This is a genomic window from Mycobacterium sp. PDNC021, from assembly GCF_048282635.1.
Classification (GTDB): Bacteria; Actinomycetota; Actinomycetes; order Mycobacteriales; family Mycobacteriaceae; genus Mycobacterium; species Mycobacterium llatzerense.
The window spans coordinates 2,169,859-2,227,529 of the sequence record NZ_CP182502.1 but is presented as its reverse complement, the minus strand read 5'-3'; the positions used below and the strand labels follow the sequence as shown (position 1 = coordinate 2,227,529).

54 protein-coding genes and 1 pseudogene (1 of these 55 running past the window's edge) are annotated in these 57,671 nt (G+C 62.7%); 26 read left to right on the top strand and 29 right to left on the bottom strand.

From position 1 onward, the window contains the following. The 6 genes from ACNO8X_RS10430 to ACNO8X_RS10405 form a co-directional block, all read left to right on the top strand. Positions 1-177: the 3' portion of a helix-turn-helix domain-containing protein gene (locus tag ACNO8X_RS10430; RefSeq protein WP_418005215.1), read on the top strand. 657 nt of this gene lie to the left of the window's left edge; the window shows 177 of its 834 coding nt (coding positions 658-834); its start codon lies off the left edge, out of view; its stop codon occupies positions 175-177. A 72-nt stretch (positions 178-249) separates the two neighbouring features. After that, positions 250-594 (top strand): VOC family protein, encoded by a 345-nt coding sequence (locus ACNO8X_RS10425; RefSeq protein WP_418005214.1) that lies wholly within the window; start codon positions 250-252, stop codon positions 592-594. A 272-nt stretch (positions 595-866) separates the two neighbouring features. Continuing rightward, complete coding sequence (locus ACNO8X_RS10420) at positions 867-2,234, top strand: TIGR00366 family protein (RefSeq protein WP_418005850.1); 1,368 nt, start codon at positions 867-869, stop codon at positions 2,232-2,234. Positions 2,235-2,398: 164 nt separating this feature from the next. Then, complete coding sequence (locus ACNO8X_RS10415; RefSeq protein WP_418005849.1) at positions 2,399-3,595, top strand: iron-containing alcohol dehydrogenase; 1,197 nt, start codon at positions 2,399-2,401, stop codon at positions 3,593-3,595. Beyond that, positions 3,592-4,989 carry a MadS family sensor histidine kinase gene (locus ACNO8X_RS10410; RefSeq protein WP_418005213.1) on the top strand — a complete coding sequence of 466 codons (1,398 nt, stop codon included), beginning with the start codon at positions 3,592-3,594 and terminating at the stop codon, positions 4,987-4,989. The genes ACNO8X_RS10415 and ACNO8X_RS10410 overlap by 4 nt, the downstream gene beginning before the upstream one ends. Then, entirely contained in the window at positions 4,979-5,635 is a 657-nt protein-coding gene (locus ACNO8X_RS10405) for a MadR family response regulator transcription factor (protein ID WP_418005212.1), read from the top strand. Before ACNO8X_RS10410 ends, ACNO8X_RS10405 begins: the two co-directional genes overlap by 11 nt. Positions 5,636-5,714: 79 nt before the next feature. On the opposite strand, the gene adhP is transcribed toward ACNO8X_RS10405, so the two are convergent. Beyond that, a complete protein-coding gene (adhP, locus tag ACNO8X_RS10400) occupies positions 5,715-6,782 on the bottom strand; it encodes an alcohol dehydrogenase AdhP (RefSeq protein ID WP_418005211.1) in 1,068 nt (355 codons plus the stop codon). A 425-nt stretch (positions 6,783-7,207) separates the two neighbouring features. Here adhP and ACNO8X_RS10395 point away from each other — a divergent pair, with 425 nt between their 5' ends. Both ACNO8X_RS10395 and ACNO8X_RS10390 read left to right on the top strand, forming a co-directional pair. Next, positions 7,208-8,491, top strand: a complete 1,284-nt coding sequence (locus tag ACNO8X_RS10395; RefSeq protein ID WP_418005210.1) for a PucR family transcriptional regulator — start codon at positions 7,208-7,210, stop codon at positions 8,489-8,491. A 201-nt stretch (positions 8,492-8,692) separates the two neighbouring features. Then, positions 8,693-9,019 (top strand): hypothetical protein, encoded by a 327-nt coding sequence (locus ACNO8X_RS10390; protein ID WP_418005209.1) that lies wholly within the window; start codon positions 8,693-8,695, stop codon positions 9,017-9,019. 188 nt (positions 9,020-9,207) lie between these two features. Here the strand turns inward: ACNO8X_RS10390 and ACNO8X_RS10385 are convergent, their stop codons facing one another. From ACNO8X_RS10385 to ACNO8X_RS10330, 12 genes are all read right to left on the bottom strand, one after another. Continuing rightward, the gene (locus ACNO8X_RS10385; protein WP_418005208.1) at positions 9,208-10,206 is read right to left on the bottom strand and encodes an alpha/beta hydrolase; all 999 of its coding nucleotides are present in this window, start codon (positions 10,204-10,206) and stop codon (positions 9,208-9,210) included. Between the two features lie 214 nt (positions 10,207-10,420). Next, positions 10,421-10,936, bottom strand: a complete 516-nt coding sequence (locus ACNO8X_RS10380) for a DUF1707 domain-containing protein (protein ID WP_418005207.1) — start codon at positions 10,934-10,936, stop codon at positions 10,421-10,423. A 75-nt stretch (positions 10,937-11,011) separates the two neighbouring features. Continuing rightward, positions 11,012-12,928: a hypothetical protein gene (locus tag ACNO8X_RS10375; protein ID WP_418005206.1), complete on the bottom strand. Its 1,917-nt coding sequence runs from the start codon at positions 12,926-12,928 to the stop codon at positions 11,012-11,014. 12 nt (positions 12,929-12,940) lie between these two features. Then, positions 12,941-14,068, bottom strand: a complete 1,128-nt coding sequence (locus ACNO8X_RS10370; RefSeq protein WP_418005205.1) for a hypothetical protein — start codon at positions 14,066-14,068, stop codon at positions 12,941-12,943. Positions 14,069-14,181: 113 nt separating this feature from the next. Further along, positions 14,182-14,661 carry a hypothetical protein gene (locus ACNO8X_RS10365; protein ID WP_418005204.1) on the bottom strand — a complete coding sequence of 160 codons (480 nt, stop codon included), beginning with the start codon at positions 14,659-14,661 and terminating at the stop codon, positions 14,182-14,184. 279 nt (positions 14,662-14,940) lie between these two features. After that, entirely contained in the window at positions 14,941-15,693 is a 753-nt protein-coding gene (locus tag ACNO8X_RS10360) for a hypothetical protein (protein ID WP_418005203.1), read from the bottom strand. A 12-nt stretch (positions 15,694-15,705) separates the two neighbouring features. Further along, positions 15,706-16,275, bottom strand: coding sequence for a hypothetical protein (locus ACNO8X_RS10355; protein WP_418005202.1), 570 nt, complete (start codon positions 16,273-16,275; stop codon positions 15,706-15,708). Continuing rightward, the gene (locus tag ACNO8X_RS10350; RefSeq protein WP_418005201.1) at positions 16,272-16,832 is read right to left on the bottom strand and encodes a DUF6286 domain-containing protein; all 561 of its coding nucleotides are present in this window, start codon (positions 16,830-16,832) and stop codon (positions 16,272-16,274) included. The genes ACNO8X_RS10355 and ACNO8X_RS10350 overlap by 4 nt, the downstream gene beginning before the upstream one ends. After that, positions 16,832-17,236, bottom strand: a complete 405-nt coding sequence (locus ACNO8X_RS10345; RefSeq protein WP_418005200.1) for an Asp23/Gls24 family envelope stress response protein — start codon at positions 17,234-17,236, stop codon at positions 16,832-16,834. The genes ACNO8X_RS10350 and ACNO8X_RS10345 overlap by 1 nt, the downstream gene beginning before the upstream one ends. Continuing rightward, positions 17,229-17,417: a hypothetical protein gene (locus tag ACNO8X_RS10340; protein WP_043986084.1), complete on the bottom strand. Its 189-nt coding sequence runs from the start codon at positions 17,415-17,417 to the stop codon at positions 17,229-17,231. The genes ACNO8X_RS10345 and ACNO8X_RS10340 overlap by 8 nt, the downstream gene beginning before the upstream one ends. Positions 17,418-17,529: 112 nt before the next feature. Continuing rightward, positions 17,530-17,847, bottom strand: coding sequence for an Asp23/Gls24 family envelope stress response protein (locus tag ACNO8X_RS10335; protein ID WP_418005199.1), 318 nt, complete (start codon positions 17,845-17,847; stop codon positions 17,530-17,532). Next, a complete protein-coding gene (locus ACNO8X_RS10330; protein WP_418005198.1) occupies positions 17,837-18,304 on the bottom strand; it encodes an Asp23/Gls24 family envelope stress response protein in 468 nt (155 codons plus the stop codon). Before ACNO8X_RS10330 ends, ACNO8X_RS10335 begins: the two co-directional genes overlap by 11 nt. A 196-nt stretch (positions 18,305-18,500) precedes the next feature. Here ACNO8X_RS10330 and ACNO8X_RS10325 point away from each other — a divergent pair, with 196 nt between their 5' ends. Together ACNO8X_RS10325 and ACNO8X_RS10320 are read left to right on the top strand one after the other, a co-directional pair. Continuing rightward, positions 18,501-19,073 (top strand): RNA polymerase sigma factor, encoded by a 573-nt coding sequence (locus ACNO8X_RS10325; RefSeq protein WP_418005848.1) that lies wholly within the window; start codon positions 18,501-18,503, stop codon positions 19,071-19,073. Further along, positions 19,070-19,528 (top strand): hypothetical protein, encoded by a 459-nt coding sequence (locus tag ACNO8X_RS10320; protein WP_083420380.1) that lies wholly within the window; start codon positions 19,070-19,072, stop codon positions 19,526-19,528. Before ACNO8X_RS10325 ends, ACNO8X_RS10320 begins: the two co-directional genes overlap by 4 nt. An 86-nt stretch (positions 19,529-19,614) precedes the next feature. Here ACNO8X_RS10320 and whiA read toward each other — a convergent pair whose 3' ends face one another. The 6 genes from whiA to ACNO8X_RS10290 all read right to left on the bottom strand — a co-directional run bounded on the left by whiA (position 19,615) and on the right by ACNO8X_RS10290 (position 25,554). Next, on the bottom strand, positions 19,615-20,577 hold the full coding sequence (whiA, locus tag ACNO8X_RS10315) for a DNA-binding protein WhiA (protein ID WP_418005847.1): 963 nt from the start codon (positions 20,575-20,577) through the stop codon (positions 19,615-19,617). A 53-nt stretch (positions 20,578-20,630) separates the two neighbouring features. After that, positions 20,631-20,957 (bottom strand): hypothetical protein, encoded by a 327-nt coding sequence (locus ACNO8X_RS10310; RefSeq protein ID WP_418005197.1) that lies wholly within the window; start codon positions 20,955-20,957, stop codon positions 20,631-20,633. Positions 20,958-21,152: 195 nt separating this feature from the next. Beyond that, complete coding sequence (locus ACNO8X_RS10305) at positions 21,153-24,050, bottom strand: RND family transporter (protein ID WP_418005196.1); 2,898 nt, start codon at positions 24,048-24,050, stop codon at positions 21,153-21,155. Continuing rightward, complete coding sequence (locus ACNO8X_RS10300) at positions 24,047-24,472, bottom strand: MmpS family transport accessory protein (protein ID WP_418005195.1); 426 nt, start codon at positions 24,470-24,472, stop codon at positions 24,047-24,049. Before ACNO8X_RS10300 ends, ACNO8X_RS10305 begins: the two co-directional genes overlap by 4 nt. 243 nt (positions 24,473-24,715) lie before the next feature. Then, entirely contained in the window at positions 24,716-25,150 is a 435-nt protein-coding gene (locus ACNO8X_RS10295) for a DUF5078 domain-containing protein (protein WP_390892694.1), read from the bottom strand. Positions 25,151-25,182: 32 nt separating this feature from the next. After that, on the bottom strand, positions 25,183-25,554 hold the full coding sequence (locus ACNO8X_RS10290) for a DUF732 domain-containing protein (RefSeq protein ID WP_418005194.1): 372 nt from the start codon (positions 25,552-25,554) through the stop codon (positions 25,183-25,185). A 132-nt stretch (positions 25,555-25,686) separates the two neighbouring features. Between ACNO8X_RS10290 and ACNO8X_RS10285 the strand changes: the two genes are divergently transcribed. Both ACNO8X_RS10285 and ACNO8X_RS10280 read left to right on the top strand, forming a co-directional pair. Continuing rightward, the gene (locus ACNO8X_RS10285; protein ID WP_418005193.1) at positions 25,687-26,343 is read left to right on the top strand and encodes a TetR/AcrR family transcriptional regulator; all 657 of its coding nucleotides are present in this window, start codon (positions 25,687-25,689) and stop codon (positions 26,341-26,343) included. Positions 26,344-26,409: 66 nt separating this feature from the next. Further along, positions 26,410-26,643 (top strand): hypothetical protein, encoded by a 234-nt coding sequence (locus ACNO8X_RS10280; RefSeq protein WP_418005192.1) that lies wholly within the window; start codon positions 26,410-26,412, stop codon positions 26,641-26,643. Between the two features lie 27 nt (positions 26,644-26,670). Here ACNO8X_RS10280 and ACNO8X_RS10275 read toward each other — a convergent pair whose 3' ends face one another. Continuing rightward, positions 26,671-27,057 (bottom strand): hemophore-related protein, encoded by a 387-nt coding sequence (locus tag ACNO8X_RS10275; protein WP_418005191.1) that lies wholly within the window; start codon positions 27,055-27,057, stop codon positions 26,671-26,673. A 388-nt stretch (positions 27,058-27,445) separates the two neighbouring features. On the opposite strand from ACNO8X_RS10275, the gene ACNO8X_RS10270 reads away from it, so the two are divergent. Continuing rightward, positions 27,446-27,601 carry a hypothetical protein gene (locus tag ACNO8X_RS10270; RefSeq protein WP_133759768.1) on the top strand — a complete coding sequence of 52 codons (156 nt, stop codon included), beginning with the start codon at positions 27,446-27,448 and terminating at the stop codon, positions 27,599-27,601. A gap of 206 nt (positions 27,602-27,807) precedes the next feature. On the opposite strand, the gene ACNO8X_RS10265 is transcribed toward ACNO8X_RS10270, so the two are convergent. Next, positions 27,808-28,044, bottom strand: coding sequence for a CsbD family protein (locus ACNO8X_RS10265; protein WP_418005190.1), 237 nt, complete (start codon positions 28,042-28,044; stop codon positions 27,808-27,810). Positions 28,045-28,533: 489 nt separating this feature from the next. Here ACNO8X_RS10265 and ACNO8X_RS10260 point away from each other — a divergent pair, with 489 nt between their 5' ends. The 7 genes from ACNO8X_RS10260 to ACNO8X_RS10230 all read left to right on the top strand — a co-directional run bounded on the left by ACNO8X_RS10260 (position 28,534) and on the right by ACNO8X_RS10230 (position 37,814). After that, positions 28,534-29,493 (top strand): GlxA family transcriptional regulator, encoded by a 960-nt coding sequence (locus tag ACNO8X_RS10260; RefSeq protein ID WP_418005189.1) that lies wholly within the window; start codon positions 28,534-28,536, stop codon positions 29,491-29,493. A 672-nt stretch (positions 29,494-30,165) separates the two neighbouring features. Beyond that, positions 30,166-31,212 carry a polysaccharide deacetylase family protein gene (locus tag ACNO8X_RS10255; protein WP_418005188.1) on the top strand — a complete coding sequence of 349 codons (1,047 nt, stop codon included), beginning with the start codon at positions 30,166-30,168 and terminating at the stop codon, positions 31,210-31,212. Positions 31,213-31,267: 55 nt separating this feature from the next. Continuing rightward, the gene (locus tag ACNO8X_RS10250) at positions 31,268-32,782 is read left to right on the top strand and encodes a long-chain-fatty-acid--CoA ligase (RefSeq protein WP_418005187.1); all 1,515 of its coding nucleotides are present in this window, start codon (positions 31,268-31,270) and stop codon (positions 32,780-32,782) included. Between the two features lie 386 nt (positions 32,783-33,168). Continuing rightward, entirely contained in the window at positions 33,169-34,482 is a 1,314-nt protein-coding gene (locus ACNO8X_RS10245; protein ID WP_418005186.1) for a lipase family protein, read from the top strand. A gap of 187 nt (positions 34,483-34,669) precedes the next feature. Further along, positions 34,670-35,611: an AraC family transcriptional regulator gene (locus ACNO8X_RS10240; protein WP_418005185.1), complete on the top strand. Its 942-nt coding sequence runs from the start codon at positions 34,670-34,672 to the stop codon at positions 35,609-35,611. 96 nt (positions 35,612-35,707) lie between these two features. Beyond that, complete coding sequence (locus ACNO8X_RS10235; RefSeq protein WP_418005184.1) at positions 35,708-36,538, top strand: SDR family oxidoreductase; 831 nt, start codon at positions 35,708-35,710, stop codon at positions 36,536-36,538. A gap of 61 nt (positions 36,539-36,599) precedes the next feature. After that, positions 36,600-37,814 (top strand): acetyl-CoA C-acetyltransferase, encoded by a 1,215-nt coding sequence (locus ACNO8X_RS10230; protein ID WP_418005183.1) that lies wholly within the window; start codon positions 36,600-36,602, stop codon positions 37,812-37,814. Between the two features lie 113 nt (positions 37,815-37,927). On the opposite strand, the gene ACNO8X_RS10225 is transcribed toward ACNO8X_RS10230, so the two are convergent. The 5 genes and pseudogenes from ACNO8X_RS10225 to ACNO8X_RS10205 all read right to left on the bottom strand — a co-directional run bounded on the left by ACNO8X_RS10225 (position 37,928) and on the right by ACNO8X_RS10205 (position 41,316). Continuing rightward, positions 37,928-38,356: a Rid family hydrolase gene (locus tag ACNO8X_RS10225; protein ID WP_418005182.1), complete on the bottom strand. Its 429-nt coding sequence runs from the start codon at positions 38,354-38,356 to the stop codon at positions 37,928-37,930. 111 nt (positions 38,357-38,467) lie between these two features. Continuing rightward, the gene (locus ACNO8X_RS10220; protein WP_418005181.1) at positions 38,468-39,175 is read right to left on the bottom strand and encodes an HD domain-containing protein; all 708 of its coding nucleotides are present in this window, start codon (positions 39,173-39,175) and stop codon (positions 38,468-38,470) included. Between the two features lie 64 nt (positions 39,176-39,239). After that, positions 39,240-39,527, bottom strand: a complete 288-nt coding sequence (locus tag ACNO8X_RS10215; protein WP_418005180.1) for an SDR family NAD(P)-dependent oxidoreductase — start codon at positions 39,525-39,527, stop codon at positions 39,240-39,242. A 30-nt stretch (positions 39,528-39,557) separates the two neighbouring features. Then, a pseudogene (locus tag ACNO8X_RS10210) lies at positions 39,558-40,421 on the bottom strand (alpha/beta fold hydrolase). 61 nt (positions 40,422-40,482) lie between these two features. Then, entirely contained in the window at positions 40,483-41,316 is an 834-nt protein-coding gene (locus ACNO8X_RS10205) for an alpha/beta fold hydrolase (protein ID WP_418005179.1), read from the bottom strand. A gap of 246 nt (positions 41,317-41,562) precedes the next feature. On the opposite strand from ACNO8X_RS10205, the gene ACNO8X_RS10200 reads away from it, so the two are divergent. From ACNO8X_RS10200 to ACNO8X_RS10190, 3 genes are all read left to right on the top strand, one after another. After that, a complete protein-coding gene (locus ACNO8X_RS10200) occupies positions 41,563-42,147 on the top strand; it encodes a TetR/AcrR family transcriptional regulator (RefSeq protein WP_418005178.1) in 585 nt (194 codons plus the stop codon). 886 nt (positions 42,148-43,033) lie between these two features. Continuing rightward, positions 43,034-44,350 carry a lipase family protein gene (locus ACNO8X_RS10195; RefSeq protein WP_418005177.1) on the top strand — a complete coding sequence of 439 codons (1,317 nt, stop codon included), beginning with the start codon at positions 43,034-43,036 and terminating at the stop codon, positions 44,348-44,350. A 47-nt stretch (positions 44,351-44,397) separates the two neighbouring features. Then, the gene (locus ACNO8X_RS10190; RefSeq protein ID WP_418005176.1) at positions 44,398-45,225 is read left to right on the top strand and encodes a dienelactone hydrolase family protein; all 828 of its coding nucleotides are present in this window, start codon (positions 44,398-44,400) and stop codon (positions 45,223-45,225) included. A gap of 12 nt (positions 45,226-45,237) precedes the next feature. Here the strand turns inward: ACNO8X_RS10190 and ACNO8X_RS10185 are convergent, their stop codons facing one another. Together ACNO8X_RS10185 and ACNO8X_RS10180 are read right to left on the bottom strand one after the other, a co-directional pair. Beyond that, on the bottom strand, positions 45,238-46,581 hold the full coding sequence (locus ACNO8X_RS10185) for a DUF1254 domain-containing protein (protein WP_418005175.1): 1,344 nt from the start codon (positions 46,579-46,581) through the stop codon (positions 45,238-45,240). 36 nt (positions 46,582-46,617) lie between these two features. Beyond that, the gene (locus ACNO8X_RS10180; RefSeq protein ID WP_418005174.1) at positions 46,618-48,975 is read right to left on the bottom strand and encodes an arylsulfatase; all 2,358 of its coding nucleotides are present in this window, start codon (positions 48,973-48,975) and stop codon (positions 46,618-46,620) included. A gap of 1,072 nt (positions 48,976-50,047) precedes the next feature. Here ACNO8X_RS10180 and ACNO8X_RS10175 point away from each other — a divergent pair. The 3 genes from ACNO8X_RS10175 to ACNO8X_RS10165 all read left to right on the top strand — a co-directional run bounded on the left by ACNO8X_RS10175 (position 50,048) and on the right by ACNO8X_RS10165 (position 55,254). Next, the gene (locus ACNO8X_RS10175; protein ID WP_418005846.1) at positions 50,048-51,187 is read left to right on the top strand and encodes an RES domain-containing protein; all 1,140 of its coding nucleotides are present in this window, start codon (positions 50,048-50,050) and stop codon (positions 51,185-51,187) included. 417 nt (positions 51,188-51,604) lie between these two features. Beyond that, on the top strand, positions 51,605-52,969 hold the full coding sequence (locus ACNO8X_RS10170) for an esterase/lipase family protein (RefSeq protein ID WP_418005173.1): 1,365 nt from the start codon (positions 51,605-51,607) through the stop codon (positions 52,967-52,969). Beyond that, positions 52,942-55,254: a hypothetical protein gene (locus tag ACNO8X_RS10165; RefSeq protein ID WP_418005172.1), complete on the top strand. Its 2,313-nt coding sequence runs from the start codon at positions 52,942-52,944 to the stop codon at positions 55,252-55,254. The genes ACNO8X_RS10170 and ACNO8X_RS10165 overlap by 28 nt, the downstream gene beginning before the upstream one ends. Positions 55,255-55,547: 293 nt before the next feature. On the opposite strand, the gene ACNO8X_RS10160 is transcribed toward ACNO8X_RS10165, so the two are convergent. Beyond that, a complete protein-coding gene (locus tag ACNO8X_RS10160; protein ID WP_418005171.1) occupies positions 55,548-57,557 on the bottom strand; it encodes a hypothetical protein in 2,010 nt (669 codons plus the stop codon). Between the last annotated feature and the right edge of the window lie 114 nt (positions 57,558-57,671).

The window sequence follows — 57,671 nt, the reverse complement described above, 5'->3', positions numbered from 1 at the left end:
AGGCTTCTCCGCAACGGTCTGGCGCCGGCACGGGTCGCTGTTGACTGCGGCTACTTCGATCAGGCGCACATGCATCGCGACTTCGCCGACTTCGCCGAGTGCACGCCGGGCGCGGTGTCAGCCGCCAACGGAACCGGCGGCGGGCTCGGGTCCGCGTGGCCGCCGGAGGGCATGTAGGTCACATTTCTCCAATGCGGCGGTGCGTCAGATTCGTAGCCTCGGACGCAACGACGAAGAGAGGCAACCTGAATGACCGGCGAAGTAACCCATATCGAGATTGGCGCACCGGACGCGATGAAAGCTCAAGTGTTCTTCGGGACGCTTTTGGGCTGGACCTTCGAGAGCTTCGGCAATGGCAATCAAGCCGTCATCCAGACTCCTACCGTCCGTGGCGGTCTCCACGACGGTGTACCGACGAGCACTCTTACCACGTACTTCGCGGTCGACGACATCGACCAAGCGGTCGCGAAGGTGCGTGAACTCGGCGGCAGCGCCGCCGATCCGTCACCGGAAGAACCCGGCTTCGGACGGTTCGCCAACTGCGTCGACGATCAGGGGTTGGCATTCGGTTTACATCAGCCTCCGGCCGCGTGACCGCGTACTTGGCCACGACAACACATCAAGGTTTCGAAACATACTGGAAAACAGTGGATTCCGCTGTGACAGCCTGACCACGTCATGACATCGGCATCGTTGATGATTCACATTTTGGCAGCCGTATCCACGCCAGAATCCGTGCCGACCCGCCATGATGGCTGTGGCACAGGCAGGAATCAGGGACCTCGAAGGTGGACGACGTGGCAGGCAGCGAACATCCGAAGGACGCGCGTACGGCGCCGGACACCAAGCCCGAACGCCGCGGCATCATGCAGTCTTTCACCGCACTGTGTGTCCGCTACGTCGAACGCCTGATGCCCGACCCGTACCTGTTCGCGGTCATCCTGACGCTGATCGTCGCCGGCCTGGTTGCGTTCCTGGTGAAGGGCGCCACGCCCAGTGGGATGCTCAAGGCCTGGTACGGCGGGGTGTGGGGATCGCAGAACATCTTCACGTTCGCGTTCCAGATGGTCCTGATCCTCGTGACGGGCTACACGCTGGCCGAAGCGCCGGTCCTCAAGCGAGCCATCGTCCGCATCGCGAGCAAGCCGAACAACCAGGTCCAGGGCGCCCTCCTCTGTTTCGGCGTGAGCGCCGTTCTGTCCCTGCTGAACTGGGGCCTCGGACTGGTGGCCGGGGCATTGGTCGCCCGTCAGGTCGCCAAGCGCCTGACCGATGCGCATTTTGGCTACCTGATCGCGGCGGCGTTCATGGGCTTCATCGTTTGGACACAGGGGCTTTCGTCGTCGATCGCGCTCGCGAACACCGACAGCGGCAGCCCGATCAACGTGATCCACAAACTGACCGGCATCACTGTTCCGTTGAGCCAGACCATCTTCCAGCCCTACAGCTGGTTGTCGGCGATCGTCGTGCTGGCGTTGCTGGCGCTCGCCGTCTGGCGCATGGCACCGACGCAGAGCCTCGCACCCGACCCCGCGGTCTTCGAAGACGAGGACCAGTCGGAGGTCACGGTAAAGGGCAACAAGACCTTCGCCGAATGGCTGGAGAACCTCTGGATTCTCAATGTCCTCGTGTTCGCCGCGGGCATGGCCTATTTCGTGCTCAGCGGTTTCGCTCTGAACATCTCCTCGATGATCATGTTGTTCACGATCACCAGCGCGCTGCTGCACCGCACGCCGATCCGTTTCATCCGGGCATTCACCGGCGCCGCCAAGGTGTCCGGCCCGCTGCTCCTGCAGTACCCGCTGTACGGCGGTCTGGTCGGCCTACTCGGTTACCAAGCGACGAAGGGCGACAAACCGCTGCAGACACTGCTGGCCGAAGCCGTCGTCAGCGGCGCGACCGAGCACACGCTGCCGTTCCTGACCTTCGTCGGCTCGTTGATCATCAGCCTGTTCGTCCCGTCCGGCGGCGGGCACTGGGCGGTGCAGGGTCCCATCGCGGTCGACTCGGCGCTGGCGATCGGGCAGCATTCACCGGCATATCTGGGGTTGATCTCGATGGCGGTCGCTGTGGGTGAGGGCGTCGCGAACATGATCCAGCCGTTCTGGCTACTACCGCTGCTGGCGATCGCGAAACTGAATGTCCGTCAAGTGATGGGTTTTACGGTCGTCGCATTCTTGATCGGGGTCATCGTGTTAGGTGCCACCACTCTCATCGCACCGCATGTGCTCTGACACCACCTCAACGCAGCACCACGGCCACAGCACGGCGACTACCTGCCCGATCGGGTAGGTGCCGGGCTATCCACTTGACCGTTGGTCCAGACGGCGGCGCGCCGTAGGCTGGGCGTATTACCTGCATCACAGGATGAGGGATCGGTCTGGTGAGACTCGATGTGGTGTCGCCCGCGCAGATCGCGGCGACGACGGTGGCGACGGCCCCGCCGAGTCGGCTGCTGAAATTCCACGCCCCTGAGATCGTGTTCGGCATCGACTCGATGGCCGAGGCGGCGCACGCCGCCGTCCGACTAGGTGGCCTGCGGCCGCTGGTGGTCACCGACTCCGGCCTGATCGAGGCGGGGTGGGTGGCCGAGCTGATCGGGCATCTACGCAGCCAGTGCGTCGAAGCGCAAGTATGGAGCGGCCTGACCCCGAACCCGAAAGACCACGAAATCACCGCGGGCCACGAGTTCTACCGCTCGCACGGCTGCGACGTGCTCATCGCGTTGGGCGGCGGGTCGGTGATCGACGCCGCCAAGGGCATCGCGATCCTGGCAGCCAACGGCGGCAACATCCTCGATTACGCGGGCGTGGACAAGGCCACCGCACCGATTCCGCCGCTGGTGGTGCTGCCGTCCACGTCAGGCACCGGCGCCGACGTCTCCCAGTTCTGCATCGTCACCGACACCACCCGCAATACCAAGATCACCATCCTGGGTCGTGCCCTGGTGCCCGACATCACCGTCATCGACCCGCGCCTACTGACTACCATGCCTGAATGGCTCAACGCGGCAACGGGATTGGATGCCCTGACACACGGCATTGAGGCGTTCGTGTCGCTGGGACACAATCCGCTGACCGACCACCACGCTCTGCGGTCCGTCGTGATGGTCACCGAAAACTTGGTCACCACCATCGAGCGGCCGCACGACATGCCCGCCCGGGTACTGATGGCGCAAGCCGCGTTGGAAGCCGGCCTCGCATTCACCAATGCCATCCTGGGTGCCGCGCACGCCATGAGCCACCAAGTCGGCGGACTGCTCGACCTGCCGCATGGTGTCATCAACGGTGTCCTGCTACCCCACGTGGTGCGGTTCAACGCCGAGGCCGACCCGGCGCCGTTCGCCACCATCGCCGCCTGCCTCGGGCTCGCCGACAAGCGGGCTCCGGAATTGGAATCCGCACTGGCCCTTGCAGATTGCCTCGAACAGCTGGCCAGGCAGGTGGGAGTACCGCGCGGGCTCGCCGAGCTGGGCGTGCGCGACGCTGACGTGCCGGTGCTGGCCCGCAACGCACTGCAGGACGCGTGCCTGACCACCAACCCGCGCCCCATCGACGATGCACAGCTGCGCGCGCTGTTCCGGGCGGCGCTATGACCGCGCTGCCCGGCAACCCGGTCGTCCCGCCCAGGGCGATGATGCCGGATTTGGACCAACTGACCGGGGTTCGGTCCGGCAAGGGCACCTTCTACCCCGAGTTCCGGGTGGCCGCGCAGCGCACCGAGCGGGTGATCGCCGCGCTCGGCGCCATCTCCCGGGCCTTGGTGCAAACCGTCAATGGGCCCGAGAACTTGGTGCGGGCAGTAGCTGAGGCGGCCCGCACCCATCTCGGTGCCGAATGGGTGCTGCTGGCTCTGGCTGACGGCGCATTGCCCGAGGCAAGACCACGCCATCTCATTCTGGATGTAGACGGGCACGCTTACTCGTTCGAAGGTCTATCCGGTGCCAAGCATCCGGTGCCGCACCTGCCGGACGCTGTCCTGAACCGCCTCAACGACATCCTGCGCGGGCGGCTCGCTCAGTTCCGGCTACCGGTGATCGAAAGTCACCACTCGCACGTCCCGATAGAACTCGACGGCGGCGTGATCGGGGCATTCGCGGCCTGGACGCCGCCGCACCGGCTGCTCGACGAGGTTGACGAGACAGTGATGCGAATCCTGGCCAGCCAGACCGCGGTAGCTCTGCAGAATTGTGAACTGTTCCAGCGCTCCCAAACCTTGCTGGCCCAGTCCGAGGCCCGCAACGCACAGCTACTGGCCACCAGACGCGAACTCGGTGCGGCACAACGCCATCAGGTGTTGGACTCCGAGCGGCGCCGGATTGCGAGGGAACTGCACGACAGTGTTGCGCAAACTGTGCTGTCGGCGGGCATGCAGATCGAGGTATGCCGCAGTGAGGTTGAATCACGTTCCGGTGCAGCAGATCTGGTTGAACGACTGGACACCGCCAAAACCTTGACGCGGTCGGCGGTCGAGCAACTGCGGTCGGCCATTTACGCACTCAACCATTCCGCCGACTCCGACCGATCCAGCCTCCCTGAACTGCTCGAGCAGCTGGCCACGGTGCATATGCCCGAGGACTTGCGAGTGACGCTGCGGGTCAACGGCACTGTCGCCGAATTGCCCAGTGGTGTCGAACGCAGCCTGCTTCGAGTCGCCGGTGAGGCACTGTTCAATACCGCGATGCACGGTCGCGCCTCGCGGGCGATTGTGCGGCTGAGCTACCGCGACGCCGGGGTGAGCTTGTCGATATCTGATGACGGCATCGGTGACCCGGACAAACTTCGGTTGATGCTGCGGCTGGCCGACGTCGCCGACCTCGACGGGCATCATCGCGGGCTGGCCAACATGCTGGCGCGGTGCCGCGAATACGGCGGAACCTTCACCGTCGGCCGGTCCCGCATCGGTGGCGTGCGGGTGGTCGCGACCATTCCGCGGACCGCTGAGACCGCAGCGGAGTTCCAACCCAAGGAGTGGCCCGATGACTGTTGACACCAGGACCAAAGCGATCCGGCTCGCGCTCGTCGACGACCACGCCATCCTCCGGCAGGGCCTACGTTCACTGCTGGAACGCGAAGACGATCTCATCGTGGTCGGCGAAGCGTCCAGCGAGCCGGAGGCCGAGGCCGTCGTCGCGGCCACGCGACCTGACGTGGTGCTGCTCGATCTCAAACTCTCGGCGGGTTCGGATTTCGAAGGATTATCGTTGTGCACCAAGCTCTCTGGCACACATCCCGACATCGGATTGCTGGTGCTGACCACGTTCCTGGACGAAGACCTGGTGGTACGCGCGGTGCATGCGGGAGCGCGTGGCTACGTCGTCAAAGACGTCGACACCACCGAGCTGGTCCGGGCGATCCGCGCCATCTCCAACGGACAGAGCGCCTTCGACTCGCGCAGCGCCGCCGCCGTGGTCCGCTCCCTCAACGGAGGCAGCCAAGCGCGCGAGAGACTCACCGACCGGGAAATCGAAGTGTTGCGACTGCTCGCTGCGGGCCTGTCCAACCACAAGATCGGTGAGACCCTGTTCATTTCTGCGACCACCGCCAAGTTCCACGTCAGCAACATCATGCGCAAACTTGGGGTGGGCCGGCGCGCCGAGGCGGTGTACGCGGCCAGCAAGCGAGGCCTGATCTAGACGCTTCGAGGGGCGACGGTGTCGTCGCCCCTCGAAGTGTCTGGTTCACACCTGCGTGTGCCGATGATGTCCTGTGCTGTCAGGTGTTTCGGTAGTCGATGACGATGCGTCCGTCGATCTGTCCTCGTTCCATCTGGGTGAAGACATCGTTGATGTCATCGAGGCGGGCGCTGGTGACGGTTGGCTTGATCAGGCCTCGAGCGTAGAAATCCAGAGCCTCGGCCATGTCTTGACGGGTTCCGACGATCGACCCGCGAATGGTGAGGCCCTTGAGGACGATGTCGAAGATCGGTGCCGGGAAATCGCCCGGAGGCAGCCCATTGAACACGATTGTGCCGCCACGACGGGCCAATCCGATCGCTTGGCCGAACGCTTGCGGGTGCACGGCGGTGACCAGCACGCCATGGACTCCACCGGTGGCCTGCTGCACCGACTCCACGACGTCGGTGGTCCGTGCATTGACGACGACCTCGGCGCCCAGTCGGGTAGCAAGTGCGAGTTTGGCGTCGTCAACATCGATTGCGACAACACGTAGACCCATCGCGCGCGCGTACTGGACCGCGATATGACCGAGCCCGCCGATACCTGAGATCGCTACCCATTGGCCGGGCCGCGTGTCGGTGACCTTGAGGCCTTTGTAGACGGTGACGCCCGCGCACAGGATCGGGGCGATTTCCAGCGGATCGGCACCCTCGGGGATGCGCGCCGCGTAGTCGGCGTTGACCAGCATGTACGTGCCGAAGCTTCCGTTGACGGAGTATCCACCATTGCGCTGACTTTCGCACAGTGTCTCCCACCCGGTCCGGCAGTATTCGCAACGGCCGCACGCTGACCACAACCAGGCGTTACCGACCTTGTCTCCGATCGACAGGTCGACCACACCCTCGCCGAGGGCCACGACCGTGCCGTAACCTTCGTGGCCCGGCACAAACGGTGGCTGCGGCTTGACCGGCCAATCACCGTGCGCGGCATGCAAATCCGTGTGACAGACACCGGAGGTCTCAAGTTTGACCAGGGCTTCACCGAAGCCCGGCGTCGGCAATTGCACATCATGAACCTGCAGCGGCACACCGAAATCGGTGACGACCGCAGCCCGCATGGTGTCGGTGCGCGCGGCGACGGTGTCAGAAGCCAGCGTTTGTGTCATTGATCCATTCCATTCGTGAGAGTTGTTTCTGCGAAAGATCTTTGAGCCGGACCGCTGAGGGCCGAGGCTCGGCATATGGGGAACTGGCGGCGACGCGAACGGCCCAGTGACGCCGAGCCAATCGCGCAATACTCATACCGCACAACACTATTGATGGCGACGTGCTGGCACCCGCTCCGATTGGGCGCAATACCAGACCCGCCGGGCGGGTGAGAAACTGCCCGATTGGGCAGGTCGGCAACCACGGGGTGACGGCCGGCACCCAGTGCCGCCACGCTCATCGCGCCCTACGCGCTCCGACTCCGCCGAACGCGACTGAACACCGACGAGAAAAATCGAGCCCGCTTTTGGTGCCGGAAACAAACCTTGACCCGATTTGTCCCAGCATCTTCCATTGACCCGTTGTGATGGATCACAATCGGCACGTGCCGTCCCCTTCCCAACTGCCGCTGATCCCGGCGGATGCTCCGCTGCGGAAGGTCATCGAGGACCGGATCGACGAGATCGCCGCGGCCGTTCTCCACGAAGCCGTCCAATCCGTCGAATGGCCCACCCCCATACCGATCGAACACTTCGACGACGAGGTCATCCCGTACATCGTCGGCGGGTTTCTGTACGGGTTCGCCCTCATCACCGAAGGGCGCAGGGTGACCGCGACGGAAGCAGCCACATTCGTTCTGCCGGTGGCGGAGCGACATGCCGAGGATGGCATCCCACTGCCGTTCCTGTTCACCGCGCTGCACGCGGGCATCCGCAAGCTGTGGGAAATCGTGCTGGAGGAAGCGACCGACGGCGACGCGGAAACGATCGCCGCGTTGGGCATGTACCTCGCCGATCTCACCGGAACCATCAGCGTTCTGATGACCGAGGTCTACCAGGATTCAGATTTTGCGCTCCGTGCCAACACCCGCCATCAGTTGAGCGCGCTATGCGCCACCCTCATCGCCGGCGAACCCGACCGCGACACAGTCGCCAAGCAAATCGGCATGAAGCTGAGCGACCGCTACGACGTCTTGGTATTTCGGGTGGATGCCGACGAACCGCGCACCACCCACGAAATTCTGGCGGCCCGCAGGCGGTTACGACTGGCCAACCAGGTGTTCTATGGGCGCGGCGCCAGTGAAATCCTCAACACGTTCGACGGCCACACGGGCGTCATCTTGCTGCCCACGCCTACGGTTGAACAGAACGCCGACCCTCGCATTCCCATACACCTCCGTACTCTGGTCGACGCACTCACCGAACGTCTCGACGTCGCGTTCTACGCTGCATACCACGCCGGGGCCACACTGGATGCCATTCCCACAGCGGTCTCAGAGGCCGACGAAATCACCTCCCTGGCAAGGAAACTCGGCAGAGAACCCGGTGTCTACCAACTGAGCGACATCCTGTTCGAGTACCAGTCGACGCGCCCCGGACCGGCCCGCGACCTGCTCGCCCGTCACATCGCACCGCTCAGCGACCACCCCGGGTTACTCCAGGCGCTGCAGGCACACTTGCGGCATGGCGCCGACCGGAAGGCCGCTGCCGCAGAGCTTTTCATTCATCCCAATACGCTGACCTACCGCCTGCGCCGCATTCAGGACGTCACCGGCTACGACCCCACCGATCCCCATCAATCCCGATTGCTCGCCGCGGCGATGACCGTCTACGCCATCGACCACGCGGGCACGCCAACCGTCCCGACAAGCCTGGCCAATCCTGGCTAGCCGGATCAGGTATCGGCCACGCTTTCGCCATCAACCTCGAGTCATGCGTATCCCCAAACCTATTGACCCGATAACACGGAACGAGATGTGAATTCAGCTGTGCAGCATCACGAGTCACTCCGCAGCGCGGCAACACAGTTGCGGCACGCGGCCACCCAGTGCACGAGTCCGACCGAGCGCATTCACTCGTACATCGCGACGATGATCGACCACGTCTACCCGATGGAGCGCGGCGGCAAGGCGTCAGTGCTGACGTCAATCTGGCTCAATCGTTCGGGACAGCACGTCGACCAGATCGATGCGCTCGTGGACGAATTGATCGAGCCGCTGCGCGAGGCGATTCGCGTTGGATGCCGGACGGGCGAGATGTCGTCACCGTGTCCGGACACCGATGCCCAAGCGATCTTTCATCTGGTCACGGGCATGATCCTCACCCAGGGAGCCCCCGGCCGACGCGCCTCTGCGGAGTACATCAAAGGGGTGGTGATGAACGCTGTTGCGAGCTCCCTCAAACTCGCCCGGCCCTGAACGCGAGGCTATCCGGATTCGACGGTTCTCGGGGGCCTCGCATGGCCGACCGCGGCGTAGGCCAAACAGACTGCAAGGACGGCGAACTTGACCAACGCGGCGCGACGCGCGCGTCGTGAATACATGTCAATCTGATTTGCAGGTCGTTTCAGCCATCAGCGGTGCTCCGACGCGATCGATTGCCGCATCTACGCGGACTGCTCCTGTGCCGCGCTGCGGGCGAATGCCGACTCGACGAACTGCGTCACCTCGCGCAGCGCACGAGCCGCTTCCGGGACGATCGAGGCCGCGGCCTGGAAGACGTGGACCTGGTCCCGCCATACCTGCAGCTGATGCGGCACACCAGCCTTCGTCAGTTCAACGGCCAGCAGCTCGGCGTCAGGGCCGAGTAGCTCAGTCGAGCTCACCTGGATCAGGGACGGCGGCAGTCCACTGAGGTCCGCATCGAGCAGTCGGTGATCGTCTTCGGGCGGGCTGTGCCGCATGACGAATTGATGGAACGCGCGAGCAAAGGCCTTCGAGAACAGCACATCGGTTGCTCCCGAGGGTGCATCGATCTTGGCCTGCACGTCGAAGTCGGTCAGCGGTGCCATCGAGACGATGGCACCGGGCATCGGCAGTCCACGCCGGGCCGCGAAAACCGCAGTGATGAACACCAGGTAGGCGCCGGCCGAGTCGCCCATGAATGCGATGTTCTCCGGCGGGATACCTCGCCCAAGCGCGAATCGATAGGCGTCGATGCAGTCCTCGATACCGTCAGCGATGGTGTGCCCGGGCAGCTTGCGGTAATCCACGGCAAGGACCTCGCTCTGCAGCGACGCGGCAATCCGCGAGATCATTTGGCGGTGCAGGTGACGGCCACCGACGAGGAAAGCACCGCCGTGCATGTACACGACGTAACGGTCTGCGCGCATCGACGCCGGGCGGGTCGTCTCGGCAGAGCAGCGTGCCAGGCTGACAGGCCTTCTGGTGGTGCCCGCGACTGATCGCAGCACCCGACCGACGTGATCGACCGCCCGGTACGGCCACGGGAGGCCAGGAGCTACCGCCCAGGCCGTCAATACCGGTTTGACCGTGGCCTTCAGTGTCAACGCGAGCAGGCGCGACTGGATGCTGCCGCCTTCGAACTCGAGACGACGGGCGTTACCCAGGTTCAGCGGGATCAGATTCTCGGGTGCGGCAACCACGTTGTAGCCCTCCTGTATCGACGAGCCCCGTTTCGGTGGCTGCGACAGCGCCGATGCTGCCTCGTCGTCCGAACCAGTATCGACGTCCGCGTGACCGCCGTCTCTACACAGAGGGCAGAAGTATCAGACTCGGCTTTTGTGACGCGTCACAAAAGCCGAGCTGGGCAAGGGCCCCCGCATTCGCTATTGAGTGGTGGCGCTGCCTGCGCCACTCTCATTGCACCCCATGTGATCTGACGCGGCCACGGCAATCGACACGGACAGCTCCGCTTGCCCTGCCACGATTGGCCAGGACACCAATTGCTGTGGGAATCGACAAAGCGCACCCCCAGGGCACTGCCACCCAGAACGGCCAGAAATAGCCACCGCCGGTGGTGAGCCAAATCGCGAGGCACATGATGTTCACCGCAACCCATGGCATCCACATGATCACGACCCATCCCGGAATCGCCTGCCTCCGTTGCCGTTTCGGCTCAGTTCGTTCAATGGGCAGGTCGGACACGATCTCGGCGAGTTCGCCGCGGGTTTCCACCTGATAGAGCCGCTGCAGGCGAGTGTCGTATTCCGTCAGCGTCAGCCGTCCGTCCGCGACGGCACGGCTGAGCCTGTGAGAGATGGCGTCACGGTCGGTGTCGCCGACCCGGATGTGATCGCCGAGGGTATCGATCGCGGCACTGCCGGCCGTGTCGCGCGCCGACGCGGGGAACCGGAAGTTCTCATGGTGGTGCATGGTGCAACTCCATTCGCCATAACGGTGTTATGGATATTCATAACACCGTTATGAGGCGGAGGCAAGGGCGCAAGCTCATTTCTTCTTGCATCCATCTGGTGGCTGACCCGTCGCGCCGGTGAACCATTGCGCGACGATCGCCGCGGAACAGCGGTTGTACTTGTTGCCAAGCTGGTGACCCAGCGATTTCTTCGACCGCTCGGAGAGCGTCCAGCCGAGCGGGGCCTCAACACCCGGCTGCGCGACGGGGTAGAAATCGACGACGTCCGGCAACTCCCAGCCCGGGGGCGCGGCGCCAGCCGCAGTGTTTCCGCTGCATCGCCCCGGCGGGAAGAACTTCTCGAAGTCCAAGGCAGCAGCTTGTCTGGCAGCAGCCGACCGGGCGTTACCCACCGCGCCAAACGCCGTGAGCGGGGCGATCAACCCTGGCGGCCGATTCGGCACCTCTGATTTGGTCGATGTCACGTACCCGTTGTCGATCAGGATCAGTTTGGGAGCGAAGCACTTTCCGGCCTTCTCGGCGCGCGCCAGCCACTTCACCACCTCCGGCCATGCCAGCGCCAGCGGGGCGGCTGCAGACGCATCGATCAGTCCCCCGTCAAGGTCGAATGTGCGGAGAGCTCGGTCCTTGCACCAGTACAACGTGCCGTTCGGTGAGACGTACGGGAACCGCGCACTGAGCAACGCTGCCGTGGACAGCGACAGGTCCTTGGGTTCCCCAGGCTGCTTGACGTCCGCCGGACACGTACTGTCGAACGCGTCTTTGGTGGCAGCCAGCGTCTGCAGTTGGGCATGGACACCCTCGATCGGCGTCACCACGCGATCTATCGAGAGGCAGTTGTTCGACGACGTGTCTGTGTCGGCCAGCTTGAGCACCGACACCGTTACCCGGCAGCCGTCCGTGACCGAGGTGCCATTCAGCGCCAGGAGCGGAAAGTCGAGACGCCCGGGACTCGACCACGCTGTGGCCAAGAAACCGGACTCCAGATCGCCGTTGGCATCGCGAACCGACTTCTCCCAGGACCTTTCCAAAACGGCCGCGCTGTCCTGACCGTCGGCACGTACGCGCACAAAGGCGTTAGGCAGATCTCGAAAGGCGACGCCGGCCACCGTCGGCCCGAGAAAGTCATTGCCCAACGGCTCCGACCACGGATTGTGTGAAACCTCCTTGAAAGCCTTGGTCACCGCGAGGCCGAGGCTTCCCCCCGAAATTCCACTTGCCAGAAAGATCGAATCCATCGGCATCGGTTGGGTACACACGTTGTCCACATCCATACCGAGCGGCTTGCGTCCGGAGCTATCCTGGCCTTGGACAAGGCAATTCAGCACGATTGTCGTCCAGTAGGCAGCCCGAATCCCGCCCCCTGCGGAGGCGACGAACACCAGCGGAATTGGCTCACGCTTGGCCGGCCGGTTTGGGGTCGCCTCGGTTTGCGATCGGCTCCACTGATTGAGCGCCTCATCCATCGTCACACGACTGCCGGCGGCGGCATCCTTCAACCGGATGGAATGGTAGGTGGATTGGCCATCGATCAATGACGTTGCCACGGCACTGATCAGGATGATCGCGATCACCGGTAGGCGGCGTAATCCGCTGGCGGCCAGCACATTCCCGGGATAGAAGGCATCACTGAGCAGCACCAGCGCAGTGGCGCCGAGCCCCAGCGCGAAGACGAGGGCGAACAACACACCCCACGGCCCGAGAATGTCTCCTGTCGCCTGCGGCGAATACCCAAGGGCCGCAATAACTATCACTGCAGCGACGGCAAGTGCCAGACACCACCGCAGCGATGGCTCCTTGGTTCGTCCGGTGTTGTGGTCGCACAGGTGCGGCGACCAACGGACAACCGCCGCGACCACCACGATGCATAGCACCATGCACAACAACAGCCACCATCCGGTGACGTCGCGCACAGCGAACAACCGAACACCGTTACGCATCGACAGGGCAAACAGCACGGCGAAAGGGGCCACCGACAGCGCGCCCGCCACCCGGGCACCCCATTAGGTATTCATGCGAATCTCGGGCGGCCTGTCGTCGACGGCAGCGTCGCGCTTGAACCCGAACAGCCCGAGCAAGAGTGCGATCGCGCCGGGCACGAACGCCACTTGCCCGGCGGGCCAGTGCAGGGCGATAGCGGCGCCACCAACGACCATGGCGCCGAATCCAAGAGACAGGATGATCTTGTTGGCCTTCTTGGTCTCAGCAGGGCCCGGCACCGAAGGCTCCGACTGATAGGCATGCAGGACCATGCGGGCAGTGGCCAGGAGCGTGCCGGTGGTGACGATGGCAACGATCGCCGTGGCGATGATCAGATACGCGTGATGCGGTTCGAACAGCAGCAGAAATGCGTCATCGAGCTGCCTGCCCAAGTCAGAACCCAACGCAAGTAATGCGATCAGGATCAGCGCGAGACCCAGATGTGCGCGCAGCGCGACCACCGCACGGCGGCGACTCACTTTTTCCTTCGAGTTTTCCTTTGAGGACACCGGTGGTCCCAACGTCCCGGCCAGTCCAGCAGCACACCCGAGGGCAGCGGTGAACAGGAAGAGAAGTTTCAATGCCGACACCCCGCCGACGGCTGGGAGAGCCCAGTCGACGTGCTGAATCAATACGTGGAGCATCCCAAACCTGTTCGGCTCCTCCGTGAGAGCGGGGTTCAGGAGCGCCGTGATACCAAGCAACACAACGTCTTCGATGACGTCGAACGCCAGGTACGCGGCCGTGGCGTACGACGCGAAACGCAATGGTTGCGCCAATCCGGCCCGCCAGTCCCGAAGGGCAGGGGCAAGGTGGATCTCGGAATACCGCACTGCCCCGAGCAGCAGCAGCGTGACGGGAAATGCGATGAAGATGATGTCCACGACCAGGTACATGAACACCAGGCCGTACGGGGACACGACACGCTGACCGAAATGATCGTTGAAATACGTGTTCCAGCCCCACCATTCACTGATCGCCGCCACATTGGTGCTGGCGTTGTCGTGCCCGATCGATGAGGGCGAGAGAATGGCCGACGCCGACACCGACGCGTGGCCTGGCTTGTGCATGAGCGCCAGCGTGTCGTCGATGACCGCCAGGGCGCCAAGGCCTGCATACAGCAGGAAACACGCCATCAGGGCAGTGCGCACACCTGGTTTCGTGATTCGGGATATCAGTGTCCGATCGCCCTCGTTGCCCGAATCCGCTGTTGCATCATCAGATTGAGTATCGGACGTTGTGGTATCCATACCGCGACTCCTGATCAGAACTTGCACACGCGGGCATAGGTGGCGCCGTAATCGCGCGTCGCGGAAAGCGCTACCGCGACCCGCTCCACCACCTTGTCGACGACCGCCCGTCGTAGGTTTCCGGCGGTCAACGCTGGTGCAGCGGTGTAGATGCGGGATCGCCACTGCTGGGCCGTCGGCTTCGAATCGGTGGACTTACGCATCGCTGTACAGGCCGCGAACTTGACCATTTGCTCCTCCGGATTCCCCTTCTCGAGGCGGGTCAGGAGCTGATCGAGTGATCCCGTCGTTGGCACGACGGGCGGCACGCCGACTTTCGGCAGTTCGGACGGCGACCCGGGTCTCGGCAGTTCGGGAGGCACTTCAATCTTGGGCAACACCGGCGGCGGATGGACTCCGGCCACTTCCTTGCCGACCACGACAGCTTCCTTGCCGACCACGACAGCCGTACGGGGCTGACACCCGCTGAGCAACGCCACGGCCACCGCGACCACTACCAACAGCGTTGTACGAGAACGTATTCGGCCAGCCGAACCGGTCATGAGGCGCCTCACCCTGCTGTGGATGCCTACGGTGGGGCCACCGGCCCCCGATTCAGGACAGCGAGAAGGGTTGCCAGCACTGCACCAGTCCCCCGCCCCGTCGTCCGCCCTGTGAGAATCACTGCAAACGCATCCACCATCGTAGGACTCGCACAGCAACTCCTACGAGAACCCGCAGCAAATTTCATACGTTCGACGTACACCGTGCTGGTCGCACGCACAGCACCGACGTCAGTCGACGAGCTTGGTCAAGCAGTACACCCGCTGAGGGGACGTGAACACCATCGCCTTTGCCGCAGTGGCACAGGCCGTTTCGTCGACGCTGTCATCGATGCGCTGGGCCACCTTGAACACCCCGGTGTGAGAGTTGGCGATGGTCGGGGCCTGTGCGCAATCAATGTTCGTGACGCTCTTACCGGTGAGATCCAGCGCGTAGCAGTCCCCCTGATGCAGGTTCAGCGCAAAGCACAAGCTCGCGGCCTTGGGATCATCCTGATTGCTGGTGGCGTAGAAGTACGGACCGTCCTGTGGCAGCTTGCCATCCGGGCACAGACCCTTCGAGGTCTCTCCCGCCAATTCGTAGACAGCATCTGATGATTCACAGCTGGTCGAGGTGAAGTGAAACTTCTCGTAGTCGGCGGTCGTGACGCACTGCCCCGATTTCAGCTGGGCACCGAAGGCGGTGGTGTGCAGTCCCTTGCGGGCCACATTGGCGATACCACCGAGCACAACCAGCAATACCACCGCGCCCACGATCCACACCCACGGCTTGATCGCAGGCTTGCGCGGCGGCGGGAAGCCATACATCGGGTTCGGCGGACCGTAGTTCGTCGGCTGGCCGGCCCAGGGTTGCGGGTTCGGTGCCGGCCAACCCGGCTGCCACCCTGGCTGACCTGGCGTCGACGGGATCGGTTGGCCCGGCGGGCCTACTGGCGGCTGGTGCTGCGGGCCGCCCCACGAGCCGTCCTGCGGTGGTTGAGTCACCGATCGATCATGTCAGCCAGGGCGCTTGATCTTGGCAATCTGCACCACAGCGCGCACCGCCACCGCGTTGTCACTGGTATCCCCGATGGCTCGAGCGATGTCGGCGCAGGTGCTGTCGATCGCCGAGATGACGCGCTGCAGGCCGGCCGGATGGGCAACGGTGACAGTCAGTTCGACGGTGGATGCACGCCGATCAACGACTGTTTTCCCCTTGACGGACTGCACATTCGACTCACGCTCCAGGGCGGCCGCAGCCGCCGACGCAACGCCGTCGAGGTTCACGGTGATGAACCCCGGATCGGTGGTGCCCGGCAGACGCAGGACCGGCGCCTTGCGGATCGGCACGTGCGAGATCAGCCAAATCAGCGCGATCAGCACCAGTACTGTTCCTGCGCCGGCCAGTCCCCATGCCCACCACGTCGAGGATGTGGCGCGCACGACCGGTCCGGTGCTGATGCGTTCCGGCGCGGCGCGCACCCAGTGGGTGGGCCACAGCACCGCCGCCGCGCCGATCGTGGTCACCACGATTCCGGCGACCAAAGTCGCGGCGCGGTCCAGCAGATCGGTCGGCCTCAGGCTCATGCCGACCCGTTCGTGCCGACGCGCACGGTGATTCGCGGTGTCGGAATGAGGATTTCGGTGGCGCTACCGACCACAGCGGCGATCGCGCCCTTGGCCGCGACGTCGGACTCAACTCCGGTGAGTCCGACGTACAGCGTCACCTTTCGGCGGGTGGCCGCCGAGTTCAGCACCTCGACACCAGGCACGGAGCAGGCCGCGTACGACGCCAGTCGGGCGACATCGCGCGGGCGCATCCACACCGATCCCGCCGCGTCGACGGCAACGACCGTCTTGCGCCGCGGCAGTAACGCCATGACCATCAGCCACACTCCGATGACGAGCACGCCGGCGCCAGCGGGAACCATCCACCACTGGCTGTGCAGGCCGTTCAGGGCGGTGGCGGTAGTGCCGATCCATGGCGAGCCTGCCACGAAGCCCAGCACGACTCCGGCGTCGCGCAGAGCCACGAATCCGACGATCAGCAGGACCAGCGCCAGCACCACGGCGATGTATCGCGCGGTGGCAGCGGTGACCGGGGCACGACCAGGTATCGGCAGCGCAAATGCGTCGGCGGTCATCATTGAATCCTTTTCACATCTTTGGTGGCAGTACTGAATTGTTCGACGGTGACGTCGACGCGGTCGACCTGCAATCCAGCCATGCTCGACAACGTCTGCGCGACATTGCGTTGCACAGCGCGCGCGACGTCCACCGCCGGCGCCGGCCACGCCACTGTGACCTTGAGGTGGGCTGTGACACGGTTGCCGGTGACGGTCAGCTGCGCTTGCGGCAGCGATCGGCCGGCAATCTTCGTCAGTCCTTCCGAGAACGGCAGCACATCGGGGGTGTCCAGCGCCGCACGAACCGCGAGCCGATGCGCGACCTTCTCGCGGACGGTCAGGGTGCCGCGCGTGGCGGCACCGTCGTCGTCATCGGATTCGCGTTGCGGCAGTAGCGGTTCCGCAGCTGTTGACTCAGTCACGGCCGCGACCCCGCAGCAATGCGGCCAGATTGGCCAGATCGAGTTCGCCGTCGCGGTGGGCGCCGAGCAGGTACCCCGCCACGCCGAGCAGCAACGCGACGATGAAACCCCACAGGCCACCGGCAGCCGCGGCCACGCCGAGCAACAGACCGGCAACCAGACCCAGTGTGGATGAGGTCATGATGTGAACCTTCCTCGAATCGAAGTTGTTCGGGCGCTGAGGAGTTCGCTGACCGCGGTGTGGCGGCGCGCCCCTCGTCGCGCCGCCACACCGGGGCGCTCCAGGGCGATCCTCAACCGGAAGCTGGTGTCACCGGCAGGAGATCTTCGACGGTGACGTCGACCGGTAGGTCGGTGATCGCGGAGACGGCACGCTGGATGGCGGTAGCCGTCTGCCGCACCGGCGCGTCGAGCGCAAGACTGACGTGCACGTCGACGCGGTCGGCCCCGATCCGAATCCCGGAGACCCGCCGGCCCGGCAGGTAGGTGGCCACCTCGCCGAACATCCCGCCGTGCAACCCCGCCACACCCTTGACCGCGGTCACCGCGGCGGCGATGCGATCGGCGTCGTCCTCCGGAGCTGCTGCCCGCGTCGGGGCATCACTGGACACGAGCGGGCGCGGCGTCAGCGTCGTCGCCGCCGCCGTCACTGTCGAGGTGCACGTCGTGCACGGTGATGTTGACCTCGGTCACCTCGAGTCCGGTCATCCGTTCGATGGCGGCGATGACGTTTCGCCGGATACCTGCGGCCAGGTCGGCGATCGCCACGCCGTATTCGGCGACGATGTCGATGTCGACGGCGGCCTGCTTCTCACCGATCTCGACCGACACGCCCTGGCTCTGGTTGACGCTGGCACCCGGGATCCGCTCCCGGAGGGCGCCGACCATCCGCGACGCGCCGCCGCCCAGGTCGTACACGCCGCTCACTTCGCGGGCGGCGATCCCGGCGATCTTCGAGACCACGATGTCCGCGATCGTCGTCTTGCCCTGCGAGCTCACCAACGGCGATCCCTGGTAAGGACTCATTTCTTTACTGGACGACTCCACTTCGGCCTCCGCACTGGTCATCATCACTCCCCTTTCGACTGCCGACACATGGGTAGTCGCTACCCAGGGCCTGAACCGAACGTGCCCGTCGAGTGATTCAGGACACATTTCGCGATTCTCAGCTCAGCATGCCCTGAACGGAACCACAACTCGACTAACTCTTGCAGTGAGGGCCTATATTTCAGGAGCGGCGAAGCGCAGCTGAGAGCGGAGTGTGGTGATAGCGCCAACCGGTGGCGACCTACGCGACGCCGACGACGAGGCTTTGCGAGCCGCGGCCGTCATCGGCGATCGCGAGGCGTTTGACGTCATCGTCACCCGGTACGGGCCCGCGCTGTACCGGTATGCCCGGCGAATGCTCGCCTCCGAAGCTGACGTCCCAGATGTCGTGCAGGACACCTTCGTTGCCGCCTGGCAACAGATCGCAGGCTTCCGCGGCAGCTCGTCGCTTCGGACGTGGTTGTTCGCGATCTGCTACCGCAAGATCGCCGACACACACCGGCTCAAGCGGGCAAAACCGGTCGAAGACTGGGTGCTGGAACCGTTGGCCGGACCAGACCCGTCCGCCGACCCTTTCACCGCCGCGTCCAACGCCGCGTTTTTGGCCGCCCTCGAACAAGCGCTTGACGAACTGCCGGTACGCCAGCGCGCGGTGTGGATGATGCGGGAGATCGAGCAGATGACGTTCCCTGAGATCGGCGAAGTGCTACACCTCAGTTCCGATGCAGTGCGCGGACACCACGTTCGGGCGATCAAGACGTTGCGAGTTCTGTTGGGGAGGTGGCAGTGACAGAGCCTGATCCCATCCTGCACCGCGCAGCCTCATACCTGCGGTCGGTGCCCGAACCCGGCTGGGACGCCATCAGCGACCGGGTGCGCGCGGCGATACACAGCGCAACCCGGACCGGTTGGCCCATCCGCGCCTCTCGGGATACCGACGACGGCGTGGTGTACATCAGCGATCACGCGCTGCGCAGCCTGCTGGCCCGGGAGTTGCGGCGCCGATTCGTCTGCCAGCCGACCCGCATCGACTTCACGCTCGACGGTGCCGTGCTGCGCGCAGTCGATATCGACGTCACCGGAAGCTACGGCACGCAACTGCGCGAACTCGGCGACGACATCCGCCGCTTGGTGCTGGACACGATCCGCCCCATCCTCGACAACCTCGACGACAACGGCAGCACTCCGGCCGGGCCCATCGACGTGACCGTCACCGACGTCGTCGACGGCGACCCGCTGGGATAGCCCGGGCACCACACACTACGGCGGGTCACCGATGATTGGATGAAACATGTTGTCCCGCAATATTTTGCGGGGCACGGCGTCGGCGCCTAGCACCTGCCCCGGTCAGCCGCAGTGATGGCGACGGCGGTGCCGGCAATTCCAGCTCGTTCGGCAGCCCGGTCGGCCATCCCCATCAGGCGCCGAAGCCGGCCGGCGACGGCGTTCTTGGTCATCGGGGGCTCCGCGAGGCGGCCCAACTCGTCCAGTGACAGGTCGGGGTGCTGGATGCGCAAACGTGCGATTGCGACGAAATGAGCGGGCGCCGCGCCACCGAGGATCTCCAGGGCGCGTTGCGCCCGGATCGCGGTCACCATGGCCGACTGCTGGGCACGACGTTGGTTGGAGTCCACCAGTGCCGCGTCCACGGTCGGTGTGGTGCCGGTTCGTTGGTGTGATTGCCAGGCCGCCCGGGTCTGTTGGGCGCCGATTCGATTCAACAAGGTGTCGATCGTGTCGGCGTCGCGAACGGTGATCCGCTCGGCACCGCGCAGCTGACGCGCTCGGATGTGCACACCGAATCTGCGCGCGGCCCCGGCCAGGGCCGAGGCGGCTTCGACCCCGGGGCATTCGACCTCAAGCCCCCGCGCACGACCGGCCAGCGCCAGCGAGCCCCGGGCCAGGAAGGCGCCCCGCCACACCGCTTCGGCGTCGGCCGTACTACCCGCGACGATCTGCGGCGGCATGCCCCGGACCGGCCGACCCCGACGATCGATCAGCCCGGTCAACCGGGCCACATCTTCGGCTTCGTGGGCAACGTGCACCACGTATCGGGAGCGGGTGGCGATGCTCGGCAGCGCGCGTATTTCAGCCGTACATCCGTACAGGTCCTTGAGGTCTTTGCAGACACGTGTGGCGATCGGCTCGCGGTCGACTTCTGCGTCAATCACGGCGCGTCCCTTGACGATACGCAGCCCGCCGGCGAATTGCAGGAGCGCAGTCACTTCCGCCTTGCGCGCACTGGCCAGATGCACGACCGTACCGGCAAGCTCATCCTTGGCGCTCGGTGTCAACATCACAAGTCCCCCACTGCCTCACCTGATCGAATCCCGTTTGTTCAGCTGCCTTATGCGCCGCATCGCGAATCGCCATGTTGGCGACACTGTGCGAGTTGGTGCATGAGGCGCTCGGAGAGCGGACCGTCGGGATGGTGCAGCGCACGCCAGGTTTCCAGGGTTCCCATCAGGGCGTCTGGGACCGTAAGTTGTTCGCGGACAACGACGGTGATCAACGTTTCGATCACCGTGCCGAATTCTCCGATGCCCAGGTTCACGTAGGCGTTGTTGAGCTCGGAAACAGTCAAGCGAGAACGGATGCTCTCCACCAGTTCCCACGCCACGTCGGACTCGCTACTCAACGACATCAATCCCTTCAGCCCGCCCGCCATCACCACGCCCCCATTTCCTGCGTTATAGGGGGTAGTCGTGATCCAGCGCCCGAACCGAACGTCGCGATCGCGTGATCCGAGACACAATCGCCCCCGGCGTAGGGCAACGGATCACACGGTGAACCGACACCAACGCCGGCCGTGGCGGTAGGGCCACGGCCGGCGTTGGCGGCTGACGTCGTCAGCAGTGAAGCACTGGACTCAGACTGACGTCAGCTCGGAATCGCGTTGGATCGGCTTCGGCCAGGGCTGCGGAACCGGACGCTGACGGACGCGTTGCGGCCACCAGAACCAGCGTCCGAGCAGGCTGGCGATCGACGGCGTCATCAGCGACCGCACCACCAGGGTGTCGAACAACAGCCCCAGACCGATGGTCGTACCGACCTGGCCGATGATGATCAGCTTGCTCACCGACATCGACATCATGGTGAAGGCGAACACCAGGCCCGCCGAGGTGACGACCGAACCCGTGCCGACCATGGCGCGGATGATGCCGGTGTTGAGCCCGGCGTGGATTTCCTCCTTGATGCGGGAGACCAGCAGCAGGTTGTAGTCCGCGCCGACCGCCAGCAGCACGATGACCGACATTGGTAACACCATCCAGTGCAACGGAATACCCACGATGTGCTGCCAGAGCAATACCGAGAGACCGAACGCCGATGCCAGGCTGAGCACCACGGTGCCGACGATCACCGCCGATGCGACAACCGCACGGGTGAGGACCAACATGATGATGAAGATCAGGATCAGCGCCGCAGCCGCGACGATCATCAGGTCGTAATCGGCACCGATCTGCATGTCGTTGTACATCGCCGCACTGCCGCCGAGGTAGATCGAGGAGCCCTCGAGCGGCGTGCCCTTGATCGCGTCGGCCGCGGCGATCTTGAGCGGTTCGATACGCGAGGTGCCCTCCTGTGTCAGCGGGTTACCTTGGTGAATGATGGTGAACCGCACGGCATGTCCGTCGGGCGACATGAACAGCTTGAGACCACGCTGGAAATCTGCGGTCGTGAAGGCCTCCGGCGGCAGGTAGAACGAATCATCGTTCTTGGCCGCGTCGAACGCCTCGCTCATCGCGGTGCCGGTCTGCTGCATCGCGATGGTCTGATCCTGCTGCGCCTTCTGCATCTGGTACTGGTTCAACAGCACCTGCTTCTGATGCTTCATCGACGCGATCTGCTTGGGCATCGTCGCGACCATCTTGGGCATGAGGTCGGCCATGCGCTGCATGTCGGGAACGATGGCCTGGAAGTCATCGGACATCAAGCTGATGCCGTCGATGCTCTCGAAGACCGACCGCATCGACCAGCACACCGGGATATCGAAGCAGTGCGGCTCCCAGTAGAAGTAGTTGCGCATGGGCCGGAAGAAATCATCGAAGTCCGACAGGTGATCTCGAGTGTCACCCATGTCATCCGAGGTGGTCTTCATCTTGTCGGCCATCCGCTGCGACACCGCTGCCAGATCCTTCTGGACGCTCATCATCTCGGTCATGGCGTCGATGCTGTTCTGCAGATCGTCGGCCTGAGAGAGCAGATTGTTCAGATTGGTCTGCGTGTAGTCGTTGTTCATGAGCTGCGTGGAGCCGCTCTGTCCGACGGTGTACGGGATCGTCGAGTGCTTGATCGGGTCACCGTCAGGTCGGGTGATGGTCTGCACCTGGGCAATTCCGTGCACGTTCTTCAGCGCCTTGGCGATCTTGTCGATCACCAGGAAGTCGGCCGGGTTCCGCAGATCGTGATCGGACTCGACCATCATCAGGTCCGGGTTCATCTTGGCCTGCGAAAAGTGCCGGAACGCAGCGTCATAGCCGACGTTGGCGGGGATGTCCTTCGGCAGGTAGATCCGGTCGTCGTAGATGGTGTGATAGCCCGGTAGCGCGATCAGCCCGACCAGTGCCGCCACCACGGCTCCGACCAGGATGGCGCCGGGCCAGCGCACCGTCGCGGTACCGACCCGATGCCAGCCGGCGGTTCTCGTGTTCATCCGGGGTTCGAGGACCCGGCGGAAGCGGGTTGCGACCGCGATCACCGAGGGCCCGAGGGTCAGTGCCATCGCGACCACCATCACCATGCCGATGGCCAGCGGGAAGCCCATGGTCTGGAAGTACGGCAACCGGGTGAAGTGCAGGCACAGGGTGGCGCCGGCAATGGTCAGGCCGGAGGCCAGCACCACGTGCGCGGTGCCGTGAAACATGGTGTAGTAGGCCGATTCTCGGTCCTCTCCGGCTCGTCGCGCTTCCTGATAGCGCCCGATCAGGAAGATGACGTAATCCGTCGCCGCGGCGATCGCCAGCGTCACCAGCAGGTTGGTGGCGAAGGTGGTCAGCCCGAAAACGTTGTGGTAGCCCAGGAATGCCACCAGACCGCGCGCCCCGGAGAGTTCGAGCACCACCATCACCAATACGAGCAAGGTCGCGATGACGGATCGGTAGACCAGCAAGAGCATGACCGCGATGACGCCGAACGTGACGAGTTCGATCAGCTCCATGCTCTCGTCGCCGACGACGTTCTGGTCAGTGCTCGTTGCCGCCGGACCGGTCACATAAGCCTTTACCCCTGGCGGAGCGGGGCTTTCGGTGGCGATGTGGCGCACCGCCGCGACCGAGTCGTTGGCCAGCGTCTCCCCCTGGTCACCGGCGATGTAGACCTGAACGTAGGCCGCCTTGCCGTCGCGGCTCTGCGCACCTTTGGCGGTCAGGGTGTCACCCCAGAAGTCCTGGACATGCTGGACGTGGGTGGTGTCGGCGCGGAGGTCAGTGACCATCTTGTCGTAGAACGCGTGCGCGTCGGCTCCCAGCGGATTGTCGCCTTCGAGCACGATCATCACCGAACTGCTGGTGCTGTATTCGTCGAACACCTTGCCGACGCGTTTGGTGGCGATCATCGACGGCGCATCGTTCGGGCTCATGGACACCGCGCGCAGCTTGCCGACTTCCTCGAGCTGCGGGACGACGGTGTTCAGCGCGGCGATGACCCCGATCCAGGCCAGGATGATCAGTACCGCGAACCGGCGGAGGAACCGCGGTATCCCCTTGTGCCCCTTGTCCTCTGCCACCGGGATGGCGTCTGTCTGGGCCTCGTCGGCCGGCGCGCTCATGCGGCCTTCACAAAGCAGAAGGTCTCAGCGTTCATACCGGTGGCGGTCCTCTCTTCTTTGACCACGTCATCGACACTGACCCGGCAGCTGATGCTGTTGCCGTCGCCCTGGGCCAGAATGTTGGGCTGCACCGAGGGCAGCGTGGTCGATAGCGTCAACGTCCACGGCAACGACACTCCCGCAGCGCGCTGCGGCCTGCCTTCGAGGTCCATGTAGTTGACGACGGCCGTGCTGCCCGTGCCGTAGATCTCGTACTTGACGAATTTCGGGTTGAAGTCCTCGGCGTTGTCCGAGCTCTTCTCTGTGATCACAACGGGATTCGAGCCGAACACCTGGCGGACGTTCGACACGATCACCACGCCGGCGCCAACCGCAACGATCACCAATAGCGGTAGCCATGCCCGCCGAAACACACTCGTCATCGCTGCCTTCTGTAGAAATTGCCGACCGCGCGGTCGTCGGGCATGTGGCGGCTCACCACCATTGGTGACCCCCGGGGACATCTAGCTAGGTAACCTAACGGAAAAAGTGGATAGAGTCCATCCATTTAAATGTCGTCTTCGTTACAACCCGGCGCAGCCCCACCGCATTCCTGCGGCGTCCGCACATGCGCGATCTACCCCGGAAAATGGCTGGTCAGCGCGGGAAATTTGGACGCAAATCACTCAACTATTGGAGGCGAAGTCCCAGACCTGCATGTTGCCGGCCGGGTAGTTCACGCACACGTCGGTGGCCTTCGCGACCACACCCTTGTTGTTGAAGAACACCTTGGCCCAGTTACCCCAGTGGGTGGCCACCTGTTCGTAATAGACGTTGGTGGCGGTGTCCTCGGAGTACTGCCGGCGACCCACCGGATCGAGCGAGAAGAACCAGTGGATGCGATCCTCGGCCATCTGCTGAATGTCGGCGGGCCGGTTGTTCCGGTCGATCATGTAGCGCTGGTAGTAGACCGGACTCGTGTCACGCACCGCCTGCAGATACTGCTCGGCATCACAGGTGGTGACGATGATCCGATGCGGGATCGGGTAGTCGTCGGTGGCATCAGCCGAGGCCGGGCCGGCCAGCGACAGAGAGGAAGACGCCGCAACCCCAAACGCCATGGCAGCCAATCCCATACGGCGTGATCGAATCGTCATGCGCGGCCTCCCGATTGCGACTGACGCGCGGCGTCGTCCAACACCGAATGCTTGTCCGGGCAATAGAAATCTATTGCGGCACCGAGGAACTGCCAGTTCTGCTGCGTGACGTTCTGCCGGGACAAGTTGGTGGCGACGAACTTGGCCGACTGATAGGCGTCGTGGTCGACGTTGTTGCTCAACCGCTGGCAGGTGATCTTGCCCAACCAGGCGTTGTAGTCCTTCGGGCCATAGATCCCGTAGGTGTGCAACTGATTCGCGAAGTCCGTATCGGGATCGGCGTATGCGGTCCCCGAATTGGCCACTGCCGCAAGCAGTCCGATACCGGCCGCAGCCAAGGCGTGTCTGGCCCGGTGATGTCGCGTCATACAGCACGTCCCCCTGATCGCAGATCACCACAACCGTCAGCTGATCGCAGTGCTCAGCATGAAGTTATTCAGCTAAGTGGATGGAGTCAATCCACTTACCTGAAAAGTGTCTCGCATTACACTGCGGAGGTGATGACCCGCCAGACCACTGATCGACCGCTGCGCAAGGACGCCGTGCGCAATCGTCAGCGAGTGATCGACGCGGCCCGCGACCTGTTCGCCACACGAGGCCTGGGCGCAACGCTCAATGAAGTAGCACACCACGGCGGGATCGGCGTCGGCACGGTATATCGCAGGTTCCCCACCAAGGACGAGCTGATCGAGGCCATCTTCGAGGACGCGATCGACGAGATCGCCGCTTTCGCCGATTCGGGATTGGAATTCGACGACTCCTGGGCGGGATTCACCTGGTTCGTCGAACAGATGGGTCAGCAGACGGCCACCGATCGTGGCCTGCGAGAAATTCTGTACGGACAGAGTGGTTGCGGCAATCGGGTGGATGCGGCACGTACCCGCCTGGTTCCGAAGCTCGCGAAACTTGTTGAACGGGCCCAAAAAGACGGATATCTGCGACCGGGTATCTCCGACAGCGACATGCCGATCCTGGGTCTTCTGGCAGGCACGGTCAGCGAGTTCGCCGGGCACGTCAATGCTGACCTGTGGCGACGGTACGTGGCCATCTTCCTGGACGGGCTGCGCGCTCGCGATGGGCAGGACACCCTGCCGGTCGACGCCCTTGATGAAGACGAGGCCGCGATCGCCATGACTACCCATCGGCCGGTGACCTGAGCCGGCAAGCCGGATCCCGCTGACTGGCGGCGGTTATCCGGGCACAAAGTCGGGTATCCACCAGCTATGCGTGCAGTCTTCCTAGGTCCGGAGGACACCCCGATCTTGGACGCGGCCGAAGCCTGGTTTGTCGGGGCCGTCGTACAGCGACTCGACATGGGCGGCGACCATGTCGGTTATCTGTTGAAGCCCCTGGCCGGGCATCACTCTGAGAACCCGCGTGCCCCGGTGTCATTCAACGATGTCAAAGATGTCGAACCCGGGCATCGGCCTCAAGGACCGGAAGTCCAGAACGGATGATCTCCGCCAGCACGCCACAAGAGCCGGTCAGCCTGCCATGAACTCGTCATAGGCCGAGGCCATCTCGGGCGAGAGCACCGCGACATTGCACGCACGTTGGGTGTCACCTATCGGCGCCAGAATGCCCTTGAGTTCGAAGTACTCCTGCGGGTTGGCCGTGAAGTACGTTCTGATGTTGGCGGCCGCGGCCTCGCGCGGTTGCGTATACACCGCGGATACGGCCTGGTCTGCGCCAGGGTGCACATTCAAATAGCCGCGCGCCGCGCCAAGCACCGACTGCACCGTCGCATTGACGGACTCTCGACTGCAGTCGGTCGGAACGGCGCCGGCGCTCGGTGCCATTGCGGCCGCAATCACCGTTCCTGCGGCCAACGTAGCGAGGGCCAGTTGGGAAGTTGAGTTGAGTTTGAGCATCAGGCGAAATCCTCGAAGTAGTTCCTATTGCGATTCCCGAATTGGATAGGTACCCCGATTCGTGCAGGTACAAACATCCGAACTCATTTGGCGGACAAAGTTTTCGAGTGCATCGGGAGAATCCCGACAACAGGAGGCCAGACGGTCGGCGGTTCGGATGTTCCGCGCCGGCGACGGTTTTCGGCGTTTCGGCCGTGGCCGATGTCGGCGCCGGCCTTGATGGGCTTACGCGCATGGCTCTCGTAGGAGTCGGATACGGGTGGGTCGTTTGCGCTTCATTGCGTTCTAGTGCGTTTGAGCCGGTCCCGTGGTTTGTAGCGCCTCGGCGTGGGTATCACTGTCAGTAGTGATCGCAGTTGGAGCGGTCTACGAACATTAGGCGGTTGACGTGATCATCTTGGGAGTCATTTTGCTTGTTCTCGGGTACGCACTGGCGGTGCCCATTCTCGAGACCGTTGGCGCCATCCTGCTGGTTGTGGGTGCTGTGCTGTGGATCCTCGGCGCGGTGGGGCGCCCGGTCGGTGGACGAAAGGTCTGGTTCTAACTCGCCGATCTCACTCGCGTGTCACAATCGGACTATTCGATTGGGGCGCGCGGGCACGGCCGACCGCCGCCTTGGCCGACGGCCAAACCACTAAATGCAGTGTGCCTCAGCATGTATCGAACGTCGTTGCTTGCGCGCCACCACTGGCAAGCGATGGCCCGATCTCCTTGCCGGCCAAAGAGATCGGGCCATCGGGCTAGTTTGGCCTACTGGTTTGCTCGTTGCCTCTGCTCAGCGACGTCTGCCGCTGCGCGCGCCGATTCGGCCTGGGCTTCCTTCTTTGCGGCATCCCGCTCCGCTTCACCTTTGTCCTGCTGAGCTTGGCCCTCGCGAACAAGGTCGTCGCGACCCGTCACGGTGCCGGCGACCTCTTTGACTTTGCCCTTAACACCTTCAACTACTCCCTTGAGACCCTCTTCAGGACCACTATTGTGTTCACCCACAGCGTTTCTCCTCGGTTGGTAAGTCCCACGTGAAAGATTCGTGCGTCACATTTCATGACGGCGGGCCGGGGACGGCACCCACTACGAACTGGGTTCCCCGTCAGACCACGGCGAAACCCGTTGTGCAGAAAGGGTTGCCACGTCACACGGCTGCGGAATGAGGACTCAGTCGCTGCCCGGCGCTGCCACGACCTCGCGCGCGGACCCAATCGAGCCGGCGACGGTCCCCTAGCGATCGCCCACTGCGCGACAGCTCGCATCGGGGTATTCGACGTCCTTCCACACCGACTGCACCACGCGGAGCGCATCCGATGGGTCGCGGCCGCTGGCGCGTTGCTTTGTCCGAACTGGTCAACGGATCCGCCCCATCGAGACCGACCTCCCCATATGCGCGAGCGGATGCAGGCCCACCCGTTGGCTGGATCCTTACGGTATTGGGCAGAACAGCCACTGTTCACGCGGACACCAATAGGCCAGCGTTAGATGCCGATGGATATACACCGCATTGCAGTCATAGCCCTCGACGGCGTCAAGGCCCTTGACTTGGCGATTCCGATGGACGTCTTCACGGTTGACCCCGATGTCCCCTATGAGTTGAAAATCTGTGGGGTGTCCGATCGAGTCAGGACTGCGTCAGGCCTGACCTTGGCGGTGGACCACGGACTTGACGTAGTCCGCGACGCCAACACGGTGATCGTGCCGGGATATCAGCCGGTAGGTCAGCCTGTACCTCCTACAGTCATTGAGGCGCTCGCAACAAGTCTGGCGCGGGGCACCCGATTGGCGTCAATCTGCACGGGCGCATTTGCTTTGGCGGCTGCCGGCATTCTTGACGGCCAACGAGCCACCACCCATTGGCAGCACATCGACGAACTCGCGGCGCAGTTTCCATCAGTACAAACCGACCGAGACGTGCTTTACGTCGACAACGGGAATGTCCTTACCTCTGCCGGGATGTGCTGCGGGATAGACATGTGCCTCCACGTCGTGATGCGAGACCTTGGCGCCGCTACCGCGAATCGGGTCGCTCGCGCATTGGTCGCCCCACCTCATCGCGACGGGGGTCAAGCACAATACGTACCCGCTGCAGTAGCGGTGGCAGGTGACACCTCATTGGCGGCTACCCGGGCATGGGCTTTGGGTCATGTTGCCGACCCGATCGCTGTTTCAGAGATGGCCAAGCACGCAGGGATGTCGATGAGGAACTTCACGCGCCGCTTCACCGAAGAATCCGGAACGACTCCATTGCAGTGGCTGGTCAACGCGCGCATTACTTCTGCGCGCGAATTGCTTGAAACAACGGACTACTCGATCGATCGTGTAGCCCGGGACTCGGGGCTGGGGACGGCCGCCAACCTTCGTCTGCATTTTCGTAGAAGTCTGGCCACAACTCCGACTGCCTATCGCCAAACCTTCTCGTGTGATTGCGACACTGCGACGGCGGTCTGACCGGTCGAACAATGCGATCAGAGTCAATCCCGCTGCGATAGTGGTGCAATGACATTGGCTCCGGGCCATCAATGTGTATTCCGTGCCAGTGCACGATGATCGTCACCGGTGACCGCACCCCATCCACTTGCTCATATCTGTGCACTTGATCGACCAAACCATCCGAAACTTGCTGCTGGCCAAATCCTTTCAAAATGGGTCGAGTACGGACAAACCCCCGCGTGTCTCCCGGAGAGTGATCTGGGTGGCGCCACGCCGCGGCGCGAGCGATACCCAGCGCTCGGATGGGGCGCAGATGGCTTCGACGGCCATCGAGCCAGCCGCGGTTGGCAGTATCAATAGAAGAAAAAGGGTCTGGAATTTCTCATCGCTATCGTGGAGCCGCAGAAGCCGCGTCTCAACAAGCCGAAAATTGTCTTCGGTCACGCATCCCGGTGGGCGTCTGGCAAGTACGTGCTACAGTGTCGAGGCCATGGGCATCTTCCTCCACATGTCTGCGATATGAACGCCTTCGCCTCACGTCAAGAGCATTGGTGTCGGGGTGGCTTGGCTGCGCCGCGCACTCCATTCGATCTCGGCACCGCATAGCAGGGCGTCCTGGATATTCGATTTGAAGCGAAGGCTGCCCAGTCTTGCGCGTGGAGAAATTGCCACTGCGCCTGAGGCCAAGACGTGTTCGCCATCACATTCGTAGATTCGAACCACGCCACGCTCATCCCGAGCGCCACATTTCCAGAAAAGAACCCCGCCATGGTCGACCGCCCGTCACTCAGTACTGTCCAAGTAGCCATCACCGTCGATGATTTCGTGCTGTGGGACGGAACTCCGCTTCCCGAGGGGCACACCTCGCTGGACGTGACCCGCGCCGTCGCGCAGGCATTGACAGAGGCGGGCCAGACCGGCGTCTACGGTTTCGCCCATACCTACAGCATCGCCAAAAACCCAGCCAGCCTGGCGTGTTGGGATACCTGGCTGGAGGCCGGCCACCATCTCGGCAATCACACACACCAACACGCTCCACTGCGTTGGATGAGCGCTGACGACTTCTGCCGCGACGTCGACCACGCCGAACAGCTCATCGGTCGGTACATCGACATAGCTCCGGAACGCTACTTCCGGTACCCGATGGACATGTCATCAGGGTCCGAAGGAAAGCGGGGACAAGTCGAGGATTATTTGCGCGACAACGGATATCGCAACGCGCCCATCACATGTTGGTTCGGCGACTTCGTGTATATCGTGCCCTATCAGCGGTCCCTCATCACCGGCGACGTGCAGGCACAGATCCGCCTGGAAGACCTGCACGTCCAGGGCGCGATAGAGGGTTTGGAGAAACACGCTGCGTCTGCACGAGCCATGTTCGGCGCCGATATTCCTCACATCTGGATGGTGCATGGCACACCGTTGGCGGCGCGCACTATTGGACGCATCATCGAGGCGTACAAGGCGCGCGGGGTGGAGTTCATCAGCCTTGAAAGGGCCATGCAGCATCCGGCGAACTTCGGCATGCCACCCGTCCACGACGCCTTCAGCAACCACCTGCAGCGGTACGCCATGGCCGCCGGGATCACCAAACCCGATCTATCCGAGGATCTCTTCGGAGAAATCCTGTTCAAATGCCCGGTCAACGGCATGGACACCCTTCAGTACTACGACGAGAAAGTCCTCAAGCCCATCGCCGAACGAGTCGGTTCGCCCTACCTCTGGGACTGGACGTGAACCTGCACAACACCAGATCACTAACAACCAGAACCTAAGAAAGAGAGCCGAACTCGTGCTCAACCTGTCCGTCATGCTTGCCGACAGCGCCCGTGACCAGCCCACCACTACCGCGGTCATCGAAGGGCCACGCCAGATGACCTATCACGAGATCAACGCCGCCGCGAATCAGGTTGCAGCACTGCTGATTCAGCGGGGAATCGCCGTTGGCGACCGAGTAGCCATGAGTGTCCCCAACATCCTCGAATTCCCCATCGTCTACTACGGGATCCTCAAAGCAGGAGCGGTCGCGGTCCCGCTGAACACCATGCTCAAACGCGCCGAAGTCGGCTACCACCTGACCGATTCAGGCGCTCGCGCCTATTTTTTCGCCAGCGAATTCCTGCCTGACGACGCCTGGCTTGCGTTCGACGACGTCCCCACCTGCGAGCATCCGATTGCAATCACCGATCTCGACGAGGTTCTGAGCGGCTACTCCGACCAAGAGGTGCTGGTCCCGACCGAAGCGACCGACACTGCGGTCGTCCTTTACACCAGCGGCACCACGGGCAAGCCCAAGGGCGCCGAACTCTCGCACGCCAACCTCGTGACCAATTCACTGGCCTGCCACCGGCTTTTCGGCACGCTCGACGAAGTGCAATTGGTGACATTGCCGCTGTTTCACTCGTTCGCTCAAACCGTACAGATGAATGCCGGTTTCAGTCAGTGCGGAACACTGGTGCTGCTACCTCGATTCGACGCCCGTGTTGCATTGAATCTTGTCCGTGACCATGCGGTGACGGTATTTGCCGGTGTGCCCACGATGTACTGGGCACTTCTGGGCGAAGCTGCTCACCGCGATGACATCGCCGAACTCGGCCGCCAGTTGAAGGTCGCGATGTCAGGTGGCGCCGCGCTGCCAGTGGAACTGCTAAGGCGATTCGAGACAGTCTTCGGGGTGGGAATCCGCGAGGGGTACGGCCTGTCTGAGACAAGTCCCGTCGTGGCCTTCAATCGCCTGGACCGGCCTAGCCGTCCCGGTTCCATCGGGATGCCAGTGTGGGGTGTCGAGCTCGGCCTGCGCGGTGCCGACGGCCGTCCCGTGGGTCCCGGCGAACGCGGTGAATTGATAGTTCGCGGACACAATGTCATGAAAGGCTACCTCGGTCGTCCCGCGGCAAGCGCTGAAGTTCTCGATGCAAATGGCTGGTTCCGCACCGGAGATATCGCCACGCGTGACGAGGACGGGTTCTACTACATCGTTGATCGCGCCAAGGATCTGATCGTCCGCGGTGGCTTCAATGTCTACCCTCGCGAGGTCGAAGAGACCCTGATGACCAATCCCGCTGTCAGCCTTGCCGCGGTGGTGGGCATTGCGGACGAACGCGTCGGTGAGGAGATCAAAGCGTTCATCATCGTGCGGCCGGGAGCCGCGCTCACCGAACAAGACGTGCTCACGTGGTGCCGGGATCGCCTGGCGGTGTACAAATGCCCACGCGCAGTGCAATTTTGCGATCAACTCCCCCTCAACGCCACAGGGAAAGTCCTCAAGCAGGAGCTACGCAACAGCCTCAAATCCGCGACGGCGTAACCGGAGCGGCCGGAACACCTGCGCCGCAGCACATCGCTAGACGTCTCAGTTCTCCTGCCCTGCGCGGCTGTTCACATTGCACCCGTCCGACCCATCGGGCTTTCGCCGCGTCAAGCGTCAGAGGGCGCGTCCGAGAGCCTGGCGGTTTCGATGGCCCAGACCCACAAGACGGAGTACACACCATGACATATCCACCGCAATCGGACGATGCCGAACAACACCCCAAGACTGGTGGCCACGTCACCACTGACCCGAAAAAGGTTATTGCACCAGAGCGCATCTGGGCGCCGCGGGTCATATGTCCCGCACGGCCGACCGCCAGGATCATTGCACGGTCGCGCCGAGCCGGCGCCAATTGTCGGCGGGATCGGACGGACACTGCCCAGGTGAGCACGCGCACTCGTCTGCTTGGGTTGGCTGTCGCGGTTCTCGTGTTGGCGATCGGCGCACCCGGCATACCGGTGGTTCGCGCCGACGAGAGTCCATATCTGCAGTTCTACACACCGCCGAAGCCGCTTCCGCCCGGTCAACCCGGTGACCTCATCCGCACCGAGCCGTCACGACTGGTGCTCGAACCCTCCGGTCAACTCGGAGCGTTCGTTGGCGCTGGAACGCGGATCATGTACCGCAGCACCGACGCTCAAGGGCAGCCCGTGGCAGTGACAGGCACCTACATCGAGCCGGATGTGCCCTGGCCGGGGAGTGGGCCGCGGCCACTTCTGGCGTACGCGGTGATGGGTTTTGGCATGGGCGAACAATGCGCACCGTCACGCGTGTTTAATCAGGGCATCCACGCCTCGCTGGACACCGGTTTCGACGTCATGTTCAACTTGGAGGAAGGATGGGTGGCGACCCTGCTTGCCCGAGGTTTCGCCATCGTCATCACCGACGGTGTCGGAATGGGTACCCACGACTCGGCGTCACCGCAGTTCCTCAACCGTAACGCCGGCGGAGCTGCACTCATCGACGCCGCACGCGCCGCGATGAAGCTTCCCGGTACATCCCTGAATCCCCATGGCCCGGTTGCCTTTTGGGGGTGGCTCGCGGGCGGGCACGCGGCATTGTCCGCAGCCGAACGAGCGGCCAGTTACAGCCCCGAGTTGCACGTTGTCGGCACCTACGCTGCCGCAGCACCCACGGAGATCGCACCAGTGCTCCCCGCTATGGATGGCAACTTCCTAGCCGGACTCCTCGGCTACGTCCTGCGAGGCATCATGGCGTCTTATCCCGGAACCGAGCAGCCCATCTGGGACTCGCTCACGCAGCGCGGAGTGGAGATGCTGACCAACACCGGTCGTCAATGCCTCCTGCAGACCGGAGTCGACTACATGTTTCGGCATATCCAGTTCTGGTTCAAGGAGGACGTCTTCGCGACCGCCGCCGCCGAACCGTTCAAATCGCTCCTGTGGGCTCAGCGGATAGGCAACGTCAAACCCACCGGCCCGGTGTATTTGACTCACAACCGCTGGGATCCCTTCGATCCATACAGCGCCGTAGAACACACCGCAGGCGACTGGTGTGCGATAGGAGCCGACGTGACCCTATGGACAAACGAACAGCCGCCGTTGTTCAACAAGCTGGACATCAATTCGATGCTGCCCATCTTCGTCGACGGCGAACGCAGCATGGCCTGGATCGCGGACCGGTTCAACGGAGTCCCCACAGCGCCTACGTGCGGCCAGGCTCCGCCACCGGCCTGACCCAAACGGTTCGCACATCGCAGCGCTCGCGAGAAGCCTCCGTGCGCCTGGCGAAAGGTAAACTGCGCACAAAACCTAGACGTGTCCCAGGTCACATTCCTAGATTGAAGATCAGTGCCGCGAGGCGCGTCGGCCAGCACCAGACCGCAGGTCTCGAACAGCAAGGACAAGGGAGCGACGTTCCACCGTGAACTACACCGTGCACACGCTGAGCACCCAGGACATGGGCGCTCAGGAACGCAGCGACTGGTGGCGAGATCGGGTGTCCGAAATCCATTGTCCGATGTCGTTCGCCTTGGCCGACAACTATTTTGGGCGGCTGGACTACCAGCAGTCAGACCGCTACCGGCTGGTGCGTTGGTGGGGCGACGCCGAAACGCTGACCCGCGACTCCACCCAGATACGTCGATCTCCGCACGAATCCTACGAGCTGCTGATCCCGGTCCACGGGCACCTGGAGCTCACACAAGGCGACCGCGACATCGTCGCCGTTCCACACACGATGACCCTCACCTCGCTTGATGCCGCGATGGATATGCGCCATGGCGACCACGTCTCGGCGGTAGCCCTGGTCATTCCGCGAGAGCACCTGGATTCTCGTCTTGCCCGACCGACCGGCAGTCGCCCCGTATCCCTTGACGGGCGGCGCGGGCTCGGTCGCATCGTCGTCGATCAGCTACGCACGGTCCGTGGCGAGCGCGACCAGCTTGACGGTTTCGCGTTCGACGCGGTCATGGACCGGATCGTCGACCTCATCGCCATCGCCTACAACGATCTCACCGCACCGCTGGACGTTGTTCCCGGCGACGTACTGGTGGAATCGATCCGCCGCTACGTCCGGAGCAACGCTCACGATCCGGCGCTGACCGGCTCAGGTATCGCCTCCGGCCTGGGCTGGTCGCTGCGGCACATCCAGCACCAATTGCAACGCGTGGGCACGACACCGTCGGATCTGATCCGCGAGGAACGGCTCGCGCTGGCACGAGTACGTCTCCAAGATCCCGGTTGGCGTACGCAAAGCATCACCCAGATCGCCTATTCCTCCGGTTTCGGCGACCTGAGCACCTTCAGCAACGCCTACCACCGCAGCTTCGGCGAACGACCGTCAGACACCCGCACGCCCCGCTGACGTGGGCTGCCGGTATCCGTTAACTACAGCGCGCACAACAACATACATGCGCGACACCCCAAGATCGCACGCCCGAACATCCCATAGCGTCGAAGCATGCAACGTGCCACTCATCCGCTAGCCGACCACGACACCCTGTTCTCCGTCAGCGGCCGCATAGCCGTAGTGACCGGAGGATCCCGGGGTATCGGCGCCATGATCGCCCGCGGCCTCGTCACCGACGGCGCCGAGGTGATCATCACGAGCCGAAGAGTCGAACAATGCCACGACACAGCGCATCACATCAACAGCGAGGCCGAAGCTCTCGGTAGCTCCGGGCGCTGCAGCTACATCAGCGCCGATCTATCAACGCCCGCAGGGGTCGCACATCTCGTCAACTCCGTCAAAGATCGCCACGAGCACATCGACATCTTGGTCAACAACGCCGGCACCACGTGGGGAGCGCCACTGGAGGAATATCCGATCGCCGGCTGGAGCAAGGTTCTCAACACCAACCTCGTCTCCCCTTTCGGCATCATCGTTGGACTACTACCGCTGCTACGAACCGGCGCCCGCCCACAGCGGCCTGCGCGCATCATCAACATCGGCAGCGTCGACGGGCTGGTCGCACCGCAGTGGGAGAACTACTCCTATAGCGCCAGCAAGGCGGGCCTGCACATGCTCACCCGCCATCTCGCCGGCCGCCTGGCACCCGACAACATCACTGTCAACGCCATCGCTCCCGGCCCGTTCCTCACAGATATGCTCAGCCACGTCGCCGCGGACCCAGCACGCGAGGACGAACTGCTCAACACCATTCCCCTCGGTCGCTACGGCCAGTCCGACGACATCGTCGGCGCCGTCCGATTCCTGTCCTCGACAGCCGGCGCATTCGTCACCGCAGCCGTGCTACCTGTCGACGGTGGCTTCAGCGGCGCTACGCGCTGAATCCCCCACCCCGACAACGAATATCACGACCCGTACCCCGACCAAGAGCAGGAGCATCAGCATGCCCGAAGCCGTCATCGTTTCCACCGCACGAACCCCGATCGGCCGCGCAGGCAAAGGATCCCTCAGGGACCTACGCGCCGACGACCTCGCCGCACACGCCGTGCTCGCCGCACTCGCCGAAATTCCCGAACTCGATCCCCACCAGATCGATGACCTCATGCTCGGCGTAGGGCAACCTGCCGGTGAATCCGGAAACAACCTGGGGCGAGCAGTAGCCGTGCTGGCCAGTCTCGACCACGTCCCCGGCGTGACCGTCAATCGATACTGTTCAAGCAGCCTGCAAACAACACGTATGGCACTGCACGCCATCAGATCTGGCGAAGGCGACGTCTTCATCTCCGCCGGCGTAGAGACCGTCAGCCGATACTTCAACGGCGCCGCGGACAATCCCGAAGGCCAAAATCCGGTCTTCACCGAAGCTCAGTCCCGCACCGCCGCCCGCGCACAGGACAACTCCGGCTGGACAGATCCACGTGCCGATGACCAGCTACCGGATATCTACATCGCGATGGGGCAGACCGCGGAGAACGTGGCCCAGTTCAAAGGTGTCAGCCGTGCTGATCAAGACGCATTCGCCGTGCGCAGCCAGAATCGCGCCGAAGCTGCCACCGCCTACGGTTTCTGGGCTCGCGACATCGCCCCCGTGCCGCTACCCGACGGCAGCTACGTCAGCGCCGATGACTGTCCCCGCACCGATGTCACCCTCGAAGCCGTCTCCGCCCTACCACCCGTTTTCAGGCGGTACGGCACGGTCACCGCCGGCAACAGCTGCCCCCTCAACGACGGGGCCGCTGCCCTCGTCGTGATGTCTGATTCCAAGGCGGCTGCCCTCGGTATCACCCCGCTGGCACGTGTCGTCAGCACCGGCGTCAGCGGATTGTCACCAGAGATCATGGGGCTCGGGCCCGTCGAGGCGACCAAACAGGCCCTGCAACGCGCCAACCTCACCATCGACGACATCGACCTGGTCGAGATCAACGAAGCCTTCGCCGCCCAAGTCATTGCATCGATGCGCGAGCTCCGCATCGACGAAGACAAGGTCAACATCAACGGTGGCGCCATTGCACTCGGACACCCGTTCGGCATGACAGGCGCCCGGCTCACCAGCACCCTGATCAACTCGATGGCGTTCCATGACAAGCAATTTGGTCTGGAAACCATGTGCGTCGGCGGCGGCCAAGGCATGGCGATGATCCTCGAGCGCCTCTCATAACAATCCCCGTGCGCCGAGTCGATCAGCCGTCAACACCGACAGCACGCGGGAGCGCCAGCGACTGCTCCAGCGCACTAGCGTCGGAACAGTCACTGGCGCCATACCTCGCCGTACTACCTGCTGCCGGATCCGATGATGGCTACGACTTCGATTTCGATGTGCATCTCAGGCAATCCCAGCGCTTTCACGCCAAGTGCGGTCCACAACGGTAGGTGTTGCCCCGCCCGCTTGCGGAACTGTTCAACGACGGCCGTCATGTGGTCGCCGCCAATCGCGTCGTCCTGAGATGGGACGTGGTAGGTGTGGACGTTCACGACGTCGTGCCAGGTGGCACCTGCCGTTGCGAGGGTTCTCTCAACGTTGTCGAAGGCCTTCTCGATCTCGGCTTCCACAGACTCGACCGAGAAGGTCTGGTCATCGTCCCAACCGCCCTGACCGGAGATCTCAACGCGATCACCGATCCGTAGGGCCTGACTGTAGCTGTAGCGGGCACGGGCGATTTCGCCATAGCCGGGGGTGTCGAAGAATTGAGGCTGAGACATACGGATGGTCCCTTCGTGGTCTTTTCAGAATCGGAGTTCTGATCTGCGCGTCGCAAGTTGGATGGCGATGGATCGCGCGTAATTGCGTTGCTAAAGAATGGTTTACGGTATTCAGTTGCCCCAGCGCGACTCCTTGGCGACGAGCTCCTCAACGTAGGTGATGCCGAGTTCATTTCGTTCGCGCAGAATCTCGCCCGGCGATGTGTAGCGCGGAGCGTTCTCAGGATCAGCGGCAGCGTGATCAGCGACCGCATCGACGATCGCGGTGACCATGTCCAAACGCGGGTACGCAGCGTGGATGACGGCCCCGATCTCCGCGGACACCGCGGCCAGGTGCGTGTCAGGCAGGCCGAGGGTTCCGCCGAAGTCGATCGCCACACCCTGGTACGTCAGCGAGGGCAGCGCGCCTCTCCGCTCAGCGATGGCGTACGAGTTGTGCAGCGCAATGGCTTCCCAGACGACATCGACTTTGTCTGCACCCATTCCCTGTTCGCTCAGGAACTCCGCAGCGCGGTCCGCGCCGTCGACCTCGAATCGGATGTTCCTCTGAGCCAGAGTCGACAACCCGACATCATGCAAGACGCATGAAAGGAACAGCAGTTCTTCGTCGAAATCCCGACCAGCGGCAAGGCCGATGTGCGGCGCGAGCAACCGAGCGAACAGAAAGCTCCGCACACTGTGGTTGGCGATAGCTGGCGCCTCGGAGCCGAGCACCAGTGCCAGGGCAGCCGCTGCCAGCGGGGTGCTGGGCAGAGTCACCAGATCCGTGTCGATGGGGAGCGAATTATCTTGTGATTGAGGAAGAGTGGGCGATGTCATGAAATGACTGTGCCTTCTACCCTCCTCCATCTGCGAGAGGCAGAACTGCCCATTATCGCAAGGTTTATGCCAGGTCCGGCAATACTGGTAGCCCGAACTGGTCCTCAACTTCGCGGACTGCGGCATGGACGGAGTCGGTCGCCGTGACGTCGCAGTCCACGGGTAGGACCTGTCCCGGTGGCAGTGTTCGAGCCGTTCGTTCTGCGGCACTCAGGTCGATATCGGCAAGGGCGACCTGTGCGCCGCGGTGAGTCAGTAACGCCGCAGTCGCCGCGCCGAGCCCGCCGCCCGCACCGGTGAGGAACACGACTTTGCCGTCCAGCGAGTAGGTCTGCTGACGCGCAGGTGCCATCATGGAACTCTTTCTGCGGTAATGGATTTGCTACTGGCCGCCGCCGGCGAGGAACGCCGCGGCAATCGGGGTGAACTGCTCGTGGTACTGGAAGATGCCACCGTGCCCGGAGTTGGGATAGATGATCAGCTCCGATCCTGCGATGCGCCGATGTAGGTCCTCGGATAGCGTCGAGGGCACCATTCGGTCGTGGTCGCCGTTGGCGATCAACGTCGGCTGAGTGAGTTTTGACAGGTCCGACGGCCTGGAACGGCCATACGCCTTGATCGCTTTGAGCTGGGTCCGGAAGGCGTTGATCGCGATGTCCTTGTCACGGTCGGTGGTGCGCTCCTTCAGTCGATTGACGAACTGCTTGCCGGCGCGCTTGCCCACCGCGTCGCGGTTGAAGAACAAGAACTCCTTGGGATCGGAACGAGTCAGTGTGGCCCGCAACGTGTCCCAGTAGGTGAGGGCCGCCACTTTGTCGATGTCTTTGCCACCGCGCGGCCCGGTCCCGGTCAGGACCAGCCTGCGCACCAGTTCGGGATGCTTGAGCGCCAGATCCTGAGCGATCATGCCGCCCATCGAGAATGAGAACACATCAATCTTCTTGAACCCCAACGCCGTGATGAAGGTTTAGGCATCGTCGGCAGCTTCTTCGATGGTGCCCGGCACTGAGCCGCTGGACGCCCCGACGCCCTTGTTGTCGAAGGCGATCACGTGGCGGGTCGCGGCGATCGGGTCGATGATTCGTGGATCCCAATTGTCCAAAGTCGCGGCCAGGTGCACGAAGAAGACCACCGGGATGCCGCCTTTGGGACCGAGTTCGCGGTAGGCATAGGTGGTGCCATCGGCGGTCACAGTGTGCGACGGCGCCTTGGCGTAGGAAGTGATGATTTCACCGACACTGCTCACGGGGTGCTCGTTTCTTGAAGTAGAAGGCTATGCAGGCGATTTACGTGATCCGGACTGCGACTCAGTCGGCGAGGAACTCGAGAGCGTCAGGGACGAAGGTGGCGTGATACTGGAAGATGCCGCCATGTCCCGAGCGTGGGTAGATTTTCAACTCCGCGTTGGGGATTCGGTGCGCCATATCCGCCGAGAGGCTGCTTGCCACCATGAGGTCGTCATCGCCGTTGGCGACCAGGACCGGTACCGTGATCCGCGACAGGTCGTCGGGTGTGGCCTTGCCGCCGTTGACGATCGCCTTGAGCTGTGCCAGTCGTGCTTGCATCGAGACCTTCTTGTCCCGATCGAAGGTTCGCTCCTGCAAGCGAGCGAAGTAGTCGGAGGCGGCGTGTTTACCTTCCGCGGTGCGGGGAAAGAACAGGTATTCGCGGGGGTCTTTCCGCGTCAGGAGGGCCTTGGTGTAGGCGACGGCGACGATCTTGCGCATCGCGTCGATGCCGCCGCCACCGCGAGGTCCGGTGCCCGCCAAGATCATTCGCCGAACCAGGTCGGGCGCCTTGAGTGCCACCACCTGTGCGACGGCCCCACCGAGGGAGAACCCGACCAGATCCACCTCCGTCAAGCCGAGCGCGCGGATGAACGCGATCGCGTCGTCGGCCATCTGGTCGATGTTGTCCGGTACCACCGATCCGGTGGCCCCAACCCCTCGGTTGTCGAACGCGACGACGCGGTGGTGTGCCGCAATGCCGTCGATCACTCTCGGGTCCCAGTCGTCGAGCACGGCGGTGAAGTGATGCAGGAACACCACGGGCACGTCGGATTCGACGCCGAGTTCCCGGTATGCGAACGGCACTCCGTTGACGTCGATTGTCGTGGTGGGCGTGTCTTTCCAGGTGAGCATGTCAACCTCTCGGCGTTGATAGGAGTTGGAGTTCAGGGCGCTATCGGATTCCGCGTTTGGTACGCAGCGACGCGGTGCCGTTGCGTCCCTCCTGCCGACGGGCACCAAGCCGTTGGGTCGCCAGAGCGGTTGGTGCAGGGCGTTCACCTGCGCCTCCCGAAGTGGCGACTTGATATTACGATCATAATATTATGACTGTATTATCATCGTCAAGAGTGGTTCGTGACACAAGCGGAGGTGAGTTCCATGGCCAGATATGGAGCGGAACACAAGACCGAGACGCGTCGGCGCATCATCGCGGCGGCTAGCCGGCGCCTCAAGCAAGACGGTATCGACGGTTCGGGGATCGCCGCGGTCATGTCGGACGCCAACCTGACCAACGGCGCGTTCTACGCGCACTTCGGATCCAAGAATGATCTCGTCGCGAGCGTCGTCACCGATCAACTCGAACAGCAGCGGGTCGCCGTCAGCGCTCTACCTGCTGATCGCGAATCACTGGAAGGCTATATCCGCGAATATCTGTCCACCGAACACCGGGACAACCAACCCGATGGCTGCCCGACGGCGGCATTGCTGAGTGAGATCGGACGTTGCGACGGCGTTGTCAGGGACGCCTATTCCGCTGGGGCACAGTCGATCGTCCAGGAAATTGCCGCGCATCTCCCGGCCGTGAGGTCGGAAGCGAATCGGATGCAGACAGCGTGGGGACTCTTCAGCATTCTGGTCACGTCGCTGCAACTCGCCCGAGCGATCACCGACCCCGACGTCTCCGCCCAAGTGCTCGACGCCGGGATCAACAACGCACTTCAGATTCTCGACAGGCCTGAATGACATCCGCCGGCAGCACTGGAAGGTAAAAGAACACCCCCTCCTGTCACTTCTCAGACTGCGCGGCAAGCTGCGACTTCCCCGCCAATGGGGTTCGAGTTTCATCGCAGCTCCAGAAGACTTCGCGCCCTTCACGATCAAAAACCATGCCCCGCTCGGCATCTCACGTCGAACTTGTGGCGAGCGCCAACAATCGCGCCTGTTTTTCTCATGACGGTGCAGTGACTGTTGGCGGCGGTACCCCGATACTGCAACATGCCGCCGAGCGTCGCAGCGTTGCTGCACCCGGCATTCAATTCGGAGGGGTGAGACGAACTGCTCGGTGCTCGTGCTGCGCGGAGTCAGGCGAGTGATCAACGGCGCATCCATGCGAAGGACATGACATTCGGTGGCATCCACCCCGTGATTGTGGGCGCCTCGAAGAAGCGGTGTCCAGTCCGCGGTCCCGAGGCATTTTGTGCCCCGAAACAAAGACCGCAGTTCAGGGTGGATTGCCGACACAGTCGATCTATAGTCGCTTGCACCGGCTTACCTGGGTTTTCCATGACACCCGGAATTGACCGGCCCGGCACAATCGCGCGATATGTATGTCCCGTAACACAAAGTCGCACATCCGAGATTGTCGCCGATGCCAAGCCTTTCGAATAGTCCGCTCCGGCTATATCCACGCGGTCCGATGGTGCAGTAGTTTCACCGATCGTGGCTCATACGCGCGGCGCCGCACTGCAATTCTTGTCGCGATGCGGATCGCCCTGGCGTTCAAGCGCTTTCATGTCCGTAGCGCCGGAAAGCGGAATCGCACAGCACTGAAGGCGATGCGAATCGCTGCTCGTGTCGAAATCAGCCGCTACCGCGGTCGCCTGGCCGCAACGACGAAAGGAAGTCGGGTATGACCGCCGACGCAGATCCCACGAGCATCGATGCCTTATCTCATCCGGAACCGGAAGAGTTCCAGCCCGATCGTTCACCCCGTCGGCCCGCGGACGACCCGTTCTATCGGGCTCCTGCGGGATTCGAGCAGCGGGTACCCGGCGCAATTCTGCGAACGCGGCCAGTCGTCATGGCCCTCTTCGGGCGGATTCCCCAGCGCATCTCGGCATGGCAGCTGCTGTATCGGACCGCGGATCTGAACGGCGCCCCGCAGGTCGGGGTGACGACCGTGCTGATGCAGCAGCACAGCACGGCGACAGGGCCGCGGCCGCTGGTGTCGTTTCAATGCGCGATCGACGCGATCTCGGGGGCCTGTTTCCCGTCATATGCGTTGCAGCACGGCGCGAAAGCGCGCGGCTCGGTACCGCAATTCGAGTTCATCCAGATCGCGCACGCGCTCTCCCGCGGTTGGGTGGTTTCCATCCCCGACCACGAAGGGGTAAACGGGCACTGGATAGCGCCGCGAGAGCCCGGGTACCGCGCCCTCGACGGTATTCGCGCGGCCCTGAACTTCGCGCCACTAGGCCTCAACCCGAGTACCTCGATCGGCCTGTGGGGATACTCCGGCGGCGGACTGGCCACCGTGTGGACCGCCGAAATGGCAAGCGAGTACGCACCGGAGCTGAACATCATCGGAGCGGTCGCGGGTTCACCCGCCGGCGATCCGGGTTCCATGTTCGTGCACCTCAACGGATCGTTCTTCGCCGGCCTGGTTATCACTGCAGCCGAGGCGCTCCGGAAGGTCTATCCGGACATGGACCGGGTGATTCGCGAGTACGCGAGCCCCGAAGGGCTCGCGTTGCTGGCATCGACCGAAGATGCCTCGACCGTTGGCGGAGTACTGCAGTTCGCCAACAAAGACCTCGATGACTATCTCGACGTGCCACTCGGGGAAGTGCTCGCGCTCCCCGAAATCGCGGAGATCTTCCGGGAGATCAAGCCCGGCAACAATGCTCCGGCGATGCCCATGTTCATCCTGCAGTCGGTCCACGACCAACTGGTACGGGTGGCCGATATCGATGCGTTGGTGCGGCGCTATGTCGCGCAGGACGTGCACGTCGAATATGTCCGTGACCGGCTCAGCGAGCACCTCGCCCTCGCCGCGATAGCGACCCCCACGATGGCCGACTGGCTAGCGGATCGATTCGACGGCCGGCCATTGGCGCCTGCGGGATCCAAGACCGTCTGGTCCGTTGCGCTGAACAAGCGGTCGGGAATCGGCCTGGTGCGCGCACTGTGGCAAATCGCCAAGATGCTGCTGGGCATGCGCCTGTAGGCGCCCAGGTCTGATCAAATTTCCCAACTCACAAAGGAACTTCCTACATGCCCGACGATGACCTTGCGGATTTCGCACATGCGGACTTCGCCCACGACGGCAAGACCCGCACCATCTTCCGGCACGGCAGCGGACCTGCCGTCATCGTGATCGCCGAGATGCCGGGCATCACTCCGAAGGTGCTCGAATTCGCCCGTCGTGTCTCGGAAATCGGTTGCACCGCAGTACTTCCGCATCTCTTCGGACGACCGGGCCGCGACCCGAACCCGGCCGCCCACGGCGTAGCTGCAGCTGGGTTGAATATGGTCTCGTCGATGGTCCCGACGTGTGTCAGCCGAGAGTTCACGATTCTGGCCACCGGACGCACCTCTCCCGTCGTCGGGTGGTTGCGGGCACTGGCCCGAGCCGAACACGCCCGCTGCGGCGGGCCTGGTGTCGGCGCCGTCGGCATGTGCTTCACCGGTGGTTACGCACTGGCGATGGCCACCGATGACGTCCTGCTTGCGCCGGTGCTGTCCCAGCCCTCGATGCCCCTGGGAATCACCAAGCGCCAACGCCGTTCGATCGACATCTCGCCCGAGGACCTGGCCGTGGTGAAGCAGCGCTGCGAAAACGGGCTGCAGGTGCTCGGTCTGCGCTTCTGCGGTGATCGGTTCGTGCCTGCCGAGCGCTTCGGCTACCTGAGGGAACAGCTCGGCGACGCATTCGTCGCGGTCGAACTCGACGATGCCGACGCCAACCCCGAGGCCGCATTGGCACCACACTCGTGCCTGACCGAACATCTCGTCGACGAGCCTGGCCAGCCCACCCGCGTCGCGCTGGATCAGGTCCTCGAGCTGTTCCGCAGCCGGCTCCTGGTGGACTCCCCGGCCTAGCCGGCTGCGGACTCAGATCTGCTCGAAATCCCCAGGCCGCCACCGGCCATCGAATACGGCATCTTGTGGGCCGTAGATGCGGAAGTACACGAACCAGTTCCGGCCGGGGATGGTCTGGATCCACGCATCGGAATGATCGGCCGGGAGCGTCGGCCCGAAGTACAGTTCGGTGGACTCGCCGGTGAGGTTCGCCAGCTCGAACATCGAACGCAGCGCGGCCTTGTTCTGGTCGGTACGGATCTGTGAGCGGGTGTCGATGTCATAGACGGTGACCGACCAGAACAGTCTGGCCGGCACCGGCAGCGGAACGCGGAGCCGGTAGGAGTTCGCACCGTCGAGTGCGGCGCCGTCGCCGTCGCGGTGACCCAGCCAGTACAGCGAGCCCGCGCTGGTGTCGCGCCGGAACATGGCCGGCGAGGCGCCGATGGCCTGATAGAACCATTTCTCGCGGGCGCCGAGGTCGACATGGGTGACGGTGTTGAAGTCACCGTCCTCGAAACGCATTGCGGCGTACTCCCATTGGCGGTCCGGCCAGACGAGCCGGTCCGGCCGGCGGTCGGCGAAGGACTGCACCCGCAGCTGGGCGTTGCCCAGTTGGGCGGCGCGTTCGAGAATCCGTGTCATCCGGTCGTCGGGCGCAAAGGGCTTGCCCTTCTCGATACCCAACTCGGCCAATTCGCCGTAGTGGGTGTGATAGCCCGCGAAAGCCGGCTCGCTGTCGAGGGTTTCGTGCAGCACCCGCCAGAATCCCAGATTCGTCTCGACGTCCAGGGGCGTGGTGTCCTGCCGGACGCCGGTCAGGTCGATCCATGTCGGTTCGGCCCATTCGGTATCCGGGTCCAATGGGTACACCTTGACCGTCGTCAGGCGTTGCTTGGCGCCCTCGACATCGCCGCCCACGGGCAGGGACCGCACCCCGACGATCTGGGTGTTGCTGGTGGCACGGTGCACGAAGTAGCCCGATTCCGGGATGGCACCGTCGTGGTCCGGTCCGATGAGGAGGTGCTTGCCGCCGTTGCCGGCGTCGGGACCGGGGAGCCCCATATCGGCCACCCAACGCTGGTTGATGTCCATCGAGCAGACGATCAACGGCCCCGGTGGCAGTTCGACGACCAACGGGCCGATCCCCAGGTCCAGTTCCAATGGGCCATAAGGTGTGTCGGAGTTGGCCGTGAAGATCAACTGATCGGGTCCGCTGTCCAAAGTTCCGAACACCTTGTTGGGCACCAGCCCGACAGCTTCGTTGCCACTGACGATCCGCGCCCCGGACACCGTCGGATAGAAGAACTTGTAGGCGGTCACGGCGCGCGTGAGATCGGCGTCGTCATAAGCGTTTTGAACTGCGGCGGATGTCATCGACCAGCCTCTCGGGATTGATCAGTGGGATTGCGCTCAGTCGCGGGCCATGGCAGCGGCGAAATGCCGGGCGACGTCGACATAGGCGTCGTCGGCGACGTCGAACACCACCTTGACGATCCGCCCACCGGTGTAATCGAAGCGCCCGCTGTAGTCGGTGCTGACCGGATCGGAGCTGTCGTAACCGATGCACAGCCCTTCGCCGCACAGCGCGTAGTGGCCGGACATGACACGCATCGCCATACTGCCGACCGCCGTGTCATCGACGTACAAGGTTGCCGCGCCCAGGGTTTCGTTGTGTTCGCCCAGTCGCTCCTTGACGAAATCGACGCCGATGAGGTGTCGGCCGGGTGCGGGCAGTGGCGTCTGGAGGACCTGCAGTGGGGTCAGGCCCAGGAAGTTCTGCACGTACTTCACTGCGCCGTCCTTCACATACATCGCGTGGCCGCCGAACCGCGACCCCTGCGCGAAGATGATGCCCTCGGTACTCGGCTCGACGTCGACCTCGGCAAGGATCTTGAACGACACCGCGTGTGTGTTGGCCGCCGAGCGTTCCGGAATCGGGCTAGTGCCCGGATAGTAGATGTACTGCCCGCTGGGTGGCACCGGGACCCTGAACTCCATCGCGATGAAGGCCTGCATGTCCTTGCCGGTCACCTGCATATCGTTGAGCGGCAAGACGTTGTTGGCCTGCGCCTCACGCATCCACAATGCCCTGAGTTCCTCGACCTTGTCGGGGTGTTCGTCGGCGACGTCACGGGCTTCGGAGCGATCGGTGTCGGTGTGAAACAGCTGCCAGCGGTCGTTCTCGAAATTGCCCATGCCGGACATCGGGCCGTGTTCGGTGACGGCCTTCCAACCCCGCTGCCAGATGCCGCGGCTGCCGAACATTTCGTAGTACTGCGTTTCCTTCTGCGTGGGTGCGGCGGCATCGTCAAATGAGTACCGCATCGACACCCCCGAAAGTGGGTGCTGCTCAACACCGTTGACCACTGCCGGCATCTCGACACCGCAGCAGTCCAGGATGGTGGGCACGATATCGACGGCGTGGTGGTACTGGTCGCGCACCTCACCGCGGGCCTTGATGCCATTGGGCCAGGAGATCACCAGTGGATCGCTGATGCCACCCTGATAGGTGTAGCGCTTGAACATCCGGAAGGGCGTGCTGAACGCCACCGCCCAACCCGTCGGGTAGTGGTTGTAGGTGTTGGGTGTGCCCAATTCGTCGATCAGAGCGAGGTTTTCCTCGATGTCATCGGGCCAGCCGTTGAAGAACTTGCCCTCGTTGACTGAGCCGTTCGGGCTGCCCTCACCGGAGGCGCCGTTGTCGGCGGCATAGATCACCAGGGTGTTGTCCAGCTGGCCCGATTCCTCCAGGTAATCGATGATGCGGCCGATCTGCACGTCGGTGTACTCGGAGAACCCGGCGAAGACTTCGGCCATCCGAGAGAACAACCGCTTCTCGTCGACGGACAGGGACTCCCACGGGCGCACCGCGTCGGCCTCGACGAAGGTCCCCGGAGGCATCGGGTTGATCGGGGTGAGTTCGGTCCCCTCCGGCAGGATCCCCCGTTCGATCATCCGTGGGAGCACCCATTCGCGATATGCCTCGTAGCCGTCATCGAAGACGCCCTTGTACTTGTCGATGTAGTCCTTCGGGGCGTGGTGGGGCGCGTGGTTGGCTCCTGGGCAGAACCACATGTACCAGGGCTTGTTCGGCTCGGTCTGCTTGACGTCCTGGATGAGGCTGATTGCCTTGTCCGCCAGGTCTTTCGAGAGGTGATACCCCTGCTCGGGACCGTAGGGCTGATCGATGTAGTGGTTGTCCTCGGCCAGCGATGGGAACCACTGGTTGGTCTCGCCGCCGACGAACCCGTAGAAGCGGTCATAGCCCATCGCCAGCGGCCATTCCTTGCGTGATGATCCCGCACTCCAGGCGTCGATCGGCACGTTGTGGTTCTTGCCCACCCAGAACGTGGCCCAGCCGGCGTCGCGCAACACCGTCGCGATGGTCGCGTTCTGTGGGGGAATGTGCGACGAGTAGCCCGGGAATCCGGTCGAGGATTCCGAGATCGAGGCGTAGCCGTTCAGATGATGATTGCGCCCGGTCAAAAAGCACGACCGGGTCGGCGAACACAGCGCCGTGGTGTGCCACTGGCCGTAGGTCACACCGTTGGCGGCCAAGCGGTCCAGGGTCGGCATCTCAATCCTGCCACCGTACGGAGACCATGACGCGATCCCGGTGTCGTCGAACAGGATCACCAGAACATTCGGCGCACCCTCGGGCGCCGGCTTTGCGGTGAAGGCGCCCCAGTCCGGGATCGAATCCCGAACATCGAGCTTGATCGTGCCCCGAAACCTTTCCCCGCCAACACTATTACCGTCGGTCCTCATTGCGAACCCTCCTCATGACACCAACGCGGCCCGAGCATGATCTGGCCATTCGAGCGCCAGGACTGTCCCCGATGATCAACGTAGACAGGTCTGCACACGCTGGGCAACCCCCCGGCACCACCGTCGCCCACCCGTGACTTGGCGGCGCACCCAGGCGGCGGTATGTACTTCGACGATGCGTATTTTCTCCGTTCCGCGGACCCTGTTTCGCTAGTCGTCGTGCCCCTGTCCAAGGATCTCGCCGCGGCGATGTGCTTGCAACGGCGGGCTACTGGGAGCTCAGCTCACAAGTGCCGAACAGCTCGCACGCCAACCAGGAGTTCCTTCTGGAGGGTTCCGCAGTCGGCCAACTCCCCCGACCCCTCATCGGCGACGACGTCGCACGAATCCGAAGATCGCGAAATTTGCTCTGCACCAGATAATTTGGCCGGCCGTTCGACATCCCCATCCACCGACGCCTGATGAACCCTGGGCTCAGAGTCTGTTCGCCGTCACCGAGTTGGTCTCAACTCTTTGCACTACGGCATGTCGAATTCTTCATCATTCAACATTTCGTCATGCCATTCGACACGGAGAAATGCGACCTACACCTCCACTTGTCACTTCTCAGACTGCGTGACAACCGCGACTCCCCTATCTTGGGCTCTTCAGGATTCTCACCGAGTTGGCAATCGGGTTTGTCTCATCCAGCTGGCAAAAGCTGTAACGGTACGGTTGCGCAAGTGCGCCCGGTCACCCGCTCAGAAAGAATGCCGATTACAAATCGGCAAACACGTTGTCGCTGTGACATTTTGAGTGCGATCAGCGTGCATAAATTTCGCGCAACCAGCGCTGTGAGCCGAAGGGACGGGTAGCTAGGATCGCGCGCGGCCGCGCCTAGATTCGGCGCTAGTGCTGGAGTATCAGCATTGCCAGCTTGGCTTGTGGACCGGACCGGGCACCCGGTACCTTCGCTCAGACAGTAGCCACATCGAGGCTGCCAAGCCGCGGCGGACCACCATGCTGATGCCCACCTAAGGTGGGTGCTGTGCACGATAGCGAGCCGGACTATTCTCTGAATGAATTCCTCACCATGTGCCCTGCACACGTCCAAGAACCGTTCTTGCGTGCCTACATCGCATCGCATCTGACGGAGGCTACCTGTAGCTACTGCGACGCTCAGAGCTCGCCGCGGAGTCCAGCCGCCATATCGATGGAAGTATTCATGGCAGATGCCTTCCTGCCAGCGGTCTATCTTTATTACCAGCCTCAGTCTTTGCCCGCCAAGCACGCTGAGTTGCTCACCTCGGTGTTCAGTGCGGAGTTCGTCGCTCAAGAGATCGCTGATATTGCTGGCATCGGCGACGAACTACTACTGGAGCACCTGAGCAACGCGCTCAGTGTCACTCCGGACTGGATCAAACAGGATTGGGAGCGAGGTCCGCTCGACGAGCAGATGACCCATAGTTGGGAGACTTTCAAGAATTTGGTGAAGCACCAAACACGTTTCTTCTTCGCCGAGCGGTCCACAGGGCCTGATGGATGCAGCTCCATGACGGCCTCACAACTTCTCAGGGCGGTCGCGGCCGCCATCCAGGACATCGGAGAAGTGTGGCCCACGCCGTGTCCGCACCCTCTCTATCGAGCCCGTATGTCTAGGTCCCTGGCCGAAGCTTCAACATTCTTGGACGCGAGCCAGATTGGACCGCCACCACCTACGCTTGCTGCGGCCAATCGGATGAGCCCTGCCGGTATCAGCATGTTTTACGGATCCACCGACCGAGAGACGGCGATCGCCGAGGTCGGAGCGCACAGCTCTCAAAGTTGGGTTGTTACCGGCGAGTTCACTCCGGCCCGCGAAATCAGACTGATCGACCTGACGCAACTTCCCGCCGTCCCCAGCATCTTTGATAGTGGGCGACGACCGCAGTTCCATGCAATCCGCTTTCTACATCGATTCGTCGAAGACATCACTCTCCCCGTCGAACTCGACGGGCGCGAACACATCGACTACGTGCCAACTCAGGTCTTCACTGAGTATCTGCGATACGCGTTTCCCGCCAGAGTCGACGGCCTCATGTTCCCCAGCTCCCAAGGATCAGGCAGCAACGTTGTGGTCTTCTACGGCCCAGATTTCTGCTCGGACGACACACCGGCAAACGACTACACGCGATTACTCATGAACTCCGCGACGGTCACCGTCGACAGAGTCATCACCGTAGCTCTGCACTAGCTTCCACAAGCGAACTGCTTTTCAGCAGCCTTCGATCGATGTGTGCTCATTGGTCGCGCCTGCGAAGGACGATACGCGCTGTGCGCAGTGCGCTGTCCGGCCACATAGCGCTCGGCCTCGCGACAAGGAGATCGAGGGTTACGCTCATCTCAATCCTTGCCGTTAGTCAGTGCTCGCACGCCACCGATACGACAGGCTCAAGCAGCCTAGCCGTGCAGCGATTGGCAGTATGGGGAGTTGGAGAGCCCTCGCCGCTCACGACACGGGTACAGAGTCGCCGATGAGTCCGAGCGGCGCTGTACGCTGCGGACTCGTGGCCTGCGATGAGACACACCTCGGGATACTCCATGTAGTTCCTGCCCCGTCGCGACATTCGAGCGCTGCGTTGTCTGACCGTCCGTTGGGGTCAATCGCGAGATGGTGAACACGCAAGAACAGCCGTTTTTCGCCAGAATCCCGTTCGACGAAGCCAACATGAATCTTCACCGTCATTGCGGTGACTACCGGGCGCGGCGTCTGATCGTGTTCGTCCATGGCCTGAGCGGCAAGGGATACGGCACGTGGGGGAAGTTCCCGCAGTACATCTTCGACGATCAGCCAGGGGCTCCCGTCGATGTTGCCGTCTTCGATCATTTCAGCGGACTTCGCCGGCGGATCCGCACGCGCCCGTCTGCGCGGGTCTCCGCGCAGATATTGACCGAACGTCTGCAGGAGCTATCGCGAGATTTCGAATACGACGAGATCTTCCTCGTCGCCCATAGCATGGGCGGATTGATCTCGATGGATGCGTTGCGGCATTACCTTGACCAGCGCAACGAAGAGCCTGGGCTGCTTCGCACACTAGCCGGAGCCATCTTCATCGCCACCCCGTTGAATGGTTCCAAACTCGCCCACGCCGCAGTGCGCCCTCTGGCAAGCGAATGGAAACTGCTGCGGCCCAGCAGTGAATACCAGCATGAGCTTCGAAAGTTCATCGACACGACGATCGATACGACGAACAACGCCCAGCTAGCTCAAACGCGGCACAAGCTCCCCATCTGGGCCATCGTCGGCGGGTTCGATTTGATCGTTAGCCGTAAGAGTTCAACGTTTGGCATCGACCCCGACCAGATTCGCACCGCAGTGACCAAAGGCCACATGTGCATTACGAAGCCGCGGACACCGAACAGTCAGGTCCTCAGGTGGGTCCGAGGAATCGTTGATGGCATCTCGTCGATGCGTGCTGACATCCGGGACGCCGAGGAAAAGGCCAAGTACGCCGCGATGCCTCGCCCGCCCTCTGATCTGGTGCTGGTTGAGTTCCTTCTGGAGATGGATGCCGACGACTCCTGGCGTCGGATGTACCACGCGCTGCTCCGGTCCGCCGGCACACCACGCGTTCAGGTCAAGGATCGGGTGGCCGCGAATCTCCGTTTCGTCCCGAATCTCTTAGTATCGGCACACCGTACGGTTGATCTTCTCGCACGTCGCGAGAAGACCAAACTCAAAGTGCAGGAAATTCGGAGACGCTATGACGCGACCGATGTTCACGCCAGGGCTATCGCCGTTGGCCCACAGCGGGAATCAGCAAGGGACGTCCTGTCAGAGATGAGTGGCATCACGCATCAGGACAATCGCCAGCACCTGTTCATCTTGGGGGCCGCTGACGACGATGATGAGCTTGAAGTTCGGTTAAAGGACTATGTGTCCGAAATCGTGGAGAACCAGCACGACATCCTCTCCCAACTCGATGAGGGTTCGGGGCTGGGAGGGCCATGGCAGATCGGAATGGGGCCGCATTGATGAATCTCGTATGGATTGTGGCGATAACCCAACCCGACTTGCTGACTCGAGGCAGTCAGGCCTCCGACGAGCTAGCGGCACCCGAGGTCCTATTGGCCAAAGCTATGCAGGGCCGCCTCGTGCGGTCGGTGTTCGACGCCGAGATCGAAGATTTGTCGGTGCGCGCCGTCTACGACGCGATGTCAGGCAACGAAAGCGGCGTCGATACGCTGATTGAAAGCCTGTCGGCAGGGGAAATCCGTGACGATTTGGCCAAGCTCACAGCGCTGACGTTGGTCGCATGTGCGCTGCTCGCCGACCGCGACAATGTGCCAACATCCCTCCGACTTGTCGACGACGCGCTGGCGTTACTCAATGGCCAGTCCGCAGCAGTCAACTTGTGCCGGGCGCTGCTCCTGCAACAACGCGCTTTGCGCAACAACGATATTGGTGAACCATCAGTCAGTGACCTCGACGAGGTCCGTCTCCAGCTCGATCAAATCGCCTTTGCCTCGACGCCACAGATCAAGTTGCGACCCGGCGCCGACTGTTCCCCTGAGGGCGCAGTAGCTAACGTCGTCAGTGCCGTTCGTTCAGCGTCGGTTGGTTTCGATCTTGACGCGCGTCCGCCGGATATGGGCTACGTGGCGTCCGACCTCGACGAAGATCAGCACACTCAGTATCGGCTCTGGTTGAGCAGCGCCTACGCGGCGAAGCTCGATCGTTCAGTGGCTGACGGCTACGGCGATGACCTCTATTTCACCAATCTGCGACTCGAAGTGCTCGGGCATCGAGACGTCTACCACTCGCGCAGGGAACTCGCCATGATGCGCATCGTGCGGTTTATGCCCACGCTGCCGAGCGAGGTTGCCGCCGACGGGCTTCGCCTGCAGCGCCTAGGGGGGGACACTTCCAGACTTCAGCGACTGGTCGACGACTTGACCTTCTCCGGACCGCTAAGTCCACTGCTCGCCGACGGGCGGCGCATCGCAGCCCATCGAACCTCCGGTCGAGCGCTGCGCACTGGCGAGATGATCGTTCTGGCAGCCGCCGCAGAGGTGATGCCACCCTCTGAGGCCTTTCCGATACTGACACAGGTACTTTCGGTGATCCGCGGCGGAGGACCCACGGCGGCCCCACTTCACTGGCAGGCCGAGTTCTCCAGACACGCCGAAGCGTGGGCCGCCGCCGCTGTGCTCGCCGGAGCCTCGGGAGCCGCCGGCGTGGTCGCACGAGACCTACTGGCGTACGCAACCCCAGACCGCCTCGCCGACGCGTCCGTGGACCGAGTGATCGCAAAGGCGGTTTCCGGTCTCGACTGGGAAGTCATCGATGACGAATTGCTAGAAACCTGGAAGCAGCTGGCATCGGTGCAAACTCGCGCTGACGCTAATAGCGCTACCGCAGCAGCGGTGCGTCGCGCGCTCGGCCTTGGCTCAGAACTCCCGGCGGCCGACGACGATGCTTCCCTTAATGATCTCGCCGACCAGATCAATCACTTTTTGCGGACCGGGCAAGCCTTTCCGGACGACCTTCGCTCAGCGGCCAAGAGCGTCTCGCTGTCCCATCTTGCACGCATCGCGAACGAGGCGTCGGCAGGCACACTTGTGGGTAGAGTTGTCGAGCCCGCAGAGATTGCGGCTGTGCTTCTTGTTGATTCCCCCGATGAAGAAATTTGGGTTGGGCTACTCGAATTTTTCACCAACCCGGTTGTGGCACGCAGCATGAAATCGCGCGCACTCGACATCCTCACCGCTGAACGCCCTTATCTAGCAGAACAACTGGCGGCAAGATACACCGATCGACTGGTCGCGCTGATCAGTGGAGCAGACCGATGGAACTTTGACGACGCCATTTTCGTATCTGCTCTGAACTTCGGCTACGCGTACGAACTGGTTCCCGACGAAGTCATCTCAGATCGACTGCGCACCTTGGCATCCAGTTCCGACGCGCCAACCCGTCGGCAAGCCGCACAGTCGCTTTCGCTACTCACACAAAAGTGGGTGCGCGATTGGATGCTGCCCACTGTCTACTCACTCAGCGTCGATTCGGACCCCACGGTCAGAGTCGGCGTCGCGCGAGCGCTAAGCCAGTTCTGTCAGCGCAACGACGCGGTTGGCGCGATAGCGATCGATCGCCTCAGCGACTTGCTTGAAAGCGGAGGCGTCAGAGCGCCACTTCGAATCCTGGCACAACTGACGCCAAGTGCGTTGGCGGCGCCCCGGATCTCTCAAATCATTCAGAGACTGCGCAACGAGAGCCCGTCATGGCGCATCCGCAAACTCGCAGGTCAACTGGTTGATTGAATCGATTCCTACCTCAAGCCACAACGCGTCGATAGCGCCTCACCGTAGTGCAAAGCGGATGCAACGCACTAGACGCCAAACTGCACGACCTGAGCGTCGACAAATCAACCCACCCGCAACCGCCCCACCGCCCGGGTTCTGATTGACGATGGAATCGTCAACGTTGTATTTCGCCAGACGCGTCGCGGCGCGTCGAATTATCCACCAGTGGACAGATTCTCATCATCGTCGATGACATAGGACCGTCACTGAGCACTCGCGTCACGCGGGCAGTACAGCGACCGACCTGTTGTTTAAGGCAACGATAATTCCCAGTACCGGTCAGTCATCGATGGCAGTTCCGTCGCGGTGACGCGTACGCCCGCACCTCGAAGAACCGCGACAAAGCTGCCACCATTATCGATCGGGGCTGGCACGATGTGAGGTTCCGATTCGACCCCTTCCTCCACTTCCACTTCAGCGTCGCCAATCGGCGATAGGATAATCATCGCGAGCCGACCTCCGGACACGTTGGTGAAGCGGAACCTACCCGAACCAATATGCTCTGCGGTCCACGGATCCGACACCTCGTCTTCGATGTGACGAAGAGCATGATCACGCAGCCATCCCCAAGTAGCGAGCGCAGCCTCCCGATCATGCTTAGCTACTGGCAGGCCGAAAGTGAAGTGCTCATCGACGAAATCAGCTAAGGAAGACGGAAATCCGAGCCCTTGAGTTACGTTGAGATAGTTGGATAGCCTCCACATTACGAGCAGTTCAATGATTCGGCCTGCACCCGCCTCGGATATGCCTTCCAAGAGTTGGAGATCACGCCAGCTGACGATGGTAGGTGGGAGGACTGCACTGTTGAACTCAGCGATCATCGGCACCGCATGTTGCATGACGAGCATCTCAGTGAACGCATTCGATGGCATCCCAGCGTTTGGAGCTACAACTAACGGGATGAACTTTGTCTGATCATCGATGTGAACACCGTTGCTGTCCCAACCATTTTTCCGGAACTGCGCGATCGTGGATTTCAGCTGTTCGAACTTGGTGGCGGCGAACATGTTTCGGATCTCGTCCACCAACTCTGATCCGGTCGCAGTTCGCTCGGCAAACTGGCGTGGAAGGTTTCGGTTGTTGGCGTCGATGACGATGCAGTCCTTCCCCTGCGAGTACACAAAGTCACAGATTTTGGCGTTCTGCCCTTTCCTTGCCCAAGCAGCTTTCATCGCAGGATCATCGATAATGCCCGCGCCACCAAACCGGGCCTCGTGCTGGCCTATTCTCGCGAGTACCTCACCGACGCGGTGTTCAAAGATGTCGTTCATAGCGGACTTGAAGCGTGAAGCGCGGCCCGGATCTACTGCCTTAATAGCATCGTAAAGCTTCAAAGCCAGCAGATCGCCGAAGACCCGCTGGACGGCGTATTGAAGCCTGAGCATGACGAAGCTGCCGTCGGCGAGTTGCACGAACGGTGTGTTCTGCAGCGTGTAGCGCATCCAGGTATTTGTGATTTCGCTTGTTCGTTCGGCAACGATGTCGTTTCTCAGTGCCCCCAGAGGGACGGTGCACGTCTTGACGAAGAGATCAATGACTTTGCTATTCATTCCGCTGTCCGCCAACGTATCTGGTGTGAACCTCACGCCACCGCCGCCACGGACCCGTGCCCACAGTCCCCATCCGAACGCTAGGAAATCGTCGAGATCGACGCCGTAGGTAGCTGCAAAAAGATCAGCAGGCCCATCACCGAGATCCCGTAGGGTTTCCGCTCCCGTCCGCGAACTCCAACCGCGGCGCCAGGTTTCGTCGGCGGAACCTGCCAGAAATTCGAAGGGTTCGGGAAAGTCGAACAGGTGCTGAGCAGCCCAATCGAGCGCGATCTCGGCGAAATCGTCCAACGTGCTCTGCAGGTCGGTTTGTACGGGATGCAACACCCGCGCCCTCAGGGCTTCGTCGACAATGTCCTGATCATGACCGATACCGAGCGTGCAGAGGGCGAGATCGGTGATTGATAGATCATTCTCCGAGTCCTCATCGCTGAATTCGATGATTTCCTTTATGCATTGAACGAGCGCCGTATTGGTGAAGATTGCTCGCCCTTGATCGATTTCTCTGTTCAGTCGGTGCTTCAAGTCGCCCTGAATGCCGGAAACGTGTGATCGCTCGACCGTTGCCCGCTGATTCTCCAACACCGCGAGATCGAGCTCTGCGAATAATCCAGCCACCTTGACGAGTGCGGGAATAGTCCCCACTGCCCTCCAGACAACCCGCCGTTGGTCAAGACTCATCGGTTCAGAGACGACATCCGTCGCGTCCACCGCTCGCGCTATGCTACCGAGTTGACCTAGGTCCACGTTCGCCGCAGTCGGCGGCATCTGCGGCGACGAACCTGGGTTCGCTCCGGCGTCGGGCATCGTGGTTTCGGCGCCTCC

Coding starts and splice junctions, on each gene's coding strand:
- ACNO8X_RS10425 (WP_418005214.1), top strand. CDS start 250: ATGACCGGCGAAGTAACCCATATCGAGATTGGCGCACCGGACGCGATG.
- ACNO8X_RS10420 (WP_418005850.1), top strand. CDS start 867: ATGCAGTCTTTCACCGCACTGTGTGTCCGCTACGTCGAACGCCTGATG.
- ACNO8X_RS10410 (WP_418005213.1), top strand. CDS start 3,592: ATGACCGCGCTGCCCGGCAACCCGGTCGTCCCGCCCAGGGCGATGATG.
- ACNO8X_RS10405 (WP_418005212.1), top strand. CDS start 4,979: ATGACTGTTGACACCAGGACCAAAGCGATCCGGCTCGCGCTCGTCGAC.
- adhP (WP_418005211.1), bottom strand. CDS start 6,782: ATGACACAAACGCTGGCTTCTGACACCGTCGCCGCGCGCACCGACACC.
- ACNO8X_RS10390 (WP_418005209.1), top strand. CDS start 8,693: ATGATCGACCACGTCTACCCGATGGAGCGCGGCGGCAAGGCGTCAGTG.
- ACNO8X_RS10380 (WP_418005207.1), bottom strand. CDS start 10,936: ATGCACCACCATGAGAACTTCCGGTTCCCCGCGTCGGCGCGCGACACG.
- ACNO8X_RS10355 (WP_418005202.1), bottom strand. CDS start 16,275: ATGAGCCTGAGGCCGACCGATCTGCTGGACCGCGCCGCGACTTTGGTC.
- ACNO8X_RS10350 (WP_418005201.1), bottom strand. CDS start 16,832: ATGACCGCCGACGCATTTGCGCTGCCGATACCTGGTCGTGCCCCGGTC.
- ACNO8X_RS10340 (WP_043986084.1), bottom strand. CDS start 17,417: ATGACCTCATCCACACTGGGTCTGGTTGCCGGTCTGTTGCTCGGCGTG.
- ACNO8X_RS10330 (WP_418005198.1), bottom strand. CDS start 18,304: ATGACCAGTGCGGAGGCCGAAGTGGAGTCGTCCAGTAAAGAAATGAGT.
- ACNO8X_RS10305 (WP_418005196.1), bottom strand. CDS start 24,050: ATGAGCGCGCCGGCCGACGAGGCCCAGACAGACGCCATCCCGGTGGCA.
- ACNO8X_RS10300 (WP_418005195.1), bottom strand. CDS start 24,472: ATGACGAGTGTGTTTCGGCGGGCATGGCTACCGCTATTGGTGATCGTT.
- ACNO8X_RS10295 (WP_390892694.1), bottom strand. CDS start 25,150: ATGGCGTTTGGGGTTGCGGCGTCTTCCTCTCTGTCGCTGGCCGGCCCG.
- ACNO8X_RS10290 (WP_418005194.1), bottom strand. CDS start 25,554: ATGACGCGACATCACCGGGCCAGACACGCCTTGGCTGCGGCCGGTATC.
- ACNO8X_RS10285 (WP_418005193.1), top strand. CDS start 25,687: ATGACCCGCCAGACCACTGATCGACCGCTGCGCAAGGACGCCGTGCGC.
- ACNO8X_RS10280 (WP_418005192.1), top strand. CDS start 26,410: ATGCGTGCAGTCTTCCTAGGTCCGGAGGACACCCCGATCTTGGACGCG.
- ACNO8X_RS10275 (WP_418005191.1), bottom strand. CDS start 27,057: ATGCTCAAACTCAACTCAACTTCCCAACTGGCCCTCGCTACGTTGGCC.
- ACNO8X_RS10260 (WP_418005189.1), top strand. CDS start 28,534: ATGGATATACACCGCATTGCAGTCATAGCCCTCGACGGCGTCAAGGCC.
- ACNO8X_RS10235 (WP_418005184.1), top strand. CDS start 35,708: ATGCAACGTGCCACTCATCCGCTAGCCGACCACGACACCCTGTTCTCC.
- ACNO8X_RS10230 (WP_418005183.1), top strand. CDS start 36,600: ATGCCCGAAGCCGTCATCGTTTCCACCGCACGAACCCCGATCGGCCGC.
- ACNO8X_RS10225 (WP_418005182.1), bottom strand. CDS start 38,356: ATGTCTCAGCCTCAATTCTTCGACACCCCCGGCTATGGCGAAATCGCC.
- ACNO8X_RS10220 (WP_418005181.1), bottom strand. CDS start 39,175: ATGACATCGCCCACTCTTCCTCAATCACAAGATAATTCGCTCCCCATC.
- ACNO8X_RS10215 (WP_418005180.1), bottom strand. CDS start 39,527: ATGGCACCTGCGCGTCAGCAGACCTACTCGCTGGACGGCAAAGTCGTG.
- ACNO8X_RS10205 (WP_418005179.1), bottom strand. CDS start 41,316: ATGCTCACCTGGAAAGACACGCCCACCACGACAATCGACGTCAACGGA.
- ACNO8X_RS10200 (WP_418005178.1), top strand. CDS start 41,563: ATGGCCAGATATGGAGCGGAACACAAGACCGAGACGCGTCGGCGCATC.
- ACNO8X_RS10195 (WP_418005177.1), top strand. CDS start 43,034: ATGACCGCCGACGCAGATCCCACGAGCATCGATGCCTTATCTCATCCG.
- ACNO8X_RS10190 (WP_418005176.1), top strand. CDS start 44,398: ATGCCCGACGATGACCTTGCGGATTTCGCACATGCGGACTTCGCCCAC.
- ACNO8X_RS10185 (WP_418005175.1), bottom strand. CDS start 46,581: ATGACATCCGCCGCAGTTCAAAACGCTTATGACGACGCCGATCTCACG.
- ACNO8X_RS10180 (WP_418005174.1), bottom strand. CDS start 48,975: ATGAGGACCGACGGTAATAGTGTTGGCGGGGAAAGGTTTCGGGGCACG.
- ACNO8X_RS10175 (WP_418005846.1), top strand. CDS start 50,048: ATGTGCCCTGCACACGTCCAAGAACCGTTCTTGCGTGCCTACATCGCA.
- ACNO8X_RS10170 (WP_418005173.1), top strand. CDS start 51,605: ATGGTGAACACGCAAGAACAGCCGTTTTTCGCCAGAATCCCGTTCGAC.
- ACNO8X_RS10165 (WP_418005172.1), top strand. CDS start 52,942: ATGGCAGATCGGAATGGGGCCGCATTGATGAATCTCGTATGGATTGTG.